This window comes from Bacillus sp. CCB-MMP212 (genome assembly GCF_022748145.1).
Classification (GTDB): Bacteria; Bacillota; Bacilli; order Bacillales; family Bacillaceae_G; genus Bacillus_A; species Bacillus_A cereus.
The window spans coordinates 115,343-173,013 of sequence record NZ_JALDQE010000004.1 but is presented as its reverse complement, the minus strand read 5'-3'; the positions used below and the strand labels follow the sequence as shown (position 1 = coordinate 173,013).

Below are 57,671 nucleotides of genomic sequence, written 5' to 3'. Positions count from 1 at the left end.
CAATGTAGTCGTCAAAACCGTCTTCCTCAACTTTACGTTTCTTCTTCGGTTTTGGCTGCGGTAAGATTTCTTCATCAATTTGCTCATATGGGTACCAGCTGCGTAGTCCCCAACGATTTTCTCCTAAATTAATGAAACGTCCATCGATGTTTAAGTCTGTATAAAATTGTGCGAGTTTCGCATTAACTTGCTCTTGAGATAGTCCCAGCACTTGAGCGATTTCTTGAACCAACTCGTTGAATGTCGTTGCTTGTTTTTTATCCCCTAAAACGCTATGTACAACTTCAATCATTGAACATTCTTTTAGCTCTTCTGGTGAATATTGCTTAAAATCCACTTATGCGGCACTTCCTTTCATCAAATATAACCTTATATATAACGGCCTGCTTAAAAAAATCCATACTATTCATTATAAACAAAAGTCGCACAAATATGCTACAAAAAAAACGGGAAACTTTTATAAGGTAATAAAATTAATAATTTGTCTGTCCCTTATTTCGGAAGCATATGGGCCCCTTGCAATACATACCTAATTTGCATTTCTGTATATTCTTCGAGCGTATACAGTTTTTGCAGCGCCCAGCGTCTAAATCCCCACATCTGTCCTTGTATAAAAATATTATGGGCAAGAAGCTGTATTTCTTTTTTATTTAATGTAAATGTTCCATTTTCCGTACACTGTTCTAAAATATTCTCGAACATTCCTACCATTTGAAACTCCTTTTCTAATACATACGGAAGTGATTCTTTTGGTAAAAAGCGTACCTCTTGATACATTATCAATACTTCTTCCTGCAATTCGTCCATCACTTTAAAGTAATTCGTTATTGCTATCTTTAAACTTTCTATACTCCCTTTTTCTGTACACACTACTTCCTCTAATCGTTCTTTTACATGTTCATATATACTATCACAAACTAAATACAACACATCATCTTTTGTACGAATGTACTCATAAAGTGTCCCTATACTAAATCCAGCCGCTTTTGCAATTTCTCTCGTTGTTGTACGCGGAAATCCTTTTTGTTTAAACAGTTGCACCGCACCTTTAATCATTTGTTCACGTCTTAACGCAACTAATTTTTCATCTTTCACCGATGCATGTACATTATGTTTAACCATTCCCTTCACCTCTCTCTATTATTTTTTGGAAGGAAAAAGCGTAGGAAAATACCTACGCTTTCGTCCCTACTTCGTTAACATACGAGAAATTACAAGCCTCTGAATCTCTTGTGTTCCTTCGTATATTTGTGTAATCTTTGCATCTCGCATATAACGCTCTACTGGATAATCTTTCGTATAACCGTAACCACCAAATACTTGCACCGCTTCAGTCGTCACCTTCATCGCTGTATCCCCTGCAAATACTTTTGACATCGCTGATTCTTTTCCATACGGAAGCCCTTCTGATTCAAGCCAAGCCGCTTGATATGTTAAAAGGCGTGCCGCTTCTACATCTGTTGCCATATCCGCAAGTTTAAAGCCAATCCCTTGCTGCGCCGCAATTGGTTTTCCAAATTGATGGCGCTCCCTTGCATATTCTACAGAAGCATCTAAAGCCCCTTGTGCAATACCAACAGCTTGCGCCGCAATACCGTTACGACCTCCATCTAATGTTTGCATCGCAACTTTAAATCCTTGCCCCTCTTCTCCAAGTAGATTCTCTACCGGAATACGGCAATCTTCAAACATAATTTCAGTCGTTGGTGAAGAGCGAATCCCTAGCTTGCTCTCCTTCTTCCCAACTGAAAATCCCGGTGTATCACTTTCTACAATAAATGCACTCGTACCGCGCTGCTTCGATTCAGGATCAGTTAGCGCAAAAACAACATAAATATCAGCAATACCGCCATTTGTAATGAAAATTTTTGATCCATTTAAAATATAATGGTCGCCATCTCTTTTTGCGATTGTCTTCATTCCACCAGCATCCGATCCAGATCCTGGCTCCGTTAAGCCGTATGCACCAATTTTCTTCCCTTCAGCCATCGGTCGTAAAAACTTTTGCTTTTGTTCTTCTGTCCCAAATTTAAAAATTGGCCATCCCGCAAGTGAAGTATGCGCAGATAGTGTTACACCTGTTGAAGCACAAACTCGAGATAATTCTTCAATCGCAATTACATACGCTAAGTAATCGCTTCCAATTCCACCGTACTCTTCAGGCCATGGAATACCGGTTAAACCAAGCTCTGCCATTTGATCAAATAACTCTCGATCAAATCGCTCTTCCTCATCACGCTCAGCTGCTGTTGGTGCTACTTCATTTTTAGCAAAATCTCGAACCATTTTTCTTATCATTTCATGTTCTTCTGATAGTTTAAAATGCATCTCCGTCTCCCCCTCGCCCTTTTATAAAGCACGGCTAATAACAAGTTTCTGTATTTCACTTGTTCCTTCATATATTTGCGTGATCTTCGCATCACGGAAAAATCGTTCTACTGGATATTCTTTCGTATAACCGTAACCACCAAATACTTGCACCGCCTCAATCGCGACTTCAACCGCTGTCTTAGAAGCAAATAATTTCGCAATAGATGCTTCTTTACCGCATGGTAATCCTTGTGCCCTAAGAGACGCCGCTCTATATACGAGTAACCTTGCTGCTTCGACACTTGTTGCCATATCTGCAAGCTTGAAGCCAATCCCTTGCTGCGCCGCAATTGGTTTCCCAAATTGTTCTCGTTCTTTTGCATAATCAATCGCACATGCAAGCGCCGCTTCAGCAATTCCTAACGCCTGTGCACCGATTCCAATTCGCCCAACATCTAAATTCGCCATTGCCACCTTGAATCCTTGTCCTTCTTCCCCAAGTAAATTCTCCGCTGGCACTTTCATATCTTCAAAAGTAAGTTGTACTGTACGAGAACCGAGGAGCCCCATCTTATGTTCATCTTTTCCGATGATTAAACCAGGTGTATCTTTCTCTACTATAAATGCAGAAATACCACTTTTCCCTGCCTCTGGATTTGTAGAAGCGAATACAATGTATGTACTTGCTTCACCACCATTTGTAATAAACACTTTCGATCCATTAATAATATAATGATCGCCTTTTTTGACAGCTCTTGATTTCAAACTCCCTGCATCTGATCCTGCATTTGGCTCTGTTAAAGCAAATGCGCCTAAATATTCCCCGGTTGCAAGTTTAGAAACATATTTTTTCTTCTGTTCTTCTGTTCCGAAATATAAAATCGGATTCATTCCAACTGACGTATGTACAGCTAAAATTACACCAACTGTTGCACTTACCTTTGAGATTTCCTCAATGGCTAGAATATAAGAAATAAAATCCATTTCTGCCCCGCCGTATTTTGCAGGCGCTGGAATACCCATTAATCCAAGCTCACCCATCTTTTGCAAAATCTCTTTCGGGAACACCCCTTGTTCCATACTAGGAACAAAGGGAGCAATTTCCTTCTGTGCAAAATCCCGAACCATTTTCCTCATCATTTGCTGCTCTTCATTAAAACGAAAGTTCATATATTCCGCCTCCATTTGCTATATATCCTTTAAATAATTTGGTAAGACCACTATTTTGTAACAAAAGGGGCATTTATTCGTAAACGTAGAATCCACGACCTGTTTTACGCCCTAACCATCCTGCATTTACATACTTACGTAATAACGGACATGGGCGATATTTACTATCTCCTAATCCTTCATGCAACACTTCCATAATGTATAAACACGTATCTAAACCGATAAAATCAGCGAGTGTCAAAGGCCCCATCGGATGGTTCATACCAAGCTTCATGACCTCATCAATTGCTTCTTTCGTCGCTACACCTTCGTATAACGTATAAATTGCTTCGTTAATCATCGGTAGCAAAATGCGGTTTGATACAAAACCTGGGAAATCATTTACTTCAACTGGCACTTTCCCAATTTTTTTCGTAATATCTTCAATTGCTTCATATACTGCATCATCTGTAGCCAAACCACGAATAATCTCAACAAGCTTCATAACTGGAACTGGATTCATAAAGTGCATGCCGATTACTTTTTCCGGACGCTTCGTTACCGCTGCAATTTCTGTAATTGGCAGAGATGACGTATTTGTCGCTAAAATTGCGTGTTCTGGAGCAATTTCATCTAGATTCGCAAAGATTTTCTTTTTAATATCCATTTTCTCAACAGCTGCTTCAATAATAAGATCCGCTTCTTTCACACAATCTAAATCAAGCGTTACTGTAAGACGATTTAATGTCGCTTCCTTCTCTTCTTCCTTCATGCGTCCTTTTTCTACTTGGCGCGCTAAGTTTTTCGTAATGATAGCCAATCCTCTATCTAATTGCTCTTGTTTTAAATCTTGTACCTTCACGTCATATCCTGCCATTGCACATACTTGTGCAATTCCTGATCCCATTTGCCCTGCACCAATTACAACAATGTTTTGTACACCCATTTTTTCTTCCCCCTTAATTGTTAATAAATTTTATACCCTCGAACTTTAATTAGTGAACTTCAATCATCACTGCGTCCCCTTGACCGCCACCGCTACAAATCGATGCAATTCCAATTCCGCCGCCGCGCTGCTTAAGTGCATGGATTAGCGTAACGATAATGCGCGCTCCGCTTGCTCCAATTGGATGGCCCATCGCTACCGCGCCGCCATTTACATTCAATTTTTCTGGATCAATTCCTGCGATTTCTGTACTTGCAATTGCTACCGCTGCAAATGCTTCATTAATCTCGAATAAATCGATGTCTTCAATTGTCTTGCCTGTTTTTTCAAGCAATGCGTTAATTGCATAACCTGGCGTTCTTGGGAAATCTTTAGATTCCACTGCAATTGCTGTATGCGCCAAAATTGTCGCTAATGGCTTTCTTCCTTCTTGCTTCGCTCTGTCTTCGCTCATTAACACAAGTGCGGCACCACCATCGTTTAGTCCTGGCGCATTACCAGCTGTCACCGCCGCTTCCTTATCAAATACAGGTTTTAACTTTGCTAACTTTTCAATCGTTGTATCTTCACGTGGCGCCTCATCCTTTGCAACGACAATAGGATCGCCTTTTCTTTGCGGGATCGTTACTGGCACGATCTCCTCTTCAAAACGTCCTTCTTTATGCGCTGAAACCGCACGCTGATGGCTACGATATGCCCATTCATCTTGTGCTTCGCGAGAAATTCCATCTTCCTTCGCAACTTCTCCGCCATAAACACCCATGTGTGTACCTGAAAATGCGCATGTTAAACCGTCAGCAACGTTTAAATCAATAACTTCGTTGTTGCCCATTCTGTATCCCCATCTTGCTCCGCGTAAAATGTAAGGACTGTTACTCATCGACTCCATACCGCCAGCTACAACCAGTGATTGATCGCCAGTACGAATAATTTGATCCGCTAACGTAACCGCACGAAGTCCTGATGCACAAACTTTATTCACTGTTTCCGTCTGCACTTCCCAAGGGATTCCAGCAGCCCTTGCAGCTTGACGCGATGGAATTTGCCCCTGTCCCCCCTGAATAACCGTTCCAAATATAACTTCTTCAACATCACTAGCCGCAACATTTGCTCTTTCAAGCGCTGCTTTAATTGCAATTCCTCCAAGTTCCGTCGCTTTTACATCTTTTAAAGATCCTCCAAATTTTCCAACTGGTGTTCTTGCAGCACTTAAAATAACTGTTTTACTCATGTTTCTTTCCCCCATTTCTTTTTTTAACACTGAGCGCTCGCTCGGTATCCCTACGTTGAGAAGAGGTGCAATCATTGCACCTCTTTCTAAAGTTGTATACATTCTTATAAACTACATCGCTTCTTTTTTCTGTCCGATAACAGATCGTTCTAAAATCTCTGTCACATCAAGAGTTTGAACTTTCTCTTCTACCTCTTTCGCTTTCGTTCCATCACTGATCATCGTTAAGCAATATGGACAACCTGTACCGATAATGGATGGCTGTACAGCTAATGCTTGTTCTGTACGAGCAACGTTAATACGAGAACCTGTTGTTTCTTCCATCCACATTAAGCCACCACCTGCGCCACAGCACATTCCAGTTTCACGGTTACGTGCCATTTCTACAAGATTCACTCCAGGAATCGCTTTCAAAATGTCACGTGGCGCTTCGTACACTTCGTTGTATCTTCCTAAATAACAGGAATCATGGTACGTAACTGTTTCTTCAATAGCGTGAACAGGCTTTAAGCGCCCTTCTTTCACCCACTGAGCTAACAATTCTGTATGATGATAGACTTCTGCTTGCAAGCCAAAGTCCGGATACTCATTTTTAAATGTGTTATAAGCATGAGGATCAATCGTAACGATTTTCTTCACTCCTGCCTTTTCAAATTCTTCGATATTCTTTGTCGCCATCTCTTGGAATACAAATTCATTTCCAAGGCGGCGTGGTGTATCTCCAGAATTCTTTTCTTTATTACCGAGAATTGCGAATGAAATGCCTGCTTCGTTCATTAACTTCGCAAACGATATCGCAATCTTCTGACTACGATTGTCGTATGATCCCATTGAACCAACCCAGAATAAATACTCGAATTCCTCCCCAGCTTTTGATTTTTCTTTTACAGTTGGAACTGTTACTTCGTCATCACCTTGGCGCCATGTTTCACGCTCTTTACGGTTCAGACCCCACGGATTCCCTTGACGCTCGATATTTGTCATCGCGCGTTGTGCTTCCGCGTCCATTTTTCCTTCTGTTAAAACGAGATATCGACGTAAATCAATAATTTTGTCAACATGCTCATTCATAACTGGACATTGATCTTCACAGTTACGACACGTTGTACATGCCCAAATCTCTTCTTCTGTAATAACATCTCCGATTAAACTCGGATCGTAAGCGAGAGTTGTAGCCGCTGATTCTTGTTGTCCTTTTCCAGCTGCCATCATCGCTAACTGATTTCCTTGTGTATTATTAAAGGCAACTACTGGAACCCACGGTGCTTTTGATGTTACCGCAGCTCCTTTATCAGTTAAATGATCACGAAGTTTTAAAATTAAGTCCATCGGCGATAACATTTTTCCTGTTCCTGTTGCCGGACACATATTTGTACAACGACCACACTCTACACAAGCGTATAAGTCAATAAGTTGATTTTGTCTAAAGTCTTCAATTTTACCAACACCAAATGTTTCTTGCGTTTCATCTTCAAAATCAATCTTTTCAAGCTTCCCTGGGTTTGAAAGACGACCGAAGAATACATTAGCTGGTCCCGCAATTAAATGCGCATGTTTTGATTGTGGAACATAGACTAAAAACGTTAACAAAATTAGTAAATGCACCCACCAAGAAAAATAGAACACTGAAATGGCTACGGTTTCATTTATCCCGCTAAAAACGTAAGCGATTGCAGAAGCGATTGGTTCACTCCATGAAAGCTCCTCGCCATGCCATATAAGTCCCATACCGTTACCAAGTAGCACAGAAATCATTAAGCCACCGATAAAGATAAGAACAAGACCTGATTTGAAGTTACGTTTTAAACGAACAAGCTTTTCTACATAACGTCTATGAAAAGCCCAAAATACTGCAATTAAAATAACAAGTGTGACAATTTCCTGGAAGAATGTAAATGCAGGGTATAGTGGTCCAAGTGGAAGATGTGATCCTGGTGCGAGTCCTTTCCAAACGAAGTCAATTGCTCCAAATTGGACAAGAATAAATCCGTAAAAGAACATAACGTGAATGATGCCGCTTTTCTTATCTTTCAGCAGCTTTTTCTGACCGAAAACATTGACCTTAAGGAGATCCCAACGCTCTTTAAAACGACGGTCAAATTCAATTTTTTTTCCTAATTGTATGTAGGCCATTCTCGTCCGTATAAGATATACAAACAAATATCCTGCATAAGCAATAACAGCAATGGCAGCCAGCCAATTAATGATCAGTAAGCTATTCATTTTTATGCTACCCCTCTCTTTGTAAGCCCTCTTTCTTTTTTTGAATCTTCAAAAATATATAATTTTCTGAATTATATCCCCTATCCCCATTATATAATGAGTGAGCATTCAGTCAACAGTTTTTTGTTATAGAACAACACATTTTTTCATAAAGCTGTTTATTTCGGTGAAACTATAAAGTGAAACTTTAATCAGTAGGGCTTTTACGGGCAGTTGATTTCCAAACTAACTTCTACTTATCCACCAGTTTTTGAGGTGAGAGGCTTACTGCCCGTTAAAGCGGGATAAAGTGAAACTTTAATCAGTGCAACATACTATCATCTGATGAAATTTATAATAACAGCCGTGCTACCCGTATCATTTGTAACACACTGAAGGTGAAAAGAATGCGAAGGAGGGAATTCACTGATGCTCTACTTATCTCTTTTGTTAATATCCGTTGCTCTTTGGATTATAATTGATCTTTCATACGGGAGATTTCTTCATTTAAAACGGGTAAGCTCTCGCACTTTCCCTTTACGTCAAAGTGATTTTCACCTTTATACATACGGGAAAGATTTATATGACGCTTTATTTACTGATATAAAACAAGCACAGCACCATATTCATATTTTATTCTTCATTGTAAAAAATGATAAAATCAGTCGCGAATTTTTAAAGTTGTTGATTGATAAGGCTCAGGAAGGAATTGAAGTACGACTTTTACTTGATCGATTTGGCAGCCATTATTTATCAAACGAAGCTATTCGCTCCCTGCGAAAACACGGTGTATCTTTTTCATTTTGTCATAAGGTAAAATTTCCTCTGCCTTTCTTTTCTGCTAATCAAAGAAACCATAGAAAAATTACAGTGATTGATGGGAAAACTGGCTATATCGGGGGATTTAATATCGGCGAAGAGTATCTGGGGCATAATGAATATTTAGGATTATGGCGAGACTATCATTTACGTCTTACAGGAGAAGGGGTTCAAGATTTACAAAAGCAATTTTTGCATGACTGGTTTGATGATACGAAACAGAATTTATTGGATGCTTCTCTTTATTTTCCAAAACAAAACCCAGGTACCATACTGCATCAATTTATTCCGACTGATGGTGCTTATTTACAGCATACTTTTTTACATTTAATTAACGGAGCAAAAAAAGAAATCTGTATCGGTACACCATATTTCATTCCTGGAAAAAAAATTATGAATGCCTTATTAAAAGCAAGAGAAAGAGGGGTTCAAATCACAATTCTTGTTCCAGAAAAAGCTGATCACCCTCTCGTTCGAGAAGCAAAATTCCCGTACTGCCGAAAATTAATACAGGCTGGTTGCAATATTTATGCATTTCAACAAGGTTTTTTTCACGCCAAAATTATTATAGTGGATGATGATATTTGTGATATCGGAACAGCAAACTTTGATATGAGAAGTTTATATATTAACCATGAAATAAACTGCCTGTTATATAGTAAACATTTCGTTCAAACAGTAAAAAATAAATTCCATGAAGACCTAAAGAATGCATCCATACTTTCCTATAGCGATGTAAACCCAACTTCTCTTATCGATAGAGGAAAGGAATGGATTGGAACAATGCTTGCTTTCTTTTTATAGGAAAGACAATGAATAAAAGAGGTGTATCTTATATGATTATGCGGTTTGGATATGTCTCACATGCAATGGCACTCTGGGACTGTTCTCCTGCCAAAACAATGACGTTTACAAGCTTTAAGAAACTCAGCAAGCAAGAGCGAGAAGACAAACTGTACCATATTATAAAGCAAAATTTAGAGCACACAATACGTATCCTACATTACAATATAGCGCATGAAATCCCACTATATCGCCTATCGTCTTCAATCGTCCCACTTGCAACACATCCCGAAGTCGAGTTTGACTATATTGGGGTATTCACACCACTTTGGCGTAAAATAGGAGCTTTAATTAAAGAACACAATTTACGAATAAGTTTTCATCCAAATCAATTTACGCTATTTACAAGCGACAAGCCACATATTACTACTAACGCTATTACGGATATGACTTATCATTATAAAGTATTAGATGCTATAGGCATTGCAGATTCCTCTTACATTAATATTCATGTAGGTGGAGCCTATGGAAATAAAGAAAAGACAATCGAGCGCTTCCATGAAAACATAAAAAAACTTCCTGCACATATAAAAAAACAAATGACTCTTGAAAACGATGATAAAACATATACAACTTCTGAAACTTTATCAATTTGCCAAAAAGAAAATATCCCATTTGTATTTGATTATCATCATCATATGGCCAATCTTTGCGAGGAACCACTAGAAGAGTTGCTTCCTGCAATTTTTGAAACTTGGTCACATACAAATATCTCTCCTAAAGTTCACATTTCCTCTCCGAGATCGGAAAAAGAATTTAGGGCTCATGCTGAATATATCGATTTAGAGTTTATCAAGCCCTTCTTACACGTTGCAAAAAAAAACAATCATAATTTCGATATTATGATTGAAAGTAAACAAAAAGACTTAGCACTATTCCAATTAATAGATGAACTTTCTGCTATAAGAGGAATTAAAAGAATAAGTGGTGCAAAGTTACAGTGGTAAATTGTAACTTTGCACCATTTTTTCAAAAAAGTAATTTTTATAGTAAAAAACATCCTATTTTATATGCTATTATTTAAATTAGCATTCCCCCGAGATTCAACTTTATTGAAACGGAGTCATAATATGATTAGTCAAAAAAAGTATGTACAATTTGTCATAATATACATATCTATATTTGCTCTTTGGATACTCTTTATTCCAAATGAGTCGCATATAAAGGAAATTGGGATTCTTTTCTTATTCTGTTTCGCTGCACTTTTTTCTTGCCACTGTTTATATAAAGCTATTAAGAAAATGAAACGCAGTGATAAACTATTTTGGATTTTATTACTATGTACTTGCCTATGTGGATTAGTTATGGAGATAACCCTATTTCTTAGTTCACTTTCCATACATGATCAATCTATATTTTCATATAAAGCATTGCCTTTTTTTATCATACAATATATTTTGCTCTTTGTTGGATTTGCTATAAAGTTTATAAAGAATTACTCTATTAAGGGGCTTTCGCAATTTTCATTCGATAGCATCTTTATTATTATTATGAACATTTATTTCACCTTAACTTTTATCTTAGATCTTTCAAGTTTCCGCATGTTAACAAAGGATACTTGGATTTTAATTGGGTATTTCATTGCACAATCATTAGTAATTTACGCCGTTATTAGCCTATATAGAAGAGAACAATATTCTTCTAGTAGAATCGCATTAATTATTGGTTTCACTATTATACTCGTATACGGTTATATTCATCTATTTCAATTGAATTTTGGGATGAAAACTTCTGCTGAAATTAATTATTTAATACACACTGCTTCTATTTTATTAATTGGACTTTCTTCCATACTATATATTTTAGATAAACCAATGCAGCATGAAACGAAAGCAAAATATTATCGATTCGATTATGTACGTTTTATACTACCTTATTTTAGTATAATTATTACTTTTTCTTTTATTATCATTCAACCTTGGGATGATAAGTTCATGTTAATCGGTCTCGTATTATCACTTATTTTGTTATTCTTGCGGCAACTTTACATGTGGAAAGATAATCAAGCACTAATCCATACATATGAACAGTTGACTACACAACTAGAGGATGAAGTTGAAGAAGGTGCATTTGCATTATCAAAAAGTGAACAACGTTATAAATCTTTATTCGAGGACCATCCCGATGCCGTTTTCTCTTTAAATATGAATGGCATTTTTCAACAATCTAATAAGGCATGCGAAAGCTTATTTACTGCCTATTATTGCGAAGTGGCAAGCTATTCTCTGGTACACTTCATTGATCCAAAAGACCACGAACTACTAAAGAAGGCTTTACAAATTACAAAGGAAGGTAGGCCACAAACGTTAGAAGTTCGTACAAAAGAACAAGAAGGCTATTATTATTATCTCCATATTACACTTATCCCTACTTTTATAAACAAAGAAGTGGTCGGAATGTTTGGGATAGCGCGTGATATTACCACTTTATATGAAAAACAAAAACAAGTAGAACATTTAGCCTTTCACGATGCACTTACTGGATTACCAAATCGCCGAAAGTTCGAAAAAGATTTAAAAGCCATTTTAAATACAGCCCAAACTAACGCAAATGATGTCGCCGTCATATTCCTTGATTTAGATCGATTTAAAAAAATTAACGATAGACTTGGTCATGACGTCGGAGATTTATTATTAATTGAAGTAGCAAAAAGATTACGCGGTTGCTTGCGTTCAAAAGATGTCGTCGCTCGCCAAGGTGGAGATGAGTTTACAATTCTATTACCAGAAATGTACTCAGAAAAAAGTGCAATTTTTATAGCTGAACAGATTTTGACTATTTTAAACAAACCATTCTTCATTCAAGGCGAAGAACTCTCTATTACACCAAGTATCGGAATTGCGATGTACCCTGATTATGGAACTGATGTAAATGAGTTAATGAAAAATGCTGATATGGCTATGTACCGTGCGAAGGCAAATGGAAAAAACAGATTTGTTTTCTTCTCAAAAGAAATGAGTATTGCTCAAAATGAAATTCAATTCTTAGAAGGTGAACTTTCAAAAGCATTACAACAAAATGAATTTTTCCTTGAATATCAGCCACAAGTAAGCACAAAAACAAAACAAATTATCGGTTTTGAAGCATTAATACGTTGGAAGCATCCAAAACTTGGTATCGTATCTCCTGCCCAATTTATCCCTCTAGCAGAGGAAACCGGTTTTATTATTGAACTTGGCAATTGGATTTTACGTACTGCCTGTTTAGAGGCAAAAAGATGGCATAATCAAGGTTTTTCTCACTTAAAAGTTGGTGTGAATTTATCTGTTGTTCAATTTAACCATGCAGATTTAATCCCAACTATTTCAAAGGTGTTGGAAGAAACAGAACTGAAACCAGAAGCACTAGATATTGAAATTACGGAAAGCATCGCAATTAATCAAAATCAATCTGTAGTTGCAAAACTAGAACAACTTCAAAATCTCGGTATTCAAATTTCAATCGACGACTTTGGAACTGGTTATAGTTCTTTAGCTTATTTAACAAAATATCCAATCAACACATTAAAAATCGCTCGAGAGTTTATTTGTGGAATTACAACTAGCCCTTTAGAAGAAGCAATTGTCTCTTCCATTATTACACTATCAAAAGAACTAAATTTAGAAGTGATTGCAGAAGGTGTAGAAACGGAAGAAGAATGGGAATTTTTACATAGACAAAATTGTGATCACATTCAAGGATTCTTTATTAGCAAACCTGTCTCTAGTAAAGACGTTTGGATGTTACTCCATAAAAAAACAACCGTCTAAGTAAGACGGTTGTTTTTTAGAACTCAAAAGGTACTTCATTAGCTAATTGTACCTCTTGATTATTATGAGAAATTATTTGGTTTTTCTCTAATGCTGTATCTCCTAATGAAATACCCCATGCCATCGCTAACGTTAGTAAACTACCAATAAGTAGTTTTTTCATATTCCATCACCCGCATTTTTTTCTTTAAATATATCATGAAAAATTATCCAGACTTTATGCAATTATGCATATTTGTTCTTTATGTCTTTTTTATTTCTTCATTTTTTTTATAAGTGATTCTTTTAATTCATGGTTTCCTAATATATCAAAAAAGAAGCATGCTTTTTCGTAAGCATCTTCAATTTCTGCTCTATCACACCCAAGTTTTGCTAGGCATTCACCTTTTCGAAAGTATAACTGTCCAATTAATGTCATACTATTAATTTGACAAGATAGTTCAATAGCTTTATTTGCGTGACAAAGCGCTTCTTCGTATTGATTGTCTATGTATAATGCTTTTGCATGATTATGTCTCACCTTCACATCAAACTCTTTATTATCATGCAATGCCTCTAATTGTTTTAATATATTTTCAAACAAATCAATACCCTGCTTCAAATAGCCGTTTTCAGCATAAATGTTTGCAATTGCATTTTCAATATAAAGGTTCTGATATACATCTATTCCTACCAGTTGTTGATTGAGCAATTTCTTTAATTCTAAAATGCAATATTCGTAATCGATTTTTTTCAATACGTAAGCAGCTACATAATATTGCCATTGAAGAAATTGCTGAAGCTCGGGATGATATTCTTCCTTTTTCAATTCATTGCATACTCTATTATAAATTTCTTTATATTTTTTTTGCTTACAAAGTAGAATAATTTGATCTTTTAACTGCTTATTCCTCTCAATATCAGAATAAATGAGTACCTCATAAAAATGAATGATGGGAACTTGTAATTTTGCTGCAATACCTTGCAATATATCCATACTTGGGTATACCGCGCCCGATTCAATTCGACTTACTTCCGATTGATGACATATGTTCTCGGATAACTGTTTTTGTGTTAATCCTCTCATCACCCTAATTTTCTTAATTTCACTTCCTAATTTTTCTGCGTGCATACTTACTCACCATCCCATTATAACAATCTAGTTTTTTAAGTTGTCATACCACTACAATAATGTGAATTCGACAATTTTTGATATGAAATAATGCATAATATATATATAATTCGGCAAATTTTTCATACAATTCATCTCACATACAATAATAGATTAGGAGTGTTATAGATGAATTATAGAAAATTTGCTAGTGCTTTCGTTACGTTCGGTCTTCTTTGCCCTTTATCAACAGAAGCTATTCATGCTCAAGAATTAGACAAAAGTGCAGTCAAAGTTGAAATCGCTCAGCCTGGTTTAACAATCGGGAAATTAACACAACCTCAAAATGATACGAAAGAAAATATTGCTAAAAAGTATTTAAAAGGTGAGGTAAACGGGGCTAAAGCTCAACAAGAACAAGTCACTACTGAAAAAAATGTAGATTTCCAACCTACAAATAAAGAAACCAAAGAAAATCAAACCGAAGTTCGCCTTGCACAAACATATAAAAACTATAAAGTATATGGCCAAGATCTCATTGTAAAAGTAGATAAAAATGGAGTGATCACAACTGTTAGTGGTAAAGTTGTTCAAAATTTAAATCAACAACCTAATCTTACTATAACAAATTTTTTGTCGAAAAATGAAGTAAAATCTAAATTACGCGATATAGTTCAAATTCCAAGTGATGCAGCTGAGACGGAATTCTCTAGCGAAACCGTTGTTTATAAGAAAAAAGATGGCTATTATACATTCGCAACTGTTATTACATTTACTTATGAAAACAATGAACAGATTATAAACGGCAATGCTATCGTTGATCTAAAAACTGGCGAAGTACTTTTCCAAGAAAAATTCATTAAAAACAAAGAGAATAAGACTATAAATCAAGTAACATCACCTAGATTATCCCCTGCAAGTGAGCAAGGAACTGGGAAAAATGCACTTCAAGAAAACATCTCTTTCAATATTGCCAAAGGAACTGATGGAAAATTTTATTTAGCCGATTTATCACGCGGAAATGGTATTTATATTTATAATGCAAACTACGCCGATTCCCTCGGGGGATATAGTCAAGCTGGTTATCCAGGGACACTAATTTCAAGTAGCACTCCTAATTTTGCAGATAAAGAAGCCGCGGGCGCTATGAAGAACATGAGTGATATTTATGATTACTTTAAGAAAGAACATAATCTAAAAAGTTACGACAATAAAGATTCAAAAGTTGTTGCTAGTGTACACGGTTTTGATTCTACTGAAGTTAGTGATGGTGTAAAAGAAGACTATGTAAATGCGTTTTGGCATCCTGCTTGGAACCAAATGGTATTTGGTGATGGTTTAGACGGAAAACTAACATCAGCTCTTGATGTAACAGCTCATGAATTTGGACATGCTGTATTCAGTGGCACGACGAAAAATAAAGTCGTGAGATATCCAAGCGCTGAAACATCTGCACTAAACGAGGGATTAGCGGATTTCTGGGGTACACAAATCGAATATTACGTAAAGAAAGATAAGGGAAACTGGATTATGGGCGATACATTAGGCGGCCTAACAATTCGTGATATCCCAAGGGAAATTGGTGACGGCGGCCATAAACTATATACAAATTTACAAGATTTCTATAACGATGGTAATAATCAAGAATCACACGTGAATTCTGGTATTATTAGTCACGTATTATATCAATTAGCTGAAGGTAAAACATATAACGGTGTTGCTGTTCAAAAACAAGGTAATGAAAAAGTAAGTAAAGTTGTTATGCGTGCATTGCAAAATTACGCAACTTCCGCTGAAGACTTTGAATCACTTCAATCTCACATCGTACAAGCTGCAAAAGATCTATATGGCACTGCCGTATCAAATGAATTTGCAAAGGCATTTGAAGCACATGGTTACAAGTCATTACAAAAAGTAAATCAAGTAATAGAAGTAAAATAAGTATAAAAAGAAGGTCACCTCTCATAGGTAACCTTCTTTTTATATCCAACCCTTTTCTTCCGCAATTGTAATTGCCTCAATTCTATTTTTCGCATCGAGCTTCGTTAATACTTCAGAAATATAATTACGTACTGTACCCGGTGAAAGATAAAGTGCCTTCGCAATTTCGTTTGCCGTCTTTCCTTCTTTCGCAAGCAACAATACTTCCTTTTCGCGATCTGACAACGGATTTTGCTCCTGCCATAGGCCGAACATTAAATCTTGGGAGACCTCTCGTTTCCCCTTCATTACATTACGAATTGCTGCTGCTAAATCTTCACTTGGGCTATCCTTTAACAAATAGCCGTGCACACCAGCTTTCATTGCTCTTTCAAAATATCCCGGCCGTGCAAATGTTGTTAAAATCATTACTTTACATAATGATTTTTCTTTTTTTAACGCTTCAGCAACATCTAATCCACTTTGAATCGGCATTTCAATATCCATAATACTTATATCCGGTTTTAACGATTCAATTAATTTTAGCGCCTCTTCCCCGTTTGCCGCTTGCCCAATTACTTCGATATCATCTTCTAGATCAAGTAGGGCCCCTAATGCACCACGAAGCATCCGTTGATCTTCTGCAATAATAATTCGAATCATGCCCTCACCTCATCTTTTCCTGTTCTAATTACAACTGGAACTTTTACTGTTAACAACGTCCCTGGATTGATTGTACCTAGTTCAACAAATCCATCAATAAGAGCAATTCGTTCTTTCATGCCGCGGATACCATTTCCATCATGATTTTGATCTGTTAAACCGATTCCGTTATCTTTTACTTTCAAAATCAGCTCACCTTGCGATTCTAATACAGAAACTGTGCACCGCGTTGCCTTGCTATGTTTTACAACATTCGTAACAGCCTCACGTAAACACATCCCGACAATATTTTGTTCAATTGGTGATAACGAACTCGAGCTAGCTTCTTGCCTCACTTCTAATTCAATATTAGCTGCTTGTAAGATCGCTTTTATTTGCTCTAGCTCTTCTTCTACCGTAATCATACGCATATCAGAAATTAATTCTCTCAGCTGTTTTAAGGCTGTACGAGACGTTTGTGTAATTTCCTTCGCTTCCGCACTTGCACGCTCTGGATTTTTCACAATTAACTTCTCTACAAGCTGGCTTTTCAAAGTAATAAGAGATAACGTATGCCCTAATGTGTCATGAAGATCTCTTGCAATCCGCTGCCGTTCTTCACGTTTTACTAAGTCTTTAATTTGCTCGTTCGCCTGATCCAATTGATTTCTTAACATCTTTTTCTGATTAAAATTGCGCATACCAAATGGCGTAAGAAGCATTAAAATAAACATTGGAACGATATTTACTAAACTTGTAGTTGTTAGTTGATTCATATTTACAAATAAAAATGCTCCAAGCATGATAACTAACGAACATAACAGCACTCGAAATACTTTCTTATTTGGCGCAAATCCCATCGCACTTGCTGTGAAAAAGCCAAAAAATATCATAAAAGGATTATAAAATAAAGCAAATAAAAAGATGAGTACCATTTGAATACACGCCCAAAAAACAAACGTCCTCTGAACAAAATAAAGCTGACGGTATGTGACGATAAAAATTATCAACATACCGCTTCCTATTACAAGCTTCCATCCTGATGCCTGCGCTAAGTGATAAATTGGAAATAATAGATAAACAAACCACATATACGGGAAGAATCCCATATGTTTCGGAAAAATCTCAATCCTCTTCTTCTCTATCATTTATACCGCTTCCTGTCTTTTTCTTATATATATTGATACTACAACAAATATAAGGAAATAACCTCCTAATACCGCGATATTTTCCCATCCAATTGATTTTCCAGCTACAATATCCCACGCACCACTTCCGAAATGGTATGTCGGTGTCCATTCACCAATCGTTCTTAATATTTTGGGGAATACTTCAATCGGCATCCATAACCCACCAACTATAGCTAAACTCATATTTAAAATATTTGCTAAGCCAGCAGCTGCGTCCGCCTTCTTAATGGAACCTATTACTGTTCCTAATGCTAAAAATGGTGTTACCCCTAACAATAACCATAATCCCGCACCAATCCATTGCCCTACCGTTAACTCAACATGATTAATTAGTATCCCTGCAATAAAGATAACTAATATTGAAAAAGCATTTACTACTGTTTGTGCAATAATTTTAGCAGTTATATACGCACCCTCTGGAAGTGGTGTGATTTTCAAAAGATGTGTCCATCCTTGTCCTCTTTCCTGAGAAAGTCTCACACCGAAACTAAAGAGTGCAGTCCCTACAATACTGAAAGTTGCCATCGAAATTAAATAGTGTGCTTTCCACGCATCTCCGTTTTGTGGTACTTGAACAACATTTGTAAAAATGTAGTAAAACATAACAGGCATTAATAATGAGAAAAAGATAAATAATTTATTGCGGAATGTACGTAAAATTTCTATTTTGCACTGCATCCATAACGCTCTCATGCGATTTCCTCCTTCTGATTTGCAACGAATTGTTCAAATGCTTCATCAAGACTTCCACGTTCAACTGAAACATCTGTTACAGGTAAACTCCTTTGATAAATGGCTTTTAAAGTTGCATCCGTATCCTCTGTTGTTAAAATGAAGCGTCCTTCGTTTGACTTAACTTCTGTTACATTTGGTAATTCCTTTAGTAATTTTGTAGGAATGCTTTCCTTCGAGTAAAATGTGATTGTTTTTCGCGAAATCGTCGCTTTCATTTCGTCTGGTGTACCATCTGCGATAATCTTTCCGTTCGCAAATAATAAGATACGATTTGCTAAAGCATCTGCTTCTTCTAAATAATGCGTCGTTAAAATAATTGTTTTCCCTTCACTTGCTAACTTTCGAATCGTTTCCCAAAACATTCTTCGAGACGTAATATCCATTCCGACTGTCGGCTCATCTAAAAATAACAAATCTGGATTTCCCGCAAGTGCAAGCGCAAAATTCAACCTTCTTTTTTGCCCACCTGATAACTTCTCACATCTTTGCTTTCGCTCTGATTCTAAATTTGATAACTGCAGTAACGTTTCTTTCGCTATAGGATTCGTATAATAACTACGGAATAACTCGATTGCCTCTTCCACCGTAATACTATCAATGACACTTACTTCTTGCAGCATCGCACCGAGGCTATTACGAACATCTCTATGCTTTGGACTCTTTCCAAATATAAAGACCTTACCTTCTGTCGGGTCCTTTAATCCAAGCATCATCGACATCGTCGTTGTTTTCCCCGCACCATTCGGACCAAGTAACGCTACTATTTCCCCTTTATTTACATGAAATGAAACATTATTTACTGCGTTTTTATGTTTAAATGTTTTAGAAACACCATTTACTTCAATAATCTTTTCCATCTCTCCACCCCCGCTGTTTCTTATATTTACATTGTATTACTTGGAAAACTTAGGAAACAGTATGATGCGTCATGACATCGATATGACAATTGTCATGTATTCTTTATGAGAGGAATCAAGCTGCATACCGCAAGCGAGTAGCAGGACGAAAATAAACATGATACAATCGGTTAAGATATATATTCGAGGAAGGACAGTGGTTTTCATGATTATTCGTAATGAACAAGATTTAGAAGGCTTACGAAAAATCGGCCGCATCGTTGCGCTTGCACGTGAAGAAATGAAAAAAGAAGCGAAGCCAGGTATGACAACGAAAGAGCTTGATTTGATCGGTAAAAAAGTATTAGATGAGCATGGTGCTATTTCTGCACCTGAAAAAGAATATGATTTCCCAGGTGTAACTTGCATTAGTGTAAATGAGGAAGTTGCTCATGGTATTCCAGGAGATCGCGTATTAAAAGAAGGCGACTTAGTAAACGTCGATGTATCTGCTGCACTTGATGGCTATTATGCAGATACAGGTATCTCATTTGTTCTTGGAGAAGACGAAGCAAAAGAAAAGCTTTGCCAAGCAGCGGTTGATGCATTTTGGGCAGCAATGAAAAAGGTTAGAGCTGGCTCAAAACAAAATCAAATTGGTCGTGCTGTTTCAAACTTTGCACATAAAAGTGGATACAATGTTATTCAAAACTTAACTGGTCACGGCATTGGTCTTAGCTTACATGAAGCACCAAATCACATTTTAAGTTACTATGATCCAATGGATAATGCGCTTCTAAAAGACGGTCTTGTTATCGCTGTAGAACCGTTCATCTCTATGAAAGCTGATCATATTATTGAACGTGGTGACGACGGCTGGACATTCGTTACACCTGATAAAAGTCTTGTTGCACAATGTGAACATACCGTTGTCGTAACGCGCGGCGAACCAATAATTTTAACAGAAATCTAATACCAAAAACGGCTGTTTTGTAGATTTATTCCACATAAAACAGCCGTTTTTATTTTTGGGAAAATATGTGAACTACTGTTGAACTCTTTATCATTTAAGTATATAATCTTTAGCGGAGGTTACTTAAGCTTATCTTTACTAAAAAGATATTGTAACTAAGGAGTAAAACACCTTCTTTCTTATTGTTTAAACAGTCTCAAAAATGACCGTAGTAACGTGTTAGTCGAATATTCTGTAATTCTTATATTCCTCTAACAATGTAAGAAACTATCATCTTTCAACTTCGGTCCACTAATCGCACAACTCTCTTTAGACAAAATAAATGACTATTTTCAAAGTACATATTGTCTTCATTCTGACCAAAACCAACCCTATCTAGCTTTTTATCTCCACATAACTTTAAGGCAAAAATAAGCCTTCACAAAGGGATACACTACATTGGTTAGTATGTATCGTAAAACTTACCTTTATAACCATTCTTTTTTACTAGATATACATGAAAACTATCTCACATATAAAGGTCTGATATCATTCTTTAATATCAGTATTTTTTTCGACATTTTTTGTCGAATTGTGTATATTTCCACAGAACTGTGTAAATATACATTTTGTTTTACGTTAAATAATATTACTTTGAACATAATCCTACTTGTCTGAGAACGCGTATAGAAACGGAGGGATAGCAAAAAGTAAATAGCTTATAAAAAATACTTTTTATATTCCATTTGTTCATGTGGAATAAGTCCCCAATGGACAAATGAATGTTCAGAGGAGGAAAAATGAAAAAACTTTTCAATGTATGTTTAATTGTATTCGTACTATTTTCGCAACTTGCTAGTTTTCCATACAATCAAGTAAAAGCGGAAACCTTAACAGGAGATTCCTTATTTGACACTGTTGAAATGAAAGATGCAACGAATCATATTATTGACGAAGCATTAAATCCTAAAAACTTAATAAATGCAGGATCAATCATTCACCTAGAATATGCTTGGTCAATAAAAGATCATCAAATTGCACAAGAAAAAGATGCAACAGTTCTTCAAATACCTAACGCATTAAAAGTAAAAAATGACCAACAAGGAAACTTGATGGCAGATCAACAAATTATTGGTCAATATTTTGTTACGGCAAACGATAACAAAATGAAAATAGTCTTTAACGATTCAGTAAAAGATTCAAAAGGTGTTAAGGGAAAAATTAAATTTGACACTGTATTCAATCCAGATTTAAAACCTGGCATAAAAGCCGTCCCACTCACTTTCCCTCTAGGTACAGTAGCTAAGACTATCTCAGTTCCTGTTCAAGTAGATAACCCTACTTCACCTACTATTAATAGTGATGATGCTAAGCAGACTACCGAAGAGCAAAAGAACGGTGACGCACAGCAACCTACTGAACAGCCAAAAGATGGTGAAACACAGCAGAAACCTGCGGAACAACCAAAAGACGGGAATCCTCAGCAGCCTGCGAAACAGTCAAAAGATGGTGAGACACAGCAGAAACCTGCGGAACAACCAAAAGACGGGAACACTCAGCAACCTGCGGAACAGCCGAAAGACGGGAATCCTCAGCAGCCTACGGAACAGCCAAAAGATGGCGGGACACAGCAACCTACTGAGAACCCTGGTGATAACACAACAGGGCAACCTGTTGAAAATCCAGACCCATCACCTAAGCAAATTAAAGAAAATATTTTAACAAGCGTAAAATTAACAGATAAAGACGGAAAACCATTTAATGATACAGATAATCGTCCAAATCCTGATTCTGCTGCCAATATCGATTTTACATGGGAAGTTTTAGAATCATTAAAAGTAAAAAAGGGAGATTACTATATTTTCCAACTTCCGGAATATTTTATCGTCCACAACACCATTACACAGCCTTTAGTTGATGGAACAGGACATGAAATTGGGACGTTCGTTGTTGACTTAAACGGAAAAGTAACTATGACTTTTAACGAGTACGTTGAAGACAATCCTAATATAGATGGTCATTTAAAAGTTGGTACGGAATTCAATAAAACAAAAATTAAAGGGACTACGGAACAAAAAATTCCTTTCCCAATTAAAGAACAAGACGTTATTATCGAGCTTGATTTCAAACCTAATGTAAAGAAATCTATGAATAAAAAAGGTATACCTGATAGACCGATTAATACGAATCAAATCAATTGGACAGTCGAAATGAACAAAACAAAAGACATTCTTACAAACGCTGTCTTCCAAGACAATATTCCAAATGGAGCCAGTCTCAATGAAGATTCTATTAAGGTTTATGAGTTAGAAGTAGATATTAACGGGAAAACGACTCGTGGAGCCGAAGTTAGTAAAGAAGAATATACACTCACTTCATCCTCCGATAAATTAAATATCGCTTTTAAAAATGAAACGAAAAAAGCATATCAAATTGAATATGCGACAAAAATTACTGACGAAAGTGTTACTAGTTTCAAAAATGAAGCAAAAGTATCCAGCAAGAATCAAGGAGATGTATCCGCAAATGCAACTGTAACTGTTTCACGCGGTACACATCTAGAGAAAACTAGTAAATATAATCCAAAAACACAAACAATTGAATGGACAATTACTTTCAACGGTGACCAAAGAGATATTAAACAATCTGATGCGCTTTTAAAAGACATCTTGGACAAATCTCATAAAGTTGATGCAAGTTCTATCGTGGTTAAAAATGCTTCTTATGATAATAACGGAAAACTTGTTACAGGTGACAACGCCACAAACTTTACTGTAAAAGAAACCGATGAGGGATTTGATTTACAATTTAATGAAGATATTAATAGTGCCTATGTGATTACTTATACATCGAAAGCCAAGAATGATGTTATACAAGATGGCGAAATCGAAAATACAATTATTGCAGATGGAAAATGGAGTAAAACAAACAAAGTTACATTACAACAACAAAACATCATAAAGAAACATAATAAAAATGCAAACGATACAGATTACAATAAGAAAACAACGAAATGGACAATTATTGTAAATGATAACAATTACGTGTTAAATGATGCTGTTATCACTGATACGTTTGACTATAGTGGACTTACATTACAAAAAGATAGTTTCAAAATTACTGATGGATCAACTGAACTGAAATTAGACTCTGATTACACACTTGATGTAACAGCTGACGGATTCAAAGTAACACTAGCTGGTAGTTATAAGTCTAATATGGATAAAACTTTAACCATCACGTACACAACAGACTTTAATTACGAGACTCTATCTAAAAAGGATGATAATAAATCATTCAAAAATACAGCTGAGTTATCATGGAAAGATATAAATGGGAACGATAAAAATAGTAAATCTCATGATAGATTCAATCCTGACGGCTATACAAAAGGAAACGGATTTAAATACGGTTCTTACAATGCCCAAACGAAAGAAATCAAATGGGACATAGGGTTTAACTATAATAACAGGACTATTAAAGACCCTTCTATCGTTGACGTACTAGAAAACAATCAAAAACTTATACCAGACTCCATTGAGATTCATCATATGGAATTAACTGGTGGTGCAGACGGTTATAAATTAGGGGCACTTGTTTCCCCTGACGAATATACGGTAGAAAATGCAACGAAAGATAATAAAAATACATTAACGATTCATTTTAAAAATGAAATTAAAACAGCGTACCATATCAGCTTTAAAACTTCACTTGCAGGTGAAGAAATTAATAAGCGCTATGATAATTACGCCAAATTAAAAGATGGATCGGAAACTATCGCCAATATTCATGGTGCATTCGAGATCAAAAATGGTGGTAGCGGCGTTACGAAAAAAGCAAAACAAAATGACAAGTACATTGATTGGAGCGTTTCTATTAATGCAAGTCAATCAACGATTGAAAATGCTGTCGTAACAGACGATCCGACAGACAATCAAATTCTCGATGAAAAGTCATTCCACCTATATGGGACAACAGTAGCCGTGGATGGCACTTTAACGAAAGATACAACAAACGAATTAAAAGAAGGAAAAGACTATAAACTCAAAATAACAACAGACAACAATACGGGGAAACAACAATTTACAATTGAATTTCTTCATACTATTGATCGAGCTTATATTTTAGAATACCGTTCACTCATTAATGCAGACAATAATGAAAAGGTAAGCAATAAAGCGAAGATTACTGGTAATAGTTTAAAATTAACAGAAACTGAAAAAATTGAAGAAATAGTAGTTAAAGTATCTTCTGGATCTGGAGGCGGTTCTGCTACTAAGGGACGCGGAAACCTTCAAATTAAAAAAGTAGATAATGCAGATCCAAATAAAATTTTATCTGGCGTAGTATTTACTTTATTCGATCGCACAGGTACAACTGCTATTCGAACAATTACAACAGACGACAATGGTATCGCTCAGTTTAACAACTTAAAACGCGATGAATATCTGCTTAGAGAAATGAAAACTCTCGATGGCTATGTCATTAGTAAAGAATTAAAAGCAGGTAAACTTGTTAAGCTTGGTGCAGAAGAAACTACAACATATACTCTTAAAAACGAGAAATTTGTTGGAAAAGTAGTACTTACAAAGACTGATGCTCATAACAAAGAAAAGCTTAAAAATGCAGTTTTCTCTCTGCTTGATCAAAACCATAATGTCATTCCTGAACATAAAGAATTAATAACAAATGATAAAGGACAAATTACTGTAGATAATTTAAAACCAGGAACTTACTACTTAAAAGAAATAAAGGCTCCTGAACATTATCAATTAGATGATCGACTTATTGAATTTACAATCGAGGAAGATCAAACAACAGTAATTAATAAAGAGGCCCAAAACAACTTGATTAGAGGCTCAGTTATCCTAACAAAAGTTGATAAAGAGGGTAATACTTTAGAAGGTGCAGTATTTAGTGTACGGGACCGAAATAACAAAAGAATTCCTGGTTATACCAAATTAACGACAAATGGTAACGGACAAATCGAAGCGAAAAATTTACTTCCTGGAGAGTACCAATTTGTTGAAGAGAAAGCTCCTGAACATTATGAAATAGATAAAAAACCACTTAAATTTACAATTGAAAAGAGCCAACAGAAAGCACTTACTGTTAAAGCGACAAATCACCTCATTAAAGGTGGTGTCACTTTAACGAAAGTCGATGATGTCGATGGCACTGCCCTTGAAGGTGCTGTATTTAAAATTGTCGATGCGAATGACGAGAAACAAGTAATTCGTGAAAATATAAAAACAGGTTCAGATGGAAAAGTTACCGTTAAAGATTTAGAGCCTGGTGCTTATAAATTTATCGAAACAGAAGCTCCTAAGGATTATACATTAAGTACAAACCCTATCGAGTTTACAATTGATAAAAGCCAACAAGCTCTTGCTACTGTTACGGCAAATAATAGCTTAAAAACGGGCGAGGTTGAATTATTAAAAGTTGATGAGTTTGGTGAGAAAAAACCACTAGAAGGTGCAGTATTCAAACTTGTCGATACAAATAATAATGACGTTTCCCCTCACACTAACTTAACTACTGATAAACACGGTAAAGTTAAAGTTAGTAACCTACGTCCTGGTACGTATAAATTTATTGAAATAGCTGCTCCTGAACATTACGTTTTACGAGCAGAACCTATTGAATTTACAATCGATAGAAGTCAGAAAGAAACTCTACTTGTGAAAGCTGAAAATGCTTTAAAACCAGGAGATGTTGAATTAACAAAAGTTGATGATATCGATGGTACAGCTCTTGAAGGCGCTGTATTTAAAATTGTTGATGCAAATGATGAAAAGAAAGTTATTCGCGAAAATGTAAAAACTGGTGCGGATGGTAAAGCTATCGCTACTGGCTTACGCCCTGGCGATTATAAATTTATCGAAGTAACAGCACCGAAGTATTACGACAAAAATACAAAACCAATTAAATTTACGATTACAGAAAGTCAAACAACTCAGGCTACTGTTACCGCTAAAAACAGCTTAACAAAAGGCGGTATTGAGTTAACAAAAGTGAATGCTGCAGATGAAAAGGAAACACTTGAAGGTGCAGTATTTAAAATCGTTAATAGAGATACTAATGAAGATGTTCGTACGGACCTTGTTACGAATAGTAAAGGAATGCTAGTTGTAGATGACTTACGTCCTGGTAACTATAAGCTTATCGAAACAAAGGCTCCAACTTATTACGATGTAAATGTAGAACCAATTGAATTTACAATCGAAAAAGGACAACAAAAACTCCTTCCACTTACATTTAAAAATAGTTTAACGAAAGGAAAAGTTAAACTTATTAAAGAAGATGATGTGGAAAGTAGTAAAGCTCTTGCCGGCGCTGTATTCACATTGCAAGATGCAACTGGCAAAGAAATTATGAAAGATTTAACAACAGATGATTACGGAGTATTAGTTATTCCTGATTTAGCACCAGGGGATTATCAATTTATCGAAACAAAAGCCCCTGAACATTATAAATTAGACAAAACACCTATTAAGTTCACAATTAAAAAAGGTAGTAAGGAAGATCTTCCTATCCCTGTTACTGTAAAAAATAGTTTACTTACAGGTGGCGTCACTTTAACAAAAGTTGATGATGTTGATTGCACTACTCTTGAAGGTGCAGAATTTATAATCGTTGACGCTCATGATACTAAAAAGGTAATTCGCAAAGGTTTAACAACTGATAAAAACGGTAAAATTTCTGCTTCTGATTTACGTCCTGGAGACTATCAATTTATTGAAGTAAAAGCTCCAAAAGACTATACCTTAAGCAAAGACCCTATTCCGTTCACTATCGAAAAAAGTCAAAAAGAGAATATTACTGTTACTGCTACTAACAGTTTAAAGAAAGGTGCAGTAACATTAACAAAAATTGATGACATCGATCGTACGATGCTCGAAGGTGCAATCTTTAAGATTGTTGATATGAATGGTAAGGAAGTTCATACGAATCTTGTTACAGATAAACACGGTAAAATTTCTGTTTCTGATTTACGCCCTGGAGACTATCAGTTCATTGAAACAAAAGCTCCTGAGCACTATGTATTAGATGAAACAACGATTCCATTTACAATTGAAAGAAGTCAAACGAAAGAGATCAATGTTACAGGCAAAAATGCTTTGAAAAACGGTAGCGTTGAACTAACAAAGATTGACGATATTGATATAACTACAAAACTTGCTAACGCCGTATTTAATTTATTAGATGCAGACGGAGAGCTAGTTAAAGAAGGCCTAAAAACAAATGATGAAGGTAAAATTGTTGTTGAAAACCTACGTCCTGGTACGTATCAATTCGTTGAAACAATTGCTCCTGAACATTACGATTTAGATAAAAAACCTATCGTATTTACAATTAAAAAGAGCCAAACTGAAACTCTTCATATCACTGCTACAAATGCTTTAACAAAGGGTGCAGTTAAACTTTCTAAAGTAGACGATGTTGATGGCACTGTTCTTAAAGATGCAGTATTTAAAATTGTTAATATGAACGGTGATGTAGTTCATAAAGACCTTGTTACAAATGAACAAGGAATAATCGAAATTAATGACCTACGTCCTGGTGATTACCAATTTATCGAAACGAAAGCTCCTAAGCATTACGTTTTAGATGAAACACCAATCAAATTCACTGTTGAAAAAGGACAGAAGAAAGCTATTTCTTTAACTGCTACAAATAGCTTAAAACAAGGTAGTATCGAATTACTTAAAGTTGATGATTTAAACACTCAAACAAAACTTGCTGATGCGGTATTTAATTTACTGGATCAAGATGGCAAAGTACTTAAAACAGATTTAAAAACAAACAGTGAAGGTAAAATCGTTATCGAAAACTTACGTCCTGGTACGTATCAATTCGTTGAAATAACGGCTCCTGAACACTATGATTTAGACAAAAAACCAATTATATTTACAATTGAAAAAAGCCAAAAAGATATTGCTACCGTTACTATGAAAAATAGTTTAACAAAAGGCGGCGTGGAACTTTCTAAAGTGGATGACGTCGATGGCACTACTCTTGAAGGCGCAGTATTTAAAATTGTGGATATGAATGGTACTGTAATTCGCAAAAATCTTGTTACGAATCAACAAGGTAAAATTAGCGTTTCTGACCTACGTCCTGGTGATTATCAATTCATCGAGACAACGGCTCCGAAACACTACGATTTAAACAAAGAGCCAATTCCATTCACAATTACAAAGAGCCAAGCTGATCCTATCTCCGTTACAGCTACAAATAGCTTAACGAAAGGCGCTGTGGAACTTTCTAAAGTGGATGATGTAGATGGTACTGCTCTTAAAGATGCGGTATTTAAAATTACTGATCTGAATGGTAACGAGATTCGTACTGAGCTTACAACAGATGTACATGGAAAAATTTCTGTTTCTGATTTACGTCCTGGGGACTATCAGTTTGTTGAAACGAAAGCTCCTGAACACTATAAATTAGATAGTACACCTATTAAGTTTACAATTAAGAAAAGCCAAAAAGAAAAGCTCCAAGTTACTGCTACAAATAGCTTAACTGAGGGTGCTGTAGAATTAGTAAAAGTGGATGATATAAATCCAGATACAAAACTTTCTGATGCAGTGTTTAACATCATCGATGCGAAAGGTAAAATTGTTCGCACTGATTTAACTACTGATAAAGATGGTAAGATTACTGCTACGAACTTACGCCCAGGAGACTATCAATTCATTGAAACGAAAGCTCCTAAGCATTACGATTTAAATAAAACACCTATTAGCTTCACTATCGAAAGAAGTCAACTAACTCACGCTTCTGTTACTGCTAAGAATGGCCTAACAAAAGGTGGCGTGGAATTAACGAAAGTTGACTCTATAGATAAGAAAGAAATGCTAGAAGGTGCGGTATTTAAAATTACTGATCTGAACGGTAACGACATTCGTACGAATTTAGTTACCAATAAAGACGGAAAAATCATCGCTAAAGACTTACAACCAGGAGACTATCAATTTATTGAAACAAAAGCTCCTAAACATTACAACTTAAATGAAGAACCAATTAAGTTCACAATCGAAAGAAGTCAAACAAAGCATGTCTTCGTTACAGCTATTAATAGCTTAACGAAAGGTAGTGTTGAGTTAATTAAAGTTGATGATGCCAAGCAAAACACAACACTTGAAGGTGCAGTATTTAAAATTGTCAATAAGGATGGACACGATGTTCGTACCGATTTAACTACTGATAAAAACGGCCGTTTAGTTGTGGATGAATTACCGCCAGGAGACTATGAGTTTATCGAAACAAAAGCTCCTGAACACTATGACTTAAACAAAACACCTATTAAGTTCACAGTTAAAAAAGGCCAAGAAAAAATCGCCTCTGTTACTGCTACGAATAGCTTAACTAAAGGCGCAGTTGAATTAACTAAAGTTGATGACATCGATGGTACTACTCTTGAAGGAGCAATCTTTAAAATTGTAGATATGGACGGCAAGGATGTTCGTTCTGATTTAACTACCGATAAAGATGGGAAGATTTCTGTTTCTGATTTACGTCCGGGAGATTATCAGTTCATTGAAACGAAAGCTCCTAAGCATTATGACTTAAATCAAAATCCTATCAAGTTTACTATTGAAAAGAGTCAAACTGCTAAAGCTTCTGTTACTGCTACTAACAGCTTAACTAAAGGCGCAGTTGAATTAACTAAAGTTGATGACATCGATGGTACTACTCTTGCAGGGGCTATCTTTAAAATTGTAGATATGAACGGTAAAGATGTTCATTCTGATTTAACTACTGATAAAGATGGGAAGATTTCTGTTTCTGATTTACGTCCAGGAGATTATCAGTTCATTGAAACGAAAGCTCCAACTGGCTATGATTTAAACATTAAACCAATTCCTTTCACAATTACGAAAGGACAATCTCAGATTACCTCTGTTACAGCTTTAAATAGTTTAACAACAGGTTCAATTGAGTTAACTAAAGTTGATATTGATCACCATGGAACACTTGAAGGTGCCATTTTCAATATTTTAGACCAAGATGGAAAAATCATCCGAGAAGGTTTAAAAACAGACCAACACGGAAAAGTAATCGTAAATGATTTGAAACCTGGTAATTATCAATTAGTAGAAACACAGGCTCCTAAAGGCTATCAATTAGATGCATCACCAATAAACTTTACAATTGATAAAGCCCAAGCTACACCACTACAAATTACAGTTTCAAATAAAAAGATTGAATCTTCGTCAGGTGGAGATGACAAGCCAGTTACTCCTCCAAATAAAGAAGAAAACAAAGGCAATGAAACATCTGAGAAACACAAAAACGGAACTTCCGAAGAAACATCAAATGAAACAGATAACAAACAGCAAGATGATCGAAATACGGATAAACACCTTCCAAATACAGGTCATAAAGAAGACCCTACACAAACAGTAGGTATCGTCCTTCTACTAGCTGGATTATTAAGTATTTTAGCTACAAAACGCAAAAAACATTATTAATAATGTTTTTACATCCAATCAATCTCTCAATTGATTGGATGTTTTTTTATACAAAAAGGACGATACATAAAGTATCGTCCTTTTAACGGGGTGAGGCTGCCCAAAAGTACGGAAAACCTTTGAACAGCCTCTTATTTTCATATGGATGCCTTACATATATCACTGATAATAATTATGAAATGCGGAAACATAATTACCATCAACTGATTCAAACATGAGAAATGAAACCCTACAGTGGTTCCATTTCTCTACATAATCTAAAGTTTGGGTACACTAGATTCATGCAATGTAGGAGCTTTCAGAGTAGAAAGCGAACCTTCGTTTAAAATGATAGCATACATATCTTCCTCAAAAATATGCAAATATGCATATTTTGTTTTTATTTCTCAATGTCAGAATATTGAAAAATAAAAGACGCGAAGGTAAAATAAAGTCATTATCCGTCTTCTTTTGTCAGTCACAGAGAATAGAAGAATAGGAGAGGAAAAAATGAGAAAATCATTGAAACAAAAAATAGTAAGCTCTTTGCTTGCTGTATCACTCGCTGTTAGCTTAGCTCCAATTGGGCAAGCAAAAGCGGATTCCACGTCAGAGGTTACACAAACTCCATCTATTACAAAACAGATTGATCCAAACCGCGCAATTGAACATGTTCGTTTCTTATCTGAAACAATTGGTCCTCGACCCGGTGGAACAAAATCCGAAGAATGGGCTTCTCGTTACATTGGTATGCAGCTTAAATCGATGGGCTATGAAGTAGAATATCAGCCATTTCAGGTGCCCGATCAGTACGTTGGATTCATTGAATCACCACTATCAATAAAACGTAATTGGCAAGCTGGTGCTGCTCCTAATTCACTAATTTCTACAGAAGCTGTTACAGCTCCCCTTATCTTTGTTCAAGGTGGGACAAAATTAGAAGATATTCCAAATGAAGTAAACGGTAAAATTGTTTTATTTGAAAGAGGAACGACAATTACAGACTATAATAAACAAGTTGAAAATGCTGTTAGCAAAGGTGCAAAAGGTGTTCTTTTATACAGTTTAATTGGCGGACGCGGAAATTATGGACAAACCTTCAATCCCCGCCTAACGAAAAAGCAATCTATCCCTGTCTTTGGTCTTGCTTATGCGCAAGGAAATGCATTTAAAGAAGAAATCGCTAAAAAAGGGACAACAATTCTTTCCCTAAAAGCGAGACATGAATCTAAATTAACATCTCTAAATGTTATCGCCAAAAAGAAACCAAAAAAGAGTACCGGTAATGAAAAAGCAGTCGTTGTAAGTTCGCACTATGATAGTGTTGTCGGAGCACCTGGCGCAAATGATAATGCTTCTGGAACTGGATTAGTATTAGAACTAGCTCGTGCTTTTCAAAATGTAGAAACTGATAAGGAAATTCGGTTTATTACCTTTGGTTCTGAAGAGACTGGCTTACTTGGCTCCGATTATTACGTTAATAGTCTATCCCAAAAAGAACGCAATCGAATTTTAGGTGTCTTTAACGCAGACATGGTTGCAACAAATTATGATAAAGCAAAGAATTTATACGCTATGACACCTGATGGCTCTACAAACTTTGTAACAGATGCTGCCTTGCAAGCAGGTAAACAACTAAATAATGACCTCGTCCTACAAGGTAAATTCGGTTCTAGTGATCATGTTCCATTTGCTGAAGCTGGTATTCCTGCTGCTCTATTTATTTGGATGGGTGTCGATAGTTGGAATCCATTAATCTATCATATTGAGAAGGTATACCATACACCTCAAGATAACGTATTAGAAAATATTTCACCTGAACGAATGAAAATGGCATTAGACGTTATCGGAACAGGGGTTTATAACTCGCTTCAAAAACCTGTTACTCAAACTGAACAGAAAGCTGCTTAATCAATAAAAGACCACTGATTTTTATCAGTGGTCTTTTATTGAGAAAAAATATATATGCATAAAAGCATATTTTATCCTACTCATTATCGTATACAATATCAACTGTAACAATATCGATTACAACTTATAAGGAGGCTTTTTCTATTATGAAAAAAATGATTTTAGCAGGTGCGTTAACTTTAGCAGGAATTACCGGCGCTACCGCGTTTATTCCTGAAACAAAAGTCGCTGCTGCCGCTCAAGAACAAAGCTTTACAAAATTTTATTCTTTGCAAACTGGAGGTAGTTCTGAACAAGAACCTGTTTTCCTTCAAAAGGGACAAGAGTTAACAATTCAACCTAACAGCAAAACTCCTAGTTACAGTGTTTATGACTCAAATCATAACCTTATTGGACGTTATTCTGATGGTTACGGCCGAATTTTCACTGCAAAAACAGATGGAAATATGTACGTTCAATTTCATGCACCTTACGTTTACTATAGTCCTGTTAGTTTTTCTGTTACTTATACAATCCAATAAACTAAAGGGCCTTTCTCAAGGGCCCTTTAGTTTGCTTCCCAATTCACTTTTACAAAACCATCTTTCACCATTAAACCACTTATATTAAATACATACTTTTCATTTGCTTTTAATGTAGCTTTAAAAGTACCTTTTTTCGATTCACAGATTTCTTTTAACTCTCTTATACCTTCTCCTTCTCCTTTCCTTTCATATAAGCTAAAGCATAAGTTACCAAGTTTTGCATCTGTTTCATAAGAAAATGTTACTTCTGTATCTTTTGCATACTCAAGTTCAATACCTTTCCCAGCAATATCCCATGATGAGAATTTTGCCTCGTAACTTGTCTCCCCTCGCTTCTCATTTTCTAAATATATATCACCAGCTCTCCACATATCATCTAGCGTTTGAACAAAAGCAAAGCCGCTAAGTAATACAAACATCGCACTTGCAAATATGACAACTAATTTTATCTTTTGTTTTTTCATAACCTTCATCGTATGTTCGCCTTCTATTTTCTTGTTACTTCTTCGTATCATATATAACAAAACTCCAATAAAAAATGGCAATACAATCGCTATAACACTCCACCACTTACTTATTCCACACGTTTTCGCATCTGTATACACCCATGATGCTACACATACTAAAAGTGCTATAAAAGCCAAAAACATTGTAATCCCAGCTATCTCAAATACTACAAATGGATTAGCGAACTCTATCATGTAATTTATACTCCTTCTTTAAAAATGACTGTATGACAACGTATATAGGAATGTATAGGTGCATCATAATAACTATCGTTATAATGACAGATATTTTATGATCCAAATGACTAACAAACTGCTCTAGGATGACTGTTAATACAATCATCCAAATAGCATGAATGAAAACAACCCATCTCTTTTCTAATTTCCGAGCATTTCGCACGCTCTGTTTCGTATGATTTATCAGCTCTTCGCTAGGAATCATCTCTCCCGCTAAACTGCTCTTTATTTTCTGTTCAAATTTATCTTCCTTCATGCACGAAACCCTCCAAATGTTCTCGCATTTTCTTTTTCGCATAATTGAGACGATACTTCACCGTACCAATCGGTATATTTAATATTTCACTCATTTCCTTGTAAGAATATTGTTCATAGTAATAGAGTACGAGTACCGTTTTATATTTTTCATTTAATAACTGTATTACTTCCCGTATCATTTCCGCTTCCACTTTTTGAATAAATTCTTCTGATATATTCACTTCATCTGCGAAATCTATTTCTCCACCATCTTCTTTATGAAACAAATCCAATATTCGATCTTTCCACCTTTTTTTCTTACGATAAAAATCATAAAACGTACGAACACAAATTGTAGTAATCCACTTTTTATAATTATCCACATAAGAAAGTTGGTGCCTTGATGAAAAAACCTTTATCCACGTCTCTTGAAAAATATCTTCCGCATCTTCTTTCGTTTTCGCTAACTTATAGCATAAGGAATATATTTGCTGCTTATATATATCAATTAATTCTTCTACCTTTTCTTCCATCATAAGCCTCCTGTCATTTATATAAGACGACGCAAATTATCCTTTTGTTTGATAAAATTTTATTTTTTTATTATCTCCATACAAAAAGGCAATCACAACATCGTGTGATTGCCTTTTACTGAAAGCGAAAAATCGGCTCCGCTTTGCTAGAATACTCGGTGGCTTCGCGCCTTCCTCCGAGGCAAAGTACGCCTCTCTGTCAGGAGCTCCATCCCCTTCCTATTCTAAACGAGCCGCTTTCGCTTTTCTTAATTACATTTTTTCTGGTGCAGATACTCCTACGATTGCTAATGCATTTTGAAGTGTAGTGCGTACTGCTTTCATTAACTCGTAACGAGCTTTACTTAATTCTAAGTTATCTTGGTTCAATACTTTTTCTGCATTGTAGAAGCTGTGTAATGCTGCTGCTAATTCAAATGCATAGCTTGTAATGCGGTGTGGCAGACGTTTTTGTGCTGCATCCGCAACTACAGCTGGGAATTCACCAAGTTTTTTCAGTAACTCTACTTCTTTCTCAGAAGTAACAAGTTTGTAATTCACGTCTCCATCTGCAGCTAATCCTAACTCTTCACCTTGACGAAGGATACTGCATACACGAGCATGAGCATATTGTGCATAGTATACTGGGTTTTCATTAGATTTTGATACAGCTAAGTCCATATCGAAGTCTAAATGAGAATCACCGCTACGCATCGCGAAGAAGTATCTCATTGCGTCCACGCCTACTTCTTCCATAAGCTCACGAAGTGTAACTGCTTTACCTGTACGCTTACTCATTTTCATTTTTTCACCATTTTGGTACAGTTGTACCATTTGGATGATTTCTACTTCAAGTGTTTCTTTATCGTAACCTAGCGCTTGAATAGCAGCTTTCATACGAGGAATGTAACCGTGGTGGTCAGCACCCCAAATGTTGATTAACTTATCGAAACCACGCTCTAATTTATCACGGTGATAAGCGATATCTGGCGTTAAGTATGTGTAAGAACCGTCATTTTTAATTAATACACGGTTTTTGTCGTCACCGTAAGTCATTGAACGGAACCAAGTTGCTCCGCCTTCTTCAAAGATTTCGTCACGCTCTTTTAATACAGTAAGTGCAGCATCGATTTTTCCGTTTTTGTATAATGATGTTTCTGAGAACCATACATCAAATTTAACACGGAAGCTCTCTAAGTCTTTTTGAAGTTTTGCTAACTCATATTTCAAACCATATTCACGGTAGAATTCATAGCTTTCTTTTTCATCAGCTTTTGCGTAACGATCACCAAACTCTTCAGCTAAACGTTTACCGATTCCAATGATATCCGCACCATGGTAACCGTCTTCTGGCATTTCTTTCTCTAAACCTAATGCTTGCATGTAACGAGCTTCAACAGAAAGAGCTAAGTTATGAATTTGGTTACCAGCATCATTAATATAGTACTCACGAGATACATCGTATCCTGCTTTTGCTAATACGTTACATAAAGTGTCACCTACTGCCGCACCACGTGCATGTCCTAAGTGAAGGTCACCTGTTGGATTCGCAGATACGAACTCAACTTGTACTTTTTCACCTTTACCAGTGTTCGTTTCACCGTAAGCTTCACCAGCGTTTACGATTGTTGGAATTAAATCTGTTAAGTAGCTATTATCCATATAGAAGTTAATAAAACCAGGACCAGCGATTTCGATTTTTTCAATAGAAGCTTTTGCTTTATCGAAGTTTGCAACTAGTTCTTCTGCAATCATACGAGGTGCTTTTTTCGCAACGCGTGCAAGTTGCATTGCCATATTTGTAGAGAAGTCACCATTTGTTTTATCTTTTGGAGATTCTAATACAACGTTTGGAATCTGTTCTTCTGTCGCTAATTCTGCCTTTAATACAGCAGCTTGAATTTCTTCTTTAATCAATCCTTTTACCTGTTCTAAGGAATTCATTATTTTGCCTCCTTCAAATTAATTGTAATTGTATATCTGCCAGCTTCTTGTTCACTTAGAAGCAATGCGTACGTTAAGAAGAGTTGTCCTTTTTTCTTTTCATCCGACCATTTAAAAAGAACGTTATCAGTTTTCGTTTGCAGTGCAAACGTACCAAGTTCACTCGTATACGTACCCGTTGTCCATTCACCTTTCACATGCGTCTGACGCATAGAAATAGCACCTGAACGCATAATGAGAACTTGTTCATCTTGAATTTTAATAATTGTTTTCACTTCGCCTTGTTCGTTCGGCTCCTGGAATGTTACATATGTACCTTGACCTTTTACATAGTATTGACCATTTGCTTCAAAAGCAACGGTTTCCTTCCTCGCCCCTTCACGGATTTCTGTTACGAAATGAACGTGTACCGGCAAGCCTGCAAGTTGTTTCTTCACGTCTTGCACACCTTTCAAATGTTATAGATATTAAATACTACTTATAATAAATCACTTTTCCTATCATATCAAAAAAAGACGCTGTCTGTCTGCTGAAAAATCAGGAAAACTCCATTTCAAAAAATAATTCACTTCTACTTTATTTCATGTGATAAAATATTTTTTAAATCTAAATATTCTTTTAATTATAGAGGTGAATTCAGTGATACCAACAAAGTTAAAAAAGGGTGATGAAATACGCGTGATTTCACCATCCTGTAGTTTAAGTATTGTTTCAAATGAAAATAGAAAACTTGCTATAAAAAGATTAACTGACATGGGCTTTCAAGTTACATTCTCAAAATATGCCGATGAGATAGATCAATTTGCTTCCTCTTCTATTTCTTCCCGCATTCAAGACCTCCATGAAGCATTTGGAGACCCTAATGTAAAAGCTATTTTGACGACACTTGGCGGATACAACTCCAATGGTTTATTGAAACATCTCGATTATGATCTAATTCGTAAAAACCCGAAATTTTTCTGTGGTTATTCTGATATTACTGCCTTAAATAATGCAATTTACACAAAAACAGGGCTTGTTACATATTCGGGTCCCCACTTCTCTTCATTTGGAATGGAGAAAGGGCTCGAGTATACAAACGATTACTTTTTACAATGCTTAACCACTAATGAGCCTATTGAAATCATTCCGGCGGAAACGTGGAGCGATGATTCTTGGTATATGGATCAGGAAAATCGAGAATTTATAAAAAATGAAGGGTATGTTCCAATTCAAGAGGGAGAAGCGACAGGAGAAATTATCGGTGGCAATATGAGCACACTTAATTTACTACAAGGCACACCATATATGCCAAACTTAAAGGGCAAAATTTTATTCCTTGAAGAAGACAGTTTAACAGGAAAATCAACGCTTAAAACTTTTGATCGCTATCTACATTCCCTTATGCAGCAACCTGATTTTGAACATATAACAGGTATTGTAATAGGAAGAATGCAAAAAGAAGCAGAATGTACGATAGCGGACATTCAAGAAATGATTTCTTCAAAACCTGAACTTGCACATATTCCTATCATTGCAAATGCAAATTTTGGACATACAACTCCAATTTTTACTTTTCCAATTGGTGGACATGCCAAAATCATTTCTAACAAAGAAAATACATCTATCACTATTTTAACGCACTAAAAAAGGAGCGAACGATTCGCTCCTTTTATGATTTTTCTATTTTTTGCAACGCTTTTTGCGGGATTGACTCTTTCGTTATTTCAGCCCATCCTTTTCCTTGCATACCTTTTGCATAAATTTTTATAAAAGCACCTGCATGCAATTCACGATTTACCATTCTTTTAATAATTTGTTGCTTTCCGTCCTCTGTATACCCTTTAAATGTATACAAATATTCACCGTCTTTTTTCTCACCTTTATCTACAACCGCATAATAATCTTGTATTTCTTTATTTGAAAAGAAGTTGTCTACAAAAGCATGTACACCTTCTGTTTTTGTGTTTAAATAATATGCTGTTCCCCCTAAAATGATGGCGAATACAGCTAAAACTTTAATTACCAATTTCATACATGCGCCTCCTGTTTGCACTTCTTTCTCACTAGTATTATATCTATACTTGTATTATACGGAAAAGAGCATACTATACTCTATCTAAAAGTCTTACACTTTCCTTACATTATTGTAAGGGATTTTTTCTTACAGCAAGTTCCCAAGAAAAAATTTTTCCGTTTCATACACTTTTATATTATTATTGAATGATACGAATTTTTATTACAAAAATCAAAGGAGACAGTTTTCAAATGGCTATCTTGCAAGGTTTAGCACTATTACTTGTTGTACTTTGTCTATTTACACTTTTCAGTTACCGTGCGCCTTACGGAATGAAGGCGATGGGCGCTTTAGCTAATGCAGCAATCGCAAGTTTTCTTATTGAAGCATTTCACCGTTATATAGGTGGAGAAATGTTTCATAATGACTTTTTACAATCAGTAGGAGAAGCTTCTGGTAGTATGAGCGGTGTCGCAGCAGCGATTTTAGTCGCATTAGCAATCGGTGTTTCCCCCGTATACGCTGTTTTAATTGGTATCGCTACTAGTGGATTCGGTATTTTACCAGGATTTTTCGCCGGATACGTTTGTGCCTTCGTCGTGAAATTTCTCGAAAAGAAATTACCGGCTGGTGTGGAATTTTTAGCAATCCTATTTATCGCTGCACCAATCTCACGTGGAATGGCAATGCTTATGGATCCGCTCGTTAACGCAACACTTGGTAAAATCGGTTCTATGATATCAGTTGCAACTACAGAAAGTCCTATCATTATGGGTATTATGCTTGGTGGATTAATAACAGTTATTTCTACCTCTCCACTGAGTTCTATGGCACTAACTGCAATGCTTGGATTAACAGGTTTACCAATGGCAATTGGTAGTCTTGCCGTAGCAGCCTCAGCCCCGATGAACTTTATTTTCTTTAAGCGACTAAAAATTTGCTCAAAGAAAGACACAATCGCTGTAGCAATCGAGCCTTTAACACAAGCAGATGTTGTTTCAGCAAATCCAATTCCAATTTATGCAACAAACTTCGTTGGCGGTGCACTTGCCGGTATTATTACATCGCTATTCCAGCTTGTTAATAATGCACCAGGAACAGCGTCACCAATTCCAGGTCTTCTTGTCCTATTCGGATTTAATGACGTTATAAAAGTAACGATTGCTGCTGTACTATGTGGAATCGTTACCACTATTGTCGGATACATCGGGTCTATTGTGTTCCGTAAATATCCGATCCGCTCTGCTGATGAAATTCGTGGAGTTACTTCGGAAGAGAAGGTTGCATAAGAAAAAGAGCTATTCCCATCGTTTGAGAATAGCTTTTTTTGTGTTACATAACGGTCAATGAAATTATATCGGCGATTTTTTAAATATATCGACTTACCGACACATAACGACAAAATAAGAGCCCTCTAATCATATAAAGGGCTCTTATTTTATCTAGCTGCAGCGGCTAGAATGATCGGTGGCTTCGCTTCTTCCTTCGAGGCAAAAAGAGCCTCTACGTCTGAAGCTCCATCCCCCTCACATTCTGAGCGAGCCGCTTCCGCTTTTATTTTACCCAACCGAGCAGCATTTCCCGCACGAATTTGCTTGCTGCGACTGGTGTTTGATCACTATGGTCGTAGACTGGGGCTACTTCTACTAAGTCTGCTCCAACTACATTTATATTTGAATTTGCAATTGCTACGATGGAATCTAATAATTCTTTAGATGTGATACCGCCAGCTTCTAACGTTCCTGTTCCTGGAGCGTGAGCTGGGTCTAATACATCAATGTCGATTGTGACATAGACTGGGCGTCCAGCAAGTTTCGGTAATACTTCTTTTAAAGGTTCTAATACGTCAAATTTATATAAGTTCATACCTACTTCTTTCGCCCATTCAAATTCTTCCTTCATTCCAGAACGAATTCCGAAAGAATATACGTTTTCCGGACCAATTAAATCACACACTTTACGAATTGGTGTAGAGTGGGATAAAGGCTCCCCTTCATACGATTCACGTAAATCAGTATGAGCATCCATGTGGATGATTGCTAAATCCGGATATTTTTTTGCCATTGCCTTAAAAATTGGCCAAGACACTAGGTGCTCACCGCCGAGACCTAGTGGAAACTTATCGGCATCTAAAAGTTTTGATACATACTCTTCAATCATGTCTAAGCTGCGTTGTGCGTTTCCGAATGGTAATGGGATATCACCCGCATCAAAATATTTTACCTCTTCTAATTCACGATCTAAATACGGACTATATTCTTCAAGACCGATTGATACTTCCCGAATACGTGCAGGGCCAAAACGAGATCCTGGACGGTAACTTACTGTCCAATCCATAGGCATCCCATAAATAACTACCTTTGACTCTTCAAAACTTGGATGACTTTTAATAAATACTTTACCTGAATAAGCTTCATCAAAACGCATATTCTTTTCCTCCTTATGTGGAACTTAAGGTATCCCAACCTTTCACTATTTCTCAAATTTGGAGCGAATTGCTCCTCTTTCTCGATTTACCGGGTCTTCTTTTTAACAACAAGAAGACGATTTTCTCTACAGAAGTGTAAGTAGCTAGCATGTTCAAGTCTTCTGGACAAACACCTTAAATGAGCTACTCACACTTTATTTGTTCAAGCTCGATTTTCTTACTTAATTAAATCGCCAACAAATTTCGGTAATGCGAATGCTGCGTTGTGTAATTCTTTTGTGTAGTATTTCGTTTCGATTTCGTGGAAACGCTCTTCACTTACTTCTAATGGATCATGTTTTTTAGATCCAATTGTGAACGTCCAAAGACCACTTGGGTATGTTGGAATATTAGCTGTGTATAAACGAGTAATTGGGAAAATTTCTTTTACATCTTTAAACACAGTCGTAATTAACTCTGGTGTGAACCAAGGGTTGTCCGTTTGTGCAACGAAAATACCATCTTCTTTTAACGCTTTTGAAATTCCAGCGTAAAAGCCTTTTGTAAATAGGTTTACTGCTGGTCCTACTGGCTCAGTAGAATCTACCATAATTACATCGTATTCATTTTCGCTTTCTGCGATATGTAGGAAACCGTCTCCTACTTTTACTTCTACACGCTCATTATCTAATGCGCCTGCAATTGATGGTAAGTATTGTTTAGAGTACTCAATTACTTTTCCATCGATTTCAACAAGAGTTGCTTTCTTTACACTTGGGTGTTTTAACACTTCACGAATAACACCACCATCACCGCCACCAACAACTAATACGTTTTCAGGGTTTGGATGTGTAAATAAAGGTACGTGCGCTACCATTTCATGATAAACGAACTCATCTTTTTCTGTTGTCATAACCATGCCATCTAAAATAAGCATGTTTCCGAACTCTTCTGTTTCAACCATATCAAGTTTTTGGAATTCTGTTTGCTCCGTATGTAATGTGCGGTTAATACGCGCCGTAATCCCAAAATGTTTTGTTTGTTTTTCAGTGAACCATAGTTCCATCGTACAATCACGCCTTTCAATGCAAATTTATAATAGGGACATCATTAATGTCCCCTAACAAAAATAAAACAAAACATCCAAAATGTATAGTTAAAAGTACAAAAATACCGAAAATATATTTTAGTCAGAGGGTTCTAACATATATGTATAAAGAAAACCCTTTCTTAAGAAAGGGCTTTTGTCTCTATTTCTACTGGTTTACGAATTGGAATTAGGATCATAATACAACCAACTAACACCACAATTCCACCTACTAAAAACGGACTTTGTGGTGAAACAGTATGACCGATAATTCCTGATAAAATCGGAGCAATTGCGCCCCCTAACCAACGAACAAAGTTATAAACACCCGACGTAACAGATCTTTCATAAGGTGAAATATCCATTACATAACTTGTATATAATGCATTGTTTAAGCCAGATGCTAATCCTGATAAAACGATAAGAGTAATTTGTAACCACATAATTTTCACAAAGAATAGTGCAATTAAGAAAATCGCAAATACAAGTAAACTACCCTTCAATAATGTTTTTGGTTCATATTTCCCTTCTAGCTTATGTGCTAAAATTGCAGAACCATAAGCTAACGCTAATCCCCATCCGCAAAATACAAAGCCTAATTGAATAGCTGATAAATGCATAATAAGTGGTGAATATGCTAACACAACGAAAAATCCGTAGTAGTATAACATTCCTGAAATCGCACCTTGCATAAACGGTTTATATTTCACCAGGTTAAGTAATTCTCCTACGCCAGCAGCCTTACGTTTCACTTTTCGCTCCGGTTCTTTTACAAAAAAGAATACTAAAATAAATGCTAAGAAGATTAAAATACTCGTCGCGAAAAACGGATAACGCCAAGAATGTCCACCTAGTATTCCACCCAATAACGGCCCCCCAGCCATACCTAAGCCGATCGCTGCTTCGTATAATCCTACTGCTTCATGAACTTCTTTACTTAATGCTATTAACAGCGTCATTGCTGTAGCAAAAAACATCGCATTTCCTAATCCCCATCCAGCACGGAAAAGAGATAATTGAGCAATCGTTTGCGATATACCACATATAAACGCAAATACAGTCACAATCGCAAGACCGATTGTCATCATCCGTTTATCACCAAATCTTGATGCAAATATACCAGCTGGTAACATCATGATTGCCATCGTTAAAATATAAGCAGTAAATAACATTTCAACTTGCCAATGCGTTGCACCAATTTTCTCTGCAATAATCGGCAAAATTGGGTCGACTACTCCTATACCCGAAAAGGCAAGGAAGGTAGCCACCACTGTAATCAATCTCCCTAGTTTTTGTTTGCTCTCCATTTTGATTACTCTCCTTTTGTGCTCTCTAAAAATGTTACTGCACGATGTAAACTATCTTCAAGTTCTGCCTTTACACGTTGCATTTGCTCCATTTTTTCGTCTAACGTTTGCACTTGTTTTTCAAGCATATCTTTAATTTCTTGAATCACTTCACGATCACGAGGGTTCTCGCTATTTCTTCTTTTCTCCATTCTTTCTTTTAGTGATAAGAAATGCTGCATTTCTTGAAGTGTGATTCCTAGCACTTCTTTCGCTTCTACAATTCTTTTAATTCTGGCAATATCCTCATCCGTATACAGACGAATATTCCCCTCACTACGTTCTGGGGGATGAATTAAACCAATTTCCTCATAATAACGAAGTGTACGTTTTGTTAAACCGACTTGCTTTGTTACTTCATCAATTTTATACATGTTTATTCCTCCCTTCACTTGATTATTACATTTTACGTTAACGTTAACTTTTCTGCAACTGTTAGACTTTTGTAAATGTTTGTCATATTCAATTGTATTTTCCCTAAAGCAGTTTCATAATGAAAGAAAAGAGATAATAAGGAGAATTTCACATGAGTAAACCACTTATTTTCGCTCACCGCGGAGTAAAAGGTACACATCCCGAAAATACGATGATTGCCTTCCAAGAAGCAGAACGCATTGGCGCTCACGGAATTGAACTCGATGTCCACTTATCAAAAGATGGTGAACTTGTCGTAATTCACGATGAAACCGTCGATCGTACAACAAATGGCTTTGGACTTATTTCGGAAAAAACGGTAGAGGAATTACAATCATTGGACGCTGGTAGCTATAAAGACCCTTCTTTCCATGAAGCAAAAATCCCAACGTTGCGTGAGGTTTTCATTTGGCTTTCCACAACGAACTTACAACTAAATATTGAATTAAAGACAGATGTTATTCATTACCCAAATATTGAGGAAAAAGCTGTTGCACTTGTGCGCGAATATCATCTTTCTAATCAAATTGTATTTTCATCATTTAACCATGACTCTGTTTCATTATTAGCAGAAATTGCTCCTGAAATCCCAAGAGCAATTTTATATGATACACCGATTGCTGATCCAATTGCCGAAGCAAAACAGAGAAAAGCAAGTGGATTACATCCAAACTTCCAGCTATTAACGAAAGAATTTGTGCAATTAGCACAAGAGCAAGGATATGTTTTCCGTCCATATACAATTAATGAATACAAAGATTTACAAACTATGATTGATTATGGTGTAGATGTCATCATTACCGATTGGCCAGCACGTGCCTTTGAGCTCCTTTCTTAATGGAAGGAGCTTTTTATTTTCGAAATTTCATTGTTTAAAATAAATGAAAACCCTCAATACTAATACAATAACGCTTGTATTAATGAGGGGCTGAAAAAAGATGGATCAGACTATGAATCCAAAACTTAAAAAATATAAACGTCTTTTCTTCACCGCAATGTTTTCTTGCGTCCTTTTCTTCGTTTTTTCTTTTTTTGTTATTATTATAGTCGCAAAAATTATGGGACCTCCTCCTGTTGCGGTCCCACAAACAAGCGTCTTTTACGCAAACGATGATACTGTTATTGGACAAAGTAATGAAATTCAAAAACGTTACAATGTATCTCTCAATGAAATTTCTCCTTATGTAAAAGAGGCGACACTATCTATCGAAGACCAACGATTCTACAAACATCACGGCTTCGATGTGAAACGGATTGCAGGTGCAATTGTTGCTGATTTAAAAGCGATGGCAAAGGTACAAGGAGCTAGTACAATTACACAACAATACGCGCGTAATCTGTATTTAGATCATGATAAAACGTGGAAACGGAAATTATTAGAGGCAATGTACACTGTCCGCCTTGAAGTAAACTATAATAAAAATCATATTTTAGAAGGATATTTAAATACAATTTATTACGGACATGGCGCTTATGGAATCGAAGCTGCGTCCCGTCTATATTTCGATAAAACAGCAAAAGATTTAACATTAGCAGAAGCTAGTATGCTCGCAGGTATCCCGAAAGGGCCAAGTGTCTATTCTCCCTTTTTGAAAGAGGATCGTGCTAAAGGACGACAAGCTCTCATATTAGATGAAATGGTCGAGCAAGGATATATTACGAAGCAACAAGCAGCCTTAGCGAAGAAAGAGCCACTAACTTTTGCCTCATTAGATACGAAAAAAGTAGCAGAGGTCGCACCATATTTCCAAGATGCTGTACAAGCTTCGCTTCTTCGTGATGTTGGATTAGACGAACAAGCTTTACAACGGGGTGGCTTGCGAATTTATACAACGCTAGACCCTAAACTACAAGCTGTAGCAGAGCAAGCTGTAAAAGATCATATACCTGACACAACAAACATACAAACTGCTCTCGTCTCTATGAATCCAACGACAGGTGAAGTGGCTGCTCTTGTTGGCGGAACTGATTATACTACGAGTCAATTTAACAGGGCTACACAAGCTGTTCGTCAGCCTGGTTCTACATTTAAGCCATTTCTATATTATGCAGCATTAGAACGAGGATTCACGCCTGCTACGCGCTTAAAAAGCGAATATACTGTATTTACTTTAGGTGACGGCGTTTCAAAGTATAAACCAAAAAACTATAAAGATTATTATGCAGATGATTTTGTAACGATGGCACAAGCTCTCGCAGTCTCTGATAACATATATGCTGTAAAAACGAATTTATTTTTAGGAGATGACGCACTCGTAAAAACAGCAAAACAATTTGGAATTACAAGTGCATTAAAAGATGTGCCTTCTCTAGCTCTCGGCACATCACCCGTAAAACCAATTGAAATGGTTAACGCTTATAGCATGTTCGCAAACAGTGGAAAAGAAGTAAAACCTACTTTCATTCGCCGCATTATGGATCATGAAGGAAATATATTATACGATGCTCATTTAGAGAGTAAACAAGTTCTCGACAAGAGCAAAGCGTTTGTAATGGAAGAAATGATGACCGGTATGTTTAATAAGAAACTAAGCAGTTATGCTGCTGTAACTGGCCAATCGATGTTATCAAAATTATCAAGAACATATGCCGGAAAATCTGGTTCTACTGAAACGGATAGTTGGATGATCGGATTTACTCCGCAAATCGTAACAGGTGTATGGGTCGGATATGATCAACCTAAATCTATTTCAAACGTAGCAGAACAAGGATATGCGAAGAAAATATGGACTGATACGATGGAGAAAGGCTTAGATGGACAGCCCAAAAAAGAATTTAAACAACCAGGTGACGTCGTAGCGGTTAGTATCAACCCAGAGAACGGTAAAATTGCTACAAAAAATTGTCCTATTTCTGTGAAAATGTATTTCGCTAAAGGTACCGAACCGACTGAATATTGTATGGATCACGTCGATGATAAAGAAGAATTTGAAAAAACGACTGAAGAAAAGAAAAAAACAAGTTGGTGGAAAAAATATCTTCCTTGGTAAAAAAAATAGCTGACGGGCATCCGTCAGCTATTTTTTATTCACTTAATAATGCACGACGCAATTCTTCACTAGATTCGTTCCAAATCGCTTCATTATGTTCTTTCAAGAACGTACCAAGTACTTTTTTAGATGATTCATCCATATGGTCAACCATAATGTGACGCTTCATTGATTTATCCATTTTGTTTACGTGTTCTGGAAGTGATTTATATCCGCGACGAATTTCACGGTCTACTGTCATTTCACAAGCTGTTACACCTGCGTAATAAGCACCAGTTGCAGTTCTTTCAATCGTTACCCAAACAAGCCAAAATGGTTTTCCGTTTGGAACTTCATCTTTATTTGTTAAAAACTTAATACCTTTTTCTACTGTACTACGCGCATGCATCGCACCGATATCAACGAATGCGGTTTTCTCTAGTACATCAACAAATACAGGTGAAATGTTTTCTAGGCTTAATGCCCCAACACCAAATCCACCATGTCCATCTGTTGAATCATTTTTCACGATATTAAAACCGATTTTTTTCTTTTTCTCTGTCATATGTAAAATCCTCCTCACTTAAAAATTATAAAAGGCCAAAAATAGGCGCAATGATACTTTGTAAAAACATTAATACATGCGGAATAACTACCTGGAAAATAGGTTGAATTGTGTAATTACTAAGCGGTGTAATAACGAGAATTAATAACGCAATCGCTCCATATTTTTCATACTGTGTCATTTTCGCGCGAATATTTGCTGGTGCTAAATCTTCCACTACACGATACCCATCAAGTGGCGGGATCGGTAATAAATTAAATACAAGTAAAACAATATTTAACATAATAAAGAGCTCAAAAAACTTTCCTAATGTTTCAGCTACTGCAACTGGAACTGCATCTAACACTCCAAATACTGCTAAGCTATACAAAATAATTAAACCAATTGCACTTAAAATTAAGTTACTAATCGGCCCTGCAATTGAAACTAATATGCCTGCAAGACGCGGTCTTTTAAAGTTATATGGGTTAACAGGAACCGGTCTTGCCCAACCGAATCCAAGAATTAATACTGCAATCAAACCGATAGGGTCTAAATGAGCCATCGGTGATAACGTTAAACGCCCTTGTCTCTTTGCTGTATCGTCCCCAAATTTATATGCAACATATGCATGTGCAAATTCATGAACGGATAATGCAATAATAATCGCCATTGCTACCAACGGAATTTCGTGCAATGGATATCTAAATAACTGATCCATACTTCATCTCCTCTTCCATATGTCAAAAAAAGAAATTATTTGTTTTTTCGATTGTTCTTCCCCATAATCCGCTATAATAAGAGTGTAACTTACATAAAAGGAGCGATTGTACATGCCATACGTAACAGTGAAAATGCTAGAAGGACGCACAGAAGAACAAAAGAAAGCTCTTGCTGAGAAAGTAACAGCAGCAGTAAGCGAAACAACTGGTGCTCCTGAAGAAAACATCGTTGTTTTCATTGAAGAAATGTCTAAGAATCATTATGCAGTTGGCGGAAAACGCTTAAGCGACAAATAATTTCAAGTTTTTCATAAGAAGCAGCCACTAGCTGCTTCTTATTTCTTTCCTTCTAACAACTCAATAATTCTCTCTTTATATTTTCCTTTTCTTCCATCTTCATAGATTAAATCATGTGGATAGAATAGCTTTTGGTCCGTTCTTTTCTTACCTGTAATCGCCTCAACAATATCCGATTCACGTGAAAGCTCTCTAAGCTCTCCGTTTGGCATAAGAAGTAGGATTGGCAAACGCTCTTCTTCTTCTCCTGCACGATAAAAGTCATACGGTAAGTCTGATGTTGAATCAACTACTAAATAATACTCCGGATCAAGTCCAATCTTTTTAAATAAACTACTTAATTCCATCCAATTATCTAAACCATGTTTATCTGTAAACTCTACATATTTAAATAGATTTCGATTCATAAAACGGCGGCATAGATCGCTTAAAATTGGATCTTCTTCTTCCTGCCATACTTGGAAGTAGTAATACATAACGTTCTCGTCTAACTTTAAATAATCCTCTACTGTTACTTCTTCTTCAAATAAAGAATAGAAATGAACAGGATGATTTTTAAATGTATAATACTTCTCGTGCAATGATTTAGCACGGTGTAAAATCTTCGTTAAAATAACTTCTGCACTTCGCGTTACCGGATGGAAATATACTTGCCAATACATTTGATAACGACTCATAATGTAATGCTCAACAGCATGCATACCACTATTTTTAATGACTACTTGATCCCCATACGGGCGCATTACACGCAGTATACGTTCCATATCGAAGTTTCCATACTTTACGCCTGTAAAATAAGCATCTCTTAATAAATAATCCATACGATCCGCATCAATTTGGCTCGAAATCATACTAATTGCTAATTTATTAGTAGACGTTTTTGCAATTACATCTGCTACCTTTTGTGGAAACTCCTTATCAACACGACTTAATACATCATTAATCTCCGTATTGCCAACAATAATCTTTTGCGTAAATTTCTCATGATCTAATGAAAATACTTTTTCAAACGAGTGAGAAAATGGGCCGTGACCGACATCATGAAGTAATGCCGCACATAAACATAACAATCTATCTTCAGCATTCCAATTTGGTCTGCCATCAAACACATCATCAATCATACGACGAATAATTTCGTATACACCTAACGAATGAGTAAAGCGACTATGCTCTGCACCGTGAAATGTAAAAAATGTCGTTCCAAGCTGCTTAATACGGCGCAAGCGTTGAAATTCTTTCGTTCCGATTAAATCCCAAATAACACGATCACGCACGTGCACATATTTATGTACTGGGTCTTTAAACACTTTTGTTTCGCTGAGTTTGTCGTTTAAATATACCACTTTCCGACATCCCCCTTTCTTTACTACATTCTTACTTTATATTATAAACGAAATGAGAAACAGAAAGAAATGAAAGACTGTATTAATTACCTTTATAAAAAGAAAAAATCACCTTTACCGAAGTAAAAGTGATTTCCTTTATACATTATTTACCTAAAACGAATTCAGCAACTTCGTCTAAGATCATATCTTTCCCTAGTGGGAAGTAACCTTTGTTTAAGTCTTCATTTTTAATTGTAAATACGTGGTTGTTTTTAACAGCGTTCATGTTTTTCCAAATTGATTCTTCTTGGAATTCTTTTAAGCGCTGAGAACCGTCACCAGTTGTAAATACGAATAAGTAATCTGGGTTGTAATCGATTAAAGCTTCTTTTTGTACTTGTACTAGTGGTTTATCAGTTGGTGTACCTTTAACTGCTGGTAGTTTTAAATCATTAAAGATTACGCTACCGTAACCGTAGTCACCGTATACGCGGAAAGCATTTGGATACGCAGCCATTTTCATGAATGTTGCTTCACCAGTTTTAGCGACGATTTTGTCATGTAATTTGCTTGCTTTTTCATCATACTTTTTGAACCATTCTTTTGTTTCTTTTTCTTTACCGAAGATTTGACCTACTTCTTCGAATTTTGGACGCCATTGATCTAATGGAGTGTTTAACATAACTGTTGGTGCAATTTTAGATAATTGATCATAAATCTTTTCTTGACGATTATTTACAAGAATTAAATCTGGTTTTGCAGCAGCTACTGCTTCGATGTTAATTTTATCGCCCCAAGCAGAACCAACTGGTTTAACGTCTTTTAGTTTCTTTTCAATATGTGCATCAATTTTTTCTTGAGATGTATTAGCAGTAATAACCGGTTTCATACCGAAAATTAATAATTCTTCTGTTGAACCACTAAGGTCAGCAATTTTCTTTGGGTTTGCAGGAATTTTAATTTCCCCTTTTGCATGTTTTACAGTGCGCTCTTCAGTCTTTGCATCTGCTTTCTTTTCTTCTTCTTTGTTAGAACAAGCAGCAAATAGTACAGAAGTCACAACTAATACCATTGCTAATAGTGCCATTTTAAAATTCTTCATGTTCCCACTCCTTCTAGCTGTATTTATCTTATAAGTTGCAATGAACTATAAGAAACGAAGATAACAATTAATCAATATATTTTTATTAATTGTTGTTAATACCCCATTCTAACGGGCGTTCAACTTCCCATTCTTATATAAGAAGCTCAACGTCCATTAGAAGTCCCCCCTCTTCACGAGGGGGTTCTACTTATGCTTTTTTACGCAATTGATTACTAATCATCGCTAAATCATATGTTAAGCAAATTGGCTTACAGTTTACTGGACATGGAACGATTTGAGCTTCAATCTCAAATACGTTACGAAGTGTTTCACTTGTCATAACTTCATCTGGCGTTCCTTGTTTCATTAACTTACCTGCTTTTAATGCAATCATATGATCTGAGAAACGAGAAGCGTGGTTTAAGTCATGGATAACCATAACAATCGTTCTACCTTCTTCTTCATTTAACTTTTTCAATAAGTTTAATACTTCTAATTGATGAGCCATATCTAAGTACGTTGTTGGTTCATCCAATACAAGTAATTCTGTTCCTTGTGCAAGAGCCATTGCAATCCAAACACGTTGACGTTGACCACCAGATAGCGCTTCTGCTGGACGATTCGCAAATTCTTTCATTCCTGTCACTTCAAGTGCCCAGTTAATGTAGCGATAATCCTCTTCTTTCAACGTGCCAAACCCTTTTTGATGAGGGAATCTTCCGTATGACACAAGCTCAAATACAGTAAGACCCGTTGGTACTTCTGCAGTTTGTGGTAAAATCGCCATTTTCTTTGCAATTTCTTTCGTTGGCTGTTTCTCAATTGCTTTTCCGTCAAGATAAACAGTACCTTGTTTTGCCTTCAAAATACGAGACGCCGTTTTTAATAATGTGGACTTCCCACAACCATTTGGCCCAATAATTGTTGTAATTTTCCCTTCCGGAATTTCAACTGTTAATCCATCAATAATTAAACCTTCATTATAGCCAACAGATACCGCATCAACCGCTAAAGTTGCCATACGAAAAGCCTCCCTTTATTTTGTCCTCATAAGTAAATAAATGAAATACGGTGCACCAATTACAGAAATAACAAGACCGACTGGTATTTCTGAAGTTGTTAGTACACTTCTTGAAATTACGTCTGCGAATAAAAGTAAAAACGTTCCTATTAGCGCAGCTGTGGGCAACATGATTTGATGTTTGCCACCAACAAGGCGCCTTGCTAAATGCGGGGCCATTAAACCGATAAAGCCAATTCCACCGGCAACAGCAACAGATGCACCCGCTAAACAAACTGCAATAAATAATAATTTACGTCTTTCTTTTTCTACATTTACACCAAGGCCAACTGCTGTAGAATCGCCTAGGTTCATTACATTTAATATGTGTGCTTTACTTATAGCAAGCGGTAAGAAAATAACCATCCATGGAAGTACACTTAATACGAATTTCCAATCTGTACCCCACAGACTTCCCGCCAGCCAAATCGTAGCAAAACGAAAATCGTTAGATGTCATCTTCATAGAGAAAATTAAACTAACAGCTCCAAATCCAGCTGCAACGGCAATGCCGACTAGTATTAATCGAGTCGATGAAACGCCGTCTTTCCATGCTAATAAATAAATAATTACCGCTGCTAATATCGCTCCAACTAGTGCGAAAAATGGAAGAATGAATACAGATAAAAATGTACCAGTCCCTACTTTCCCGAAGAAGAAGTAGACGAATATAACAACTGTTAATCCCGCTCCAGCATTAATCCCTATAATACCTGGATCAGCAAGTGGATTTCGTGATAAACCTTGCAAAATCGCACCTGACATAGCTAAAGCAGATCCGACTAGTATAGCAATTACCATACGCGGCATACGGAATTCAAATAAAATAACAGACTGATCTTCAGCCCCTAGTCCAACCAATGACTTTAATACGTCCATTGGGGGTATTTTAAAAGTTCCTGTATTTAAACTAATAAGAAATATAGAAACGATTAGTCCTACTAAAATCGTTAATATAGAAATGTTCTTTTTTGTTAAGACACTCGTCCTCACATCTTTCCTCTCCCTTCATTACGTGCTAAGTAGAGGAAGAATGGAACCCCAATTAGCGCTGTAATTGCTCCAATTGGCGTTTCAAATGGCGGGTTAATAACGCGAGATAACATATCTGCACATTCAATTAACAGCCCACCTAAGACCGCAGAACATGGAATAACCCATCTATAGTCCGAGCCTACAAGGAAACGAGTCATATGCGGGATTACAAGACCAACAAACCCTACTGATCCTGCCATGGAAACTGCGGAACCCGTTAAAACAAGAACAAGTACTGTTCCGATAAATTTAATTAATGTCGTATTTTGACCAAGTCCAATTGCAATTTCTTCACCGAAGCTCAAAATTGTAATATATCTCGACATCATAATTGCGATAAAAAGACAAACAAGGCCAATTGGCACTAACATATTAATACTTTGCCATTTCACTCCAGCAACTCCGCCTGCATTCCACATGCTCACCTCTTGGGCAAGATTAAAATACAATGCGATTCCAGATGAAATTGCCCCTAATAAAGCACTAATAGCTGCACCTGCTAAAGCTAATTTCACAGGTGTTAATCCACCTGGTGAAGAAGACCCAATTCCATATACAATGCTTGCACCAAACGCAGCTCCAATAAAAGATGCGATAACAAACATTAAATAAGGTGAATTAGGGAAAAATGCATACATAATTGCAATTCCAAATACAGCCCCATCTGTAATTCCCATTAACGATGGTGAAGCAAGTGGATTTCGCGTCATGCCTTGCATAATTGCTCCTGATACCGCTAAAAAGGCACCTGCAACTACGCCCCCTATTGCTCTAGGCATGCGAAGCTCTTGAATTACGTTATGATGTGTAATAGATCCATCAAACTGAAATACAGCTTGCCATACAGTCTTTAAACTAATATCTGCAGCCCCAAAAGAAATAGAAACTGCCATACTTAAAGCTAACAAAACTGTACCCGCTACTAAAATAATAGAAGCGATGAGCGGTCTGCTCTTAATCTCTTTAACATTCTCTTCTTGCTGTTCTATACTGCTTGCGCTCGCTTCCATCCCTCAACCATCCTAACCAACAACATATATTTATTAAAATGAAATTTATTCTCAAATAGTAATAAAAAAATTAGGTGAATTGTTATTTTCCTGATAATGATTCTCAGAATCAGACACTTCTATTCTACCTATCGCTTTAAAAGACTGTCAACCATTATTTTGAAATATAATTTTATATAAATTGGAACTTTAATACAAAAGTTATATCCATCCTTTAGAAAACGTTCGTCCACACAAGAGTACTTTCGCAGAATAAATCTTTCCTCTTATGGGCATAAAAAAAGAAGAGTAATCTTTTCACTCTTCTTTTTCTTACTTATTTAACTTTGCTTCAATTTTTACGATTAACTCATCTTCTGTTGGAGCCGCAACTGGACGGTTATTTACAAATGCGAATGATTTTTTACGACCAGGACCACAGTAAGACTGACATCCAACTTCAATCGTTGCACATGAATCTACTTTTTTTAACTTCGGAACTAACGTTTTAACGTTCGTTGCCTGACAGTCATCGCACACGCGAAATTCGTTTCCCATTATATAACACTTCCTCTATTTTAAACTTTTCTCAAGTTCGTTTAAAAATAAACACTAAATGGTATTTTACCGCTCTTTGAAGCTCGTTGCAAGTTTCCCTACAAAGCCTATTCTCTACATAATGCTACATATTTATATGCTCTCCTACAGAAGCGCTCACCATTCATGGGAAAATTTTTACCTTTCATCGAAATCTACCATATTTTTAAAAGCTTTGTATAAAAGTTTATTTTTTTGCCCATTATAAAAATAGGAAGTTCATAAAAAGAAAGGGAGTTGAATCTATGAAAGTAAGACAAGATGCTTGGACAGATGAGGATGATTTATTACTTGCTGAAACGGTACTTCGTCATGTTCGAGAAGGGAGTACGCAATTAAATGCATTTGAGGAAGTAGGAGATCAGTTAAATCGTACATCTGCTGCTTGTGGTTTCCGCTGGAATGCTGTCGTTCGCTATAGCTATGAACAAGCTCTTCAACTAGCAAAAAAACATCGTAAAGATAAAATGCGTGCTGCAAGCGGTGAACAAGCGAAAAAACGTTTACTTTATACACCACCAGCTTCAGATTCGATAACTGATTATGAAGAATTAGCACAAGAGGAATCAATCGTACAATATAAAGAAGCTATTCCATATCAAGAATCTACTGCTCCTGCTGCAAGAAGCTCTATGACAATGCAAGATGTTATTTATTTTTTACAAACAGTCGGATCTTCAAATATAAAAGTGACAGCTCTTGAAAACGAGAATACGAGATTGAAACAAGAAATTAAAGCACAAATCCTTCGGAATGAGGAACTAGAAAAGAAACTAGAAAAGTTAGAAAAGCAATCTCATACTGTACAAGAAGATTACGAAACACTTATGAACATTATGAACCGAGCTCGTAAATTGGCAGTCATGGATGACGAAGAACGTTCTCAAACATCTTTCCGAATGGACCGAAACGGTAATTTAGAAAAAATTGCAGAATAAAAAGGATGCATGTAATGCATCCTTTTTATTATTTCACCTTTAAGCTCCCCCTTTATATGTGAGAAAACTCCATTCTTCATTTTTTGCTATAATAGAGATTGTCATTTTAAAGATAAGGGGTTAGTTATATGAGCAATTCCCGTTCCATTTTATCTCAGCCAGAGTGGCGCATTGTAGATCAGTCTAGTTTGGGACCAACATTCCATGCACTTCAGTCATTCGCAATGGATGACACATTATGCACAAGCATTGGAAATGGCAAGTCAGCCGCAACAATGCGTTCTTGGGTTCATCACAATACAATTGTCCTTGGTATTCAAGATTCACGCCTTCCGCATTTAGAAGAAGGTATTTCTTTTTTAAAACAACACAACTTCAATGTTATTGTTCGTAATTCTGGCGGGCTTGCAGTCGTGCTTGATGAAGGTGTTTTAAACGTATCACTTTTATTCCAAGAAACAGAAAAAGGTATCGATATTGATCTTGGATACGATACGATGTGGCATTTAATTAAGGAGATGTTAAAGGATTACAACGTTACTATCGAGGCAAAAGAAATTGTTGGCTCTTACTGTCCTGGTAGTTATGACTTAAGTATTCGCGATCAAAAATTCGCTGGTATTTCACAACGTCGTATTCGCGGCGGTGTCGCTGTCCAAATTTATCTCTGTGCTACCGGAAGTGGCTCTGAGCGTGCCGCACTCGTTCGTGATTTCTACAACCTAGCAATTCAAGGAAAAGAAACACGCTTTACGTACCCTGAAATTGTACCAAGTACGATGGCCTCACTCTCAGAATTACTTGGCGAAACCATTACAGTACAAGATTTAATGATGCGTCTTTTAAAAACATTGCAGCAATTCGCTCCAAAGTTAACACCATCTCAATTAACAATAGATGAGATTCCTTTATATGAGACGAATTTACAACGTATTATTGATCGTAATAATAAAGCACTTGGCTTAGAAAAATAAAAATGACCACCCTAAGGGTGGTCATTTTCCATACTAATTCATTTTAGAATTAAAGTGCTTGAGCTGCTGTAATTAAAGCTAACTTGTACACTTCTTCTTCGTTACATCCACGAGACAGGTCATTTACAGGCATGTTTAAACCTTGTAAGATTGGTCCTACTGCTTCGAAGTTACCTAAACGTTGAGCGATTTTGTAGCCGATATTACCAGCTTCTAAGCTTGGGAATACGAATACGTTAGCATCACCTTTAATTGTAGAACCTGGAGCTTTTTTCTCAGCTACAGATGGTACGAATGCAGCATCGAATTGGAATTCTCCATCTAAAGTTAACTCAGGAGCCATTTCTTTTGCAATGCGAGTTGCTTCTACAACTTTTTCTGTTTCTGGAGATTTCGCAGAACCTTTTGTAGAGAAGCTTAACATAGCAACGCGTGGATCAATGCCGAATAACTCAGCAGTTTTCGCACTTTCGATACCGATTTCAGCTAAATCTTGGCTGTTTGGTGCAATGTTAATTGCGCAATCAGCGAATACATATTTCTCTTCTTCACGTACCATGATGAATACGCCAGAAGTTTTTGTAACGCCTGGTTTTGTTTTAATAATTTGAAGTGCCGGACGAACTGTATCAGCTGTAGAGTGAGCTGCACCACTTACTAAACCGTGTGCTTTGCCCATGTATACAAGCATTGTACCGAAGTAGTTTTCGTCTTTAAGGATTTTGCGAGCGTCTTCTTCAGTTGCTTTACCTTTACGGCGTTCAACGAAAGATGCTACCATTGCATCCATTTCTTCGTATGTAGCTGGGTCGTAAATATCAACGCCTGCTAATGTTAAATTCATGCTAGCAGCTTTTGCGCTAATTTCTTCCTTATTACCAACTAAGATTGGTTTTACTAACTCTTCTTTTGCTAAACGCTCTGCAGCGCCTAAAATTCTTT

The 57,671-nt window shown here is 36.4% G+C and carries 47 protein-coding genes (2 of these 47 running past the window's edge); 15 read left to right on the top strand and 32 right to left on the bottom strand.

Annotated features, from left to right (window positions below; translation table 11 throughout):
* The 7 genes from rpoE to MRP26_RS12635 all read right to left on the bottom strand — a co-directional run.
* On the bottom strand, positions 1-337 hold the 5' portion of the coding sequence (rpoE, locus tag MRP26_RS12665; RefSeq protein WP_069356559.1) for a DNA-directed RNA polymerase subunit delta. Its footprint begins 200 nt before the window's first position; only the first 337 of its 537 coding nucleotides appear in the window; its start codon is at positions 335-337; the stop codon falls past the left edge of the window.
* A 155-nt stretch (positions 338-492) separates the two neighbouring features.
* Positions 493-1,122 (bottom strand): TetR/AcrR family transcriptional regulator, encoded by a 630-nt coding sequence (locus tag MRP26_RS12660; protein WP_000238599.1) that lies wholly within the window; start codon positions 1,120-1,122, stop codon positions 493-495.
* Between the two features lie 66 nt (positions 1,123-1,188).
* Positions 1,189-2,328, bottom strand: a complete 1,140-nt coding sequence (gene acdA / locus MRP26_RS12655) for an acyl-CoA dehydrogenase AcdA (protein ID WP_000545543.1) — start codon at positions 2,326-2,328, stop codon at positions 1,189-1,191.
* Between the two features lie 21 nt (positions 2,329-2,349).
* Positions 2,350-3,480, bottom strand: coding sequence for an acyl-CoA dehydrogenase (locus MRP26_RS12650; protein WP_001011175.1), 1,131 nt, complete (start codon positions 3,478-3,480; stop codon positions 2,350-2,352).
* Positions 3,481-3,553: 73 nt separating this feature from the next.
* Positions 3,554-4,405: a 3-hydroxybutyryl-CoA dehydrogenase gene (locus tag MRP26_RS12645; RefSeq protein WP_000538874.1), complete on the bottom strand. Its 852-nt coding sequence runs from the start codon at positions 4,403-4,405 to the stop codon at positions 3,554-3,556.
* A 49-nt stretch (positions 4,406-4,454) separates the two neighbouring features.
* Entirely contained in the window at positions 4,455-5,738 is a 1,284-nt protein-coding gene (locus tag MRP26_RS12640; RefSeq protein ID WP_242806179.1) for an acetyl-CoA C-acetyltransferase, read from the bottom strand.
* A gap of 9 nt (positions 5,739-5,747) precedes the next feature.
* Positions 5,748-7,859 carry a (Fe-S)-binding protein gene (locus MRP26_RS12635; protein WP_001086772.1) on the bottom strand — a complete coding sequence of 704 codons (2,112 nt, stop codon included), beginning with the start codon at positions 7,857-7,859 and terminating at the stop codon, positions 5,748-5,750.
* 408 nt (positions 7,860-8,267) lie between these two features.
* Here MRP26_RS12635 and cls point away from each other — a divergent pair, with 408 nt between their 5' ends.
* From cls to MRP26_RS12620, 3 genes are all read left to right on the top strand, one after another.
* The gene (cls, locus tag MRP26_RS12630; protein WP_144465593.1) at positions 8,268-9,461 is read left to right on the top strand and encodes a cardiolipin synthase; all 1,194 of its coding nucleotides are present in this window, start codon (positions 8,268-8,270) and stop codon (positions 9,459-9,461) included.
* Positions 9,462-9,493: 32 nt separating this feature from the next.
* Entirely contained in the window at positions 9,494-10,447 is a 954-nt protein-coding gene (gene uvsE / locus MRP26_RS12625) for a UV DNA damage repair endonuclease UvsE (protein ID WP_242806178.1), read from the top strand.
* A 123-nt stretch (positions 10,448-10,570) separates the two neighbouring features.
* Positions 10,571-13,249: a DUF4084 domain-containing protein gene (locus MRP26_RS12620; protein WP_098678831.1), complete on the top strand. Its 2,679-nt coding sequence runs from the start codon at positions 10,571-10,573 to the stop codon at positions 13,247-13,249.
* Positions 13,250-13,265: 16 nt separating this feature from the next.
* Here MRP26_RS12620 and MRP26_RS12615 read toward each other — a convergent pair whose 3' ends face one another.
* Together MRP26_RS12615 and MRP26_RS12610 are read right to left on the bottom strand one after the other, a co-directional pair.
* Positions 13,266-13,412: a quorum-sensing peptide PapR gene (locus MRP26_RS12615; RefSeq protein ID WP_000734727.1), complete on the bottom strand. Its 147-nt coding sequence runs from the start codon at positions 13,410-13,412 to the stop codon at positions 13,266-13,268.
* A gap of 90 nt (positions 13,413-13,502) precedes the next feature.
* Complete coding sequence (locus MRP26_RS12610) at positions 13,503-14,360, bottom strand: helix-turn-helix domain-containing protein (RefSeq protein ID WP_075719300.1); 858 nt, start codon at positions 14,358-14,360, stop codon at positions 13,503-13,505.
* Positions 14,361-14,528: 168 nt separating this feature from the next.
* On the opposite strand from MRP26_RS12610, the gene MRP26_RS12605 reads away from it, so the two are divergent.
* Positions 14,529-16,280: a M4 family metallopeptidase gene (locus MRP26_RS12605; protein ID WP_197242324.1), complete on the top strand. Its 1,752-nt coding sequence runs from the start codon at positions 14,529-14,531 to the stop codon at positions 16,278-16,280.
* 39 nt (positions 16,281-16,319) lie between these two features.
* Here MRP26_RS12605 and MRP26_RS12600 read toward each other — a convergent pair whose 3' ends face one another.
* From MRP26_RS12600 to MRP26_RS12585, 4 genes are read right to left on the bottom strand one after another with little or no spacing between them, the layout of a single operon-like run.
* On the bottom strand, positions 16,320-16,922 hold the full coding sequence (locus MRP26_RS12600) for a response regulator transcription factor (RefSeq protein ID WP_053563301.1): 603 nt from the start codon (positions 16,920-16,922) through the stop codon (positions 16,320-16,322).
* Entirely contained in the window at positions 16,919-18,049 is a 1,131-nt protein-coding gene (locus MRP26_RS12595; protein ID WP_063549175.1) for a sensor histidine kinase, read from the bottom strand. Before MRP26_RS12595 ends, MRP26_RS12600 begins: the two co-directional genes overlap by 4 nt.
* Positions 18,050-18,784 (bottom strand): ABC transporter permease, encoded by a 735-nt coding sequence (locus MRP26_RS12590; RefSeq protein ID WP_001202428.1) that lies wholly within the window; start codon positions 18,782-18,784, stop codon positions 18,050-18,052. It lies immediately after the preceding gene.
* Positions 18,781-19,683, bottom strand: a complete 903-nt coding sequence (locus MRP26_RS12585; protein ID WP_242806177.1) for an ABC transporter ATP-binding protein — start codon at positions 19,681-19,683, stop codon at positions 18,781-18,783. The genes MRP26_RS12590 and MRP26_RS12585 overlap by 4 nt, the downstream gene beginning before the upstream one ends.
* A 157-nt stretch (positions 19,684-19,840) precedes the next feature.
* On the opposite strand from MRP26_RS12585, the gene map reads away from it, so the two are divergent.
* The 4 genes from map (at position 19,841) to MRP26_RS12565 (ending at position 33,506) form a co-directional block, all read left to right on the top strand.
* Entirely contained in the window at positions 19,841-20,635 is a 795-nt protein-coding gene (map, locus tag MRP26_RS12580) for a type I methionyl aminopeptidase (protein ID WP_100910518.1), read from the top strand.
* A 779-nt stretch (positions 20,636-21,414) separates the two neighbouring features.
* Positions 21,415-31,095, top strand: a complete 9,681-nt coding sequence (locus tag MRP26_RS12575) for a SpaA isopeptide-forming pilin-related protein (RefSeq protein WP_242806176.1) — start codon at positions 21,415-21,417, stop codon at positions 31,093-31,095.
* Positions 31,096-31,584: 489 nt separating this feature from the next.
* Positions 31,585-32,985, top strand: a complete 1,401-nt coding sequence (locus MRP26_RS12570; RefSeq protein ID WP_053563296.1) for a M28 family metallopeptidase — start codon at positions 31,585-31,587, stop codon at positions 32,983-32,985.
* 146 nt (positions 32,986-33,131) lie between these two features.
* Positions 33,132-33,506, top strand: coding sequence for a hypothetical protein (locus tag MRP26_RS12565; protein WP_000738223.1), 375 nt, complete (start codon positions 33,132-33,134; stop codon positions 33,504-33,506).
* Positions 33,507-33,532: 26 nt separating this feature from the next.
* On the opposite strand, the gene MRP26_RS12560 is transcribed toward MRP26_RS12565, so the two are convergent.
* From MRP26_RS12560 to MRP26_RS12540, 5 genes are all read right to left on the bottom strand, one after another.
* Positions 33,533-34,210 (bottom strand): anti-sigma factor, encoded by a 678-nt coding sequence (locus tag MRP26_RS12560; RefSeq protein ID WP_095689949.1) that lies wholly within the window; start codon positions 34,208-34,210, stop codon positions 33,533-33,535.
* Positions 34,194-34,508 (bottom strand): hypothetical protein, encoded by a 315-nt coding sequence (locus MRP26_RS12555; protein WP_053563294.1) that lies wholly within the window; start codon positions 34,506-34,508, stop codon positions 34,194-34,196. The genes MRP26_RS12560 and MRP26_RS12555 overlap by 17 nt, the downstream gene beginning before the upstream one ends.
* Positions 34,495-35,022 (bottom strand): RNA polymerase sigma factor, encoded by a 528-nt coding sequence (locus tag MRP26_RS12550; RefSeq protein ID WP_000391649.1) that lies wholly within the window; start codon positions 35,020-35,022, stop codon positions 34,495-34,497. The genes MRP26_RS12555 and MRP26_RS12550 overlap by 14 nt, the downstream gene beginning before the upstream one ends.
* A gap of 252 nt (positions 35,023-35,274) precedes the next feature.
* Positions 35,275-36,945: an arginine--tRNA ligase gene (gene argS / locus MRP26_RS12545; protein WP_053563293.1), complete on the bottom strand. Its 1,671-nt coding sequence runs from the start codon at positions 36,943-36,945 to the stop codon at positions 35,275-35,277.
* Positions 36,945-37,382: a YwiB family protein gene (locus tag MRP26_RS12540; RefSeq protein WP_000744343.1), complete on the bottom strand. Its 438-nt coding sequence runs from the start codon at positions 37,380-37,382 to the stop codon at positions 36,945-36,947. Before MRP26_RS12540 ends, argS begins: the two co-directional genes overlap by 1 nt.
* A 202-nt stretch (positions 37,383-37,584) precedes the next feature.
* Here MRP26_RS12540 and MRP26_RS12535 point away from each other — a divergent pair, with 202 nt between their 5' ends.
* Entirely contained in the window at positions 37,585-38,571 is a 987-nt protein-coding gene (locus tag MRP26_RS12535) for a S66 family peptidase (protein ID WP_053563292.1), read from the top strand.
* Between the two features lie 25 nt (positions 38,572-38,596).
* Here the strand turns inward: MRP26_RS12535 and MRP26_RS12530 are convergent, their stop codons facing one another.
* Positions 38,597-38,959: a YxeA family protein gene (locus tag MRP26_RS12530; RefSeq protein ID WP_000779932.1), complete on the bottom strand. Its 363-nt coding sequence runs from the start codon at positions 38,957-38,959 to the stop codon at positions 38,597-38,599.
* Between the two features lie 233 nt (positions 38,960-39,192).
* Here MRP26_RS12530 and MRP26_RS12525 point away from each other — a divergent pair, with 233 nt between their 5' ends.
* Positions 39,193-40,230, top strand: coding sequence for a PTS sugar transporter subunit IIC (locus MRP26_RS12525; RefSeq protein WP_000996313.1), 1,038 nt, complete (start codon positions 39,193-39,195; stop codon positions 40,228-40,230).
* A 265-nt stretch (positions 40,231-40,495) separates the two neighbouring features.
* On the opposite strand, the gene speB is transcribed toward MRP26_RS12525, so the two are convergent.
* The 4 genes from speB to MRP26_RS12505 all read right to left on the bottom strand — a co-directional run bounded on the left by speB (position 40,496) and on the right by MRP26_RS12505 (position 44,155).
* Positions 40,496-41,368 carry an agmatinase gene (gene speB / locus MRP26_RS12520; RefSeq protein ID WP_001209831.1) on the bottom strand — a complete coding sequence of 291 codons (873 nt, stop codon included), beginning with the start codon at positions 41,366-41,368 and terminating at the stop codon, positions 40,496-40,498.
* 218 nt (positions 41,369-41,586) lie between these two features.
* Entirely contained in the window at positions 41,587-42,414 is an 828-nt protein-coding gene (gene speE, locus MRP26_RS12515) for a polyamine aminopropyltransferase (protein WP_000424696.1), read from the bottom strand.
* Between the two features lie 164 nt (positions 42,415-42,578).
* A complete protein-coding gene (locus MRP26_RS12510) occupies positions 42,579-43,742 on the bottom strand; it encodes an MFS transporter (RefSeq protein ID WP_000444233.1) in 1,164 nt (387 codons plus the stop codon).
* A 5-nt stretch (positions 43,743-43,747) separates the two neighbouring features.
* Entirely contained in the window at positions 43,748-44,155 is a 408-nt protein-coding gene (locus tag MRP26_RS12505; RefSeq protein ID WP_048656345.1) for a MerR family transcriptional regulator, read from the bottom strand.
* A 152-nt stretch (positions 44,156-44,307) separates the two neighbouring features.
* On the opposite strand from MRP26_RS12505, the gene MRP26_RS12500 reads away from it, so the two are divergent.
* Together MRP26_RS12500 and MRP26_RS12495 are read left to right on the top strand one after the other, a co-directional pair.
* Positions 44,308-45,033, top strand: coding sequence for a glycerophosphodiester phosphodiesterase (locus MRP26_RS12500; protein ID WP_242806175.1), 726 nt, complete (start codon positions 44,308-44,310; stop codon positions 45,031-45,033).
* 100 nt (positions 45,034-45,133) lie between these two features.
* Positions 45,134-47,185, top strand: coding sequence for a transglycosylase domain-containing protein (locus MRP26_RS12495; protein ID WP_242806174.1), 2,052 nt, complete (start codon positions 45,134-45,136; stop codon positions 47,183-47,185).
* A 34-nt stretch (positions 47,186-47,219) separates the two neighbouring features.
* Here MRP26_RS12495 and MRP26_RS12490 read toward each other — a convergent pair whose 3' ends face one another.
* Positions 47,220-47,729: a YwhD family protein gene (locus MRP26_RS12490; protein ID WP_000136683.1), complete on the bottom strand. Its 510-nt coding sequence runs from the start codon at positions 47,727-47,729 to the stop codon at positions 47,220-47,222.
* Between the two features lie 25 nt (positions 47,730-47,754).
* Positions 47,755-48,429, bottom strand: coding sequence for a site-2 protease family protein (locus MRP26_RS12485; RefSeq protein WP_000372443.1), 675 nt, complete (start codon positions 48,427-48,429; stop codon positions 47,755-47,757).
* Positions 48,430-48,541: 112 nt separating this feature from the next.
* Between MRP26_RS12485 and MRP26_RS12480 the strand changes: the two genes are divergently transcribed.
* Positions 48,542-48,727, top strand: coding sequence for a 2-hydroxymuconate tautomerase (locus tag MRP26_RS12480; protein ID WP_001147171.1), 186 nt, complete (start codon positions 48,542-48,544; stop codon positions 48,725-48,727).
* Positions 48,728-48,765: 38 nt separating this feature from the next.
* On the opposite strand, the gene MRP26_RS12475 is transcribed toward MRP26_RS12480, so the two are convergent.
* The 6 genes from MRP26_RS12475 to MRP26_RS12450 form a co-directional block, all read right to left on the bottom strand.
* On the bottom strand, positions 48,766-50,070 hold the full coding sequence (locus MRP26_RS12475) for an HD domain-containing protein (RefSeq protein ID WP_000262741.1): 1,305 nt from the start codon (positions 50,068-50,070) through the stop codon (positions 48,766-48,768).
* A 145-nt stretch (positions 50,071-50,215) separates the two neighbouring features.
* Positions 50,216-51,154: an ABC transporter substrate-binding protein gene (locus MRP26_RS12470; protein ID WP_000787724.1), complete on the bottom strand. Its 939-nt coding sequence runs from the start codon at positions 51,152-51,154 to the stop codon at positions 50,216-50,218.
* A 190-nt stretch (positions 51,155-51,344) separates the two neighbouring features.
* Positions 51,345-52,157: an ABC transporter ATP-binding protein gene (locus MRP26_RS12465; protein WP_000212068.1), complete on the bottom strand. Its 813-nt coding sequence runs from the start codon at positions 52,155-52,157 to the stop codon at positions 51,345-51,347.
* A 15-nt stretch (positions 52,158-52,172) separates the two neighbouring features.
* Positions 52,173-53,189 carry a FecCD family ABC transporter permease gene (locus tag MRP26_RS12460; RefSeq protein WP_001260757.1) on the bottom strand — a complete coding sequence of 339 codons (1,017 nt, stop codon included), beginning with the start codon at positions 53,187-53,189 and terminating at the stop codon, positions 52,173-52,175.
* Positions 53,186-54,241, bottom strand: a complete 1,056-nt coding sequence (locus MRP26_RS12455) for a FecCD family ABC transporter permease (RefSeq protein WP_000388296.1) — start codon at positions 54,239-54,241, stop codon at positions 53,186-53,188. The genes MRP26_RS12460 and MRP26_RS12455 overlap by 4 nt, the downstream gene beginning before the upstream one ends.
* 312 nt (positions 54,242-54,553) lie before the next feature.
* Complete coding sequence (locus MRP26_RS12450; protein WP_000526079.1) at positions 54,554-54,778, bottom strand: YuzB family protein; 225 nt, start codon at positions 54,776-54,778, stop codon at positions 54,554-54,556.
* A gap of 284 nt (positions 54,779-55,062) precedes the next feature.
* On the opposite strand from MRP26_RS12450, the gene MRP26_RS12445 reads away from it, so the two are divergent.
* Together MRP26_RS12445 and lipL are read left to right on the top strand one after the other, a co-directional pair.
* Positions 55,063-55,755, top strand: coding sequence for an RsfA family transcriptional regulator (locus MRP26_RS12445; protein WP_242806173.1), 693 nt, complete (start codon positions 55,063-55,065; stop codon positions 55,753-55,755).
* Positions 55,756-55,883: 128 nt separating this feature from the next.
* Entirely contained in the window at positions 55,884-56,729 is an 846-nt protein-coding gene (lipL, locus tag MRP26_RS12440; protein WP_000071945.1) for an octanoyl-[GcvH]:protein N-octanoyltransferase, read from the top strand.
* Positions 56,730-56,778: 49 nt separating this feature from the next.
* On the opposite strand, the gene pta is transcribed toward lipL, so the two are convergent.
* Positions 56,779-57,671, bottom strand: partial view of a phosphate acetyltransferase gene (gene pta / locus MRP26_RS12435; protein ID WP_000067215.1) — the 3' portion only. Its footprint extends 79 nt past the window's final position; the window shows 893 of its 972 coding nt (coding positions 80-972); its start codon lies off the right edge, out of view; the stop codon is at positions 56,779-56,781.

Coding starts and splice junctions, on each gene's coding strand:
- MRP26_RS12640 (WP_242806179.1), bottom strand. CDS start 5,738: ATGTATACAACTTTAGAAAGAGGTGCAATGATTGCACCTCTTCTCAAC.
- MRP26_RS12590 (WP_001202428.1), bottom strand. CDS start 18,784: ATGAGAGCGTTATGGATGCAGTGCAAAATAGAAATTTTACGTACATTC.
- MRP26_RS12450 (WP_000526079.1), bottom strand. CDS start 54,778: ATGGGAAACGAATTTCGCGTGTGCGATGACTGTCAGGCAACGAACGTT.
- uvsE (WP_242806178.1), top strand. CDS start 9,494: ATGATTATGCGGTTTGGATATGTCTCACATGCAATGGCACTCTGGGAC.
- argS (WP_053563293.1), bottom strand. CDS start 36,945: ATGAATTCCTTAGAACAGGTAAAAGGATTGATTAAAGAAGAAATTCAA.
- MRP26_RS12455 (WP_000388296.1), bottom strand. CDS start 54,241: ATGGAAGCGAGCGCAAGCAGTATAGAACAGCAAGAAGAGAATGTTAAA.
- lipL (WP_000071945.1), top strand. CDS start 55,884: ATGAGCAATTCCCGTTCCATTTTATCTCAGCCAGAGTGGCGCATTGTA.
- MRP26_RS12575 (WP_242806176.1), top strand. CDS start 21,415: ATGAAAAAACTTTTCAATGTATGTTTAATTGTATTCGTACTATTTTCG.
- MRP26_RS12600 (WP_053563301.1), bottom strand. CDS start 16,922: ATGATTCGAATTATTATTGCAGAAGATCAACGGATGCTTCGTGGTGCA.
- MRP26_RS12480 (WP_001147171.1), top strand. CDS start 48,542: ATGCCATACGTAACAGTGAAAATGCTAGAAGGACGCACAGAAGAACAA.
- MRP26_RS12485 (WP_000372443.1), bottom strand. CDS start 48,429: ATGGATCAGTTATTTAGATATCCATTGCACGAAATTCCGTTGGTAGCA.
- MRP26_RS12635 (WP_001086772.1), bottom strand. CDS start 7,859: ATGAATAGCTTACTGATCATTAATTGGCTGGCTGCCATTGCTGTTATT.
- MRP26_RS12500 (WP_242806175.1), top strand. CDS start 44,308: ATGAGTAAACCACTTATTTTCGCTCACCGCGGAGTAAAAGGTACACAT.
- MRP26_RS12585 (WP_242806177.1), bottom strand. CDS start 19,683: ATGGAAAAGATTATTGAAGTAAATGGTGTTTCTAAAACATTTAAACAT.
- MRP26_RS12445 (WP_242806173.1), top strand. CDS start 55,063: ATGAAAGTAAGACAAGATGCTTGGACAGATGAGGATGATTTATTACTT.
- MRP26_RS12470 (WP_000787724.1), bottom strand. CDS start 51,154: ATGAAGAATTTTAAAATGGCACTATTAGCAATGGTATTAGTTGTGACT.
- MRP26_RS12560 (WP_095689949.1), bottom strand. CDS start 34,210: ATGATAGAGTTCGCTAATCCATTTGTAGTATTTGAGATAGCTGGGATT.
- MRP26_RS12530 (WP_000779932.1), bottom strand. CDS start 38,959: ATGAAATTGGTAATTAAAGTTTTAGCTGTATTCGCCATCATTTTAGGG.
- MRP26_RS12645 (WP_000538874.1), bottom strand. CDS start 4,405: ATGGGTGTACAAAACATTGTTGTAATTGGTGCAGGGCAAATGGGATCA.
- MRP26_RS12525 (WP_000996313.1), top strand. CDS start 39,193: ATGGCTATCTTGCAAGGTTTAGCACTATTACTTGTTGTACTTTGTCTA.
- acdA (WP_000545543.1), bottom strand. CDS start 2,328: ATGCATTTTAAACTATCAGAAGAACATGAAATGATAAGAAAAATGGTT.
- MRP26_RS12650 (WP_001011175.1), bottom strand. CDS start 3,480: ATGAACTTTCGTTTTAATGAAGAGCAGCAAATGATGAGGAAAATGGTT.
- MRP26_RS12565 (WP_000738223.1), top strand. CDS start 33,132: ATGAAAAAAATGATTTTAGCAGGTGCGTTAACTTTAGCAGGAATTACC.
- MRP26_RS12550 (WP_000391649.1), bottom strand. CDS start 35,022: ATGGAAGAAAAGGTAGAAGAATTAATTGATATATATAAGCAGCAAATA.
- MRP26_RS12465 (WP_000212068.1), bottom strand. CDS start 52,157: ATGGCAACTTTAGCGGTTGATGCGGTATCTGTTGGCTATAATGAAGGT.
- speE (WP_000424696.1), bottom strand. CDS start 42,414: ATGGAACTATGGTTCACTGAAAAACAAACAAAACATTTTGGGATTACG.
- MRP26_RS12555 (WP_053563294.1), bottom strand. CDS start 34,508: ATGAAGGAAGATAAATTTGAACAGAAAATAAAGAGCAGTTTAGCGGGA.
- MRP26_RS12570 (WP_053563296.1), top strand. CDS start 31,585: ATGAGAAAATCATTGAAACAAAAAATAGTAAGCTCTTTGCTTGCTGTA.
- MRP26_RS12610 (WP_075719300.1), bottom strand. CDS start 14,360: ATGCACGCAGAAAAATTAGGAAGTGAAATTAAGAAAATTAGGGTGATG.
- MRP26_RS12605 (WP_197242324.1), top strand. CDS start 14,529: ATGAATTATAGAAAATTTGCTAGTGCTTTCGTTACGTTCGGTCTTCTT.
- speB (WP_001209831.1), bottom strand. CDS start 41,368: ATGCGTTTTGATGAAGCTTATTCAGGTAAAGTATTTATTAAAAGTCAT.
- cls (WP_144465593.1), top strand. CDS start 8,268: ATGCTCTACTTATCTCTTTTGTTAATATCCGTTGCTCTTTGGATTATA.
- MRP26_RS12490 (WP_000136683.1), bottom strand. CDS start 47,729: ATGACAGAGAAAAAGAAAAAAATCGGTTTTAATATCGTGAAAAATGAT.
- MRP26_RS12595 (WP_063549175.1), bottom strand. CDS start 18,049: ATGATAGAGAAGAAGAGGATTGAGATTTTTCCGAAACATATGGGATTC.
- MRP26_RS12495 (WP_242806174.1), top strand. CDS start 45,134: ATGGATCAGACTATGAATCCAAAACTTAAAAAATATAAACGTCTTTTC.
- MRP26_RS12510 (WP_000444233.1), bottom strand. CDS start 43,742: ATGGAGAGCAAACAAAAACTAGGGAGATTGATTACAGTGGTGGCTACC.
- MRP26_RS12620 (WP_098678831.1), top strand. CDS start 10,571: ATGATTAGTCAAAAAAAGTATGTACAATTTGTCATAATATACATATCT.
- MRP26_RS12615 (WP_000734727.1), bottom strand. CDS start 13,412: ATGAAAAAACTACTTATTGGTAGTTTACTAACGTTAGCGATGGCATGG.
- MRP26_RS12505 (WP_048656345.1), bottom strand. CDS start 44,155: ATGTATAAAATTGATGAAGTAACAAAGCAAGTCGGTTTAACAAAACGT.
- MRP26_RS12660 (WP_000238599.1), bottom strand. CDS start 1,122: ATGGTTAAACATAATGTACATGCATCGGTGAAAGATGAAAAATTAGTT.
- map (WP_100910518.1), top strand. CDS start 19,841: ATGATACAATCGGTTAAGATATATATTCGAGGAAGGACAGTGGTTTTC.